The sequence below is a fragment of the Paracoccus tibetensis genome (assembly GCF_900102505.1).
In the GTDB taxonomy this organism is placed as follows: domain Bacteria; phylum Pseudomonadota; class Alphaproteobacteria; order Rhodobacterales; family Rhodobacteraceae; genus Paracoccus; species Paracoccus tibetensis.
The window spans coordinates 1-54,572 of record NZ_FMVT01000008.1; the positions used below are offsets into that span (position 1 = coordinate 1).

General features: G+C 69.6%; 53 protein-coding genes and 1 pseudogene. 25 read left to right on the forward strand and 29 right to left on the reverse strand.

Features of this window, described 5'->3' with window-relative positions; translation table 11 throughout:
- The 5 genes and pseudogenes from BLP73_RS11930 to BLP73_RS11950 all read right to left on the reverse strand — a co-directional run.
- Positions 1–1,504 (reverse strand): annotated as a pseudogene (locus BLP73_RS11930) (TIM barrel protein); the annotation flags it as partial.
- A 97-nt stretch (positions 1,505–1,601) separates the two neighbouring features.
- Positions 1,602–2,246, reverse strand: coding sequence for a transporter substrate-binding domain-containing protein (locus tag BLP73_RS11935; RefSeq protein WP_175453344.1), 645 nt, complete (start codon positions 2,244–2,246; stop codon positions 1,602–1,604).
- Positions 2,243–3,004 (reverse strand): HpcH/HpaI aldolase family protein, encoded by a 762-nt coding sequence (locus BLP73_RS11940; RefSeq protein ID WP_090744664.1) that lies wholly within the window; start codon positions 3,002–3,004, stop codon positions 2,243–2,245. The genes BLP73_RS11935 and BLP73_RS11940 overlap by 4 nt, the downstream gene beginning before the upstream one ends.
- A gap of 35 nt (positions 3,005–3,039) precedes the next feature.
- Positions 3,040–3,822 carry a fumarylacetoacetate hydrolase family protein gene (locus BLP73_RS11945; protein WP_090744667.1) on the reverse strand — a complete coding sequence of 261 codons (783 nt, stop codon included), beginning with the start codon at positions 3,820–3,822 and terminating at the stop codon, positions 3,040–3,042.
- A gap of 7 nt (positions 3,823–3,829) precedes the next feature.
- Positions 3,830–4,138 carry a dioxygenase family protein gene (locus BLP73_RS11950; protein ID WP_090744670.1) on the reverse strand — a complete coding sequence of 103 codons (309 nt, stop codon included), beginning with the start codon at positions 4,136–4,138 and terminating at the stop codon, positions 3,830–3,832.
- Positions 4,139–4,152: 14 nt separating this feature from the next.
- Here BLP73_RS11950 and BLP73_RS11955 point away from each other — a divergent pair, with 14 nt between their 5' ends.
- The 6 genes from BLP73_RS11955 to BLP73_RS11980 all read left to right on the forward strand — a co-directional run bounded on the left by BLP73_RS11955 (position 4,153) and on the right by BLP73_RS11980 (position 9,441).
- Positions 4,153–4,662, forward strand: a complete 510-nt coding sequence (locus BLP73_RS11955; RefSeq protein ID WP_090744675.1) for a TRAP transporter small permease — start codon at positions 4,153–4,155, stop codon at positions 4,660–4,662.
- Positions 4,659–5,954: a TRAP transporter large permease gene (locus BLP73_RS11960; RefSeq protein ID WP_090744679.1), complete on the forward strand. Its 1,296-nt coding sequence runs from the start codon at positions 4,659–4,661 to the stop codon at positions 5,952–5,954. Before BLP73_RS11955 ends, BLP73_RS11960 begins: the two co-directional genes overlap by 4 nt.
- 22 nt (positions 5,955–5,976) lie before the next feature.
- A complete protein-coding gene (locus BLP73_RS11965) occupies positions 5,977–6,807 on the forward strand; it encodes a shikimate dehydrogenase family protein (RefSeq protein WP_090744681.1) in 831 nt (276 codons plus the stop codon).
- Between the two features lie 315 nt (positions 6,808–7,122).
- Complete coding sequence (locus tag BLP73_RS19970) at positions 7,123–7,476, forward strand: glutaminase (protein ID WP_090744684.1); 354 nt, start codon at positions 7,123–7,125, stop codon at positions 7,474–7,476.
- A gap of 80 nt (positions 7,477–7,556) precedes the next feature.
- A complete protein-coding gene (locus BLP73_RS11975) occupies positions 7,557–8,780 on the forward strand; it encodes a GAF domain-containing sensor histidine kinase (RefSeq protein ID WP_090744689.1) in 1,224 nt (407 codons plus the stop codon).
- Between the two features lie 124 nt (positions 8,781–8,904).
- A complete protein-coding gene (locus BLP73_RS11980; protein WP_090744692.1) occupies positions 8,905–9,441 on the forward strand; it encodes a response regulator in 537 nt (178 codons plus the stop codon).
- A 55-nt stretch (positions 9,442–9,496) separates the two neighbouring features.
- Here the strand turns inward: BLP73_RS11980 and BLP73_RS19610 are convergent, their stop codons facing one another.
- A complete protein-coding gene (locus tag BLP73_RS19610; protein WP_217630681.1) occupies positions 9,497–9,718 on the reverse strand; it encodes a hypothetical protein in 222 nt (73 codons plus the stop codon).
- A gap of 203 nt (positions 9,719–9,921) precedes the next feature.
- Here BLP73_RS19610 and BLP73_RS11990 point away from each other — a divergent pair, with 203 nt between their 5' ends.
- A complete protein-coding gene (locus BLP73_RS11990; protein WP_090744698.1) occupies positions 9,922–10,149 on the forward strand; it encodes a hypothetical protein in 228 nt (75 codons plus the stop codon).
- Between the two features lie 317 nt (positions 10,150–10,466).
- On the opposite strand, the gene BLP73_RS11995 is transcribed toward BLP73_RS11990, so the two are convergent.
- The 4 genes from BLP73_RS11995 to BLP73_RS12010 are packed head-to-tail and all read right to left on the reverse strand — an operon-like array spanning position 10,467 to position 13,827.
- The gene (locus BLP73_RS11995; protein WP_090744701.1) at positions 10,467–11,615 is read right to left on the reverse strand and encodes an MBL fold metallo-hydrolase; all 1,149 of its coding nucleotides are present in this window, start codon (positions 11,613–11,615) and stop codon (positions 10,467–10,469) included.
- A 22-nt stretch (positions 11,616–11,637) separates the two neighbouring features.
- Positions 11,638–11,826, reverse strand: a complete 189-nt coding sequence (locus BLP73_RS12000; RefSeq protein ID WP_090744704.1) for a hypothetical protein — start codon at positions 11,824–11,826, stop codon at positions 11,638–11,640.
- A 50-nt stretch (positions 11,827–11,876) separates the two neighbouring features.
- Entirely contained in the window at positions 11,877–13,301 is a 1,425-nt protein-coding gene (locus BLP73_RS12005) for an NAD(P)/FAD-dependent oxidoreductase (RefSeq protein WP_090744706.1), read from the reverse strand.
- A gap of 10 nt (positions 13,302–13,311) precedes the next feature.
- A complete protein-coding gene (locus BLP73_RS12010; RefSeq protein WP_245686651.1) occupies positions 13,312–13,827 on the reverse strand; it encodes a ferritin-like domain-containing protein in 516 nt (171 codons plus the stop codon).
- Between the two features lie 351 nt (positions 13,828–14,178).
- Here BLP73_RS12010 and BLP73_RS12015 point away from each other — a divergent pair, with 351 nt between their 5' ends.
- Both BLP73_RS12015 and BLP73_RS12020 read left to right on the forward strand, forming a co-directional pair.
- Entirely contained in the window at positions 14,179–14,457 is a 279-nt protein-coding gene (locus BLP73_RS12015) for an SH3 domain-containing protein (protein ID WP_090744709.1), read from the forward strand.
- 239 nt (positions 14,458–14,696) lie between these two features.
- Complete coding sequence (locus BLP73_RS12020) at positions 14,697–16,133, forward strand: alkaline phosphatase D family protein (protein WP_090745244.1); 1,437 nt, start codon at positions 14,697–14,699, stop codon at positions 16,131–16,133.
- A 151-nt stretch (positions 16,134–16,284) separates the two neighbouring features.
- On the opposite strand, the gene BLP73_RS12025 is transcribed toward BLP73_RS12020, so the two are convergent.
- A complete protein-coding gene (locus BLP73_RS12025) occupies positions 16,285–17,178 on the reverse strand; it encodes an NAD-dependent epimerase/dehydratase family protein (protein WP_090744712.1) in 894 nt (297 codons plus the stop codon).
- A 125-nt stretch (positions 17,179–17,303) separates the two neighbouring features.
- On the opposite strand from BLP73_RS12025, the gene BLP73_RS12030 reads away from it, so the two are divergent.
- Positions 17,304–18,272, forward strand: a complete 969-nt coding sequence (locus BLP73_RS12030) for an NAD(P)-binding domain-containing protein (RefSeq protein ID WP_139165954.1) — start codon at positions 17,304–17,306, stop codon at positions 18,270–18,272.
- 110 nt (positions 18,273–18,382) lie between these two features.
- Here BLP73_RS12030 and BLP73_RS12035 read toward each other — a convergent pair whose 3' ends face one another.
- Positions 18,383–19,465, reverse strand: coding sequence for a DUF2332 domain-containing protein (locus BLP73_RS12035; protein WP_090744718.1), 1,083 nt, complete (start codon positions 19,463–19,465; stop codon positions 18,383–18,385).
- Positions 19,466–19,679: 214 nt separating this feature from the next.
- Between BLP73_RS12035 and BLP73_RS12040 the strand changes: the two genes are divergently transcribed.
- Positions 19,680–20,582 carry a DMT family transporter gene (locus BLP73_RS12040; protein ID WP_425415690.1) on the forward strand — a complete coding sequence of 301 codons (903 nt, stop codon included), beginning with the start codon at positions 19,680–19,682 and terminating at the stop codon, positions 20,580–20,582.
- Between the two features lie 36 nt (positions 20,583–20,618).
- Here BLP73_RS12040 and BLP73_RS12045 read toward each other — a convergent pair whose 3' ends face one another.
- Complete coding sequence (locus BLP73_RS12045) at positions 20,619–21,506, reverse strand: LysR family transcriptional regulator (protein WP_090744721.1); 888 nt, start codon at positions 21,504–21,506, stop codon at positions 20,619–20,621.
- A 100-nt stretch (positions 21,507–21,606) separates the two neighbouring features.
- Between BLP73_RS12045 and BLP73_RS12050 the strand changes: the two genes are divergently transcribed.
- Positions 21,607–22,716 carry an aldo/keto reductase gene (locus tag BLP73_RS12050; protein WP_090744724.1) on the forward strand — a complete coding sequence of 370 codons (1,110 nt, stop codon included), beginning with the start codon at positions 21,607–21,609 and terminating at the stop codon, positions 22,714–22,716.
- Positions 22,717–22,871: 155 nt separating this feature from the next.
- Here BLP73_RS12050 and BLP73_RS12055 read toward each other — a convergent pair whose 3' ends face one another.
- The 3 genes from BLP73_RS12055 to BLP73_RS12065 are packed head-to-tail and all read right to left on the reverse strand — an operon-like array spanning position 22,872 to position 26,930.
- On the reverse strand, positions 22,872–23,906 hold the full coding sequence (locus tag BLP73_RS12055; protein ID WP_090744728.1) for a lipocalin-like domain-containing protein: 1,035 nt from the start codon (positions 23,904–23,906) through the stop codon (positions 22,872–22,874).
- Positions 23,896–26,283 carry an ABC transporter permease gene (locus BLP73_RS12060; protein WP_090744732.1) on the reverse strand — a complete coding sequence of 796 codons (2,388 nt, stop codon included), beginning with the start codon at positions 26,281–26,283 and terminating at the stop codon, positions 23,896–23,898. The genes BLP73_RS12055 and BLP73_RS12060 overlap by 11 nt, the downstream gene beginning before the upstream one ends.
- On the reverse strand, positions 26,280–26,930 hold the full coding sequence (locus BLP73_RS12065; protein WP_175453345.1) for an ABC transporter ATP-binding protein: 651 nt from the start codon (positions 26,928–26,930) through the stop codon (positions 26,280–26,282). The genes BLP73_RS12060 and BLP73_RS12065 overlap by 4 nt, the downstream gene beginning before the upstream one ends.
- A 269-nt stretch (positions 26,931–27,199) precedes the next feature.
- Between BLP73_RS12065 and BLP73_RS12070 the strand changes: the two genes are divergently transcribed.
- Complete coding sequence (locus tag BLP73_RS12070; RefSeq protein WP_090744736.1) at positions 27,200–28,039, forward strand: DUF6544 family protein; 840 nt, start codon at positions 27,200–27,202, stop codon at positions 28,037–28,039.
- Positions 28,036–29,013, forward strand: a complete 978-nt coding sequence (locus tag BLP73_RS12075) for a peptidoglycan DD-metalloendopeptidase family protein (protein WP_090744739.1) — start codon at positions 28,036–28,038, stop codon at positions 29,011–29,013. Before BLP73_RS12070 ends, BLP73_RS12075 begins: the two co-directional genes overlap by 4 nt.
- 27 nt (positions 29,014–29,040) lie before the next feature.
- Here the strand turns inward: BLP73_RS12075 and arsJ are convergent, their stop codons facing one another.
- Genes arsJ through BLP73_RS12105 form a run of 6 tightly spaced genes read right to left on the reverse strand, consistent with a single transcriptional unit; the run spans position 29,041 to position 34,299 of the window.
- On the reverse strand, positions 29,041–30,291 hold the full coding sequence (gene arsJ / locus BLP73_RS12080; protein ID WP_090744742.1) for an organoarsenical effux MFS transporter ArsJ: 1,251 nt from the start codon (positions 30,289–30,291) through the stop codon (positions 29,041–29,043).
- A complete protein-coding gene (locus tag BLP73_RS12085) occupies positions 30,288–31,292 on the reverse strand; it encodes an ArsJ-associated glyceraldehyde-3-phosphate dehydrogenase (protein ID WP_090744745.1) in 1,005 nt (334 codons plus the stop codon). The genes arsJ and BLP73_RS12085 overlap by 4 nt, the downstream gene beginning before the upstream one ends.
- Before the next feature lie 3 nt (positions 31,293–31,295).
- Entirely contained in the window at positions 31,296–32,117 is an 822-nt protein-coding gene (locus tag BLP73_RS12090; protein ID WP_090744749.1) for an arsenate reductase/protein-tyrosine-phosphatase family protein, read from the reverse strand.
- A gap of 52 nt (positions 32,118–32,169) precedes the next feature.
- Complete coding sequence (arsH, locus tag BLP73_RS12095; protein WP_090744753.1) at positions 32,170–32,883, reverse strand: arsenical resistance protein ArsH; 714 nt, start codon at positions 32,881–32,883, stop codon at positions 32,170–32,172.
- Positions 32,880–33,935: an ACR3 family arsenite efflux transporter gene (arsB, locus tag BLP73_RS12100; RefSeq protein WP_090744756.1), complete on the reverse strand. Its 1,056-nt coding sequence runs from the start codon at positions 33,933–33,935 to the stop codon at positions 32,880–32,882. The genes arsH and arsB overlap by 4 nt, the downstream gene beginning before the upstream one ends.
- Before the next feature lie 31 nt (positions 33,936–33,966).
- Positions 33,967–34,299, reverse strand: a complete 333-nt coding sequence (locus tag BLP73_RS12105) for an ArsR/SmtB family transcription factor (RefSeq protein ID WP_090744760.1) — start codon at positions 34,297–34,299, stop codon at positions 33,967–33,969.
- A gap of 158 nt (positions 34,300–34,457) precedes the next feature.
- On the opposite strand from BLP73_RS12105, the gene BLP73_RS12110 reads away from it, so the two are divergent.
- The 5 genes from BLP73_RS12110 to BLP73_RS12130 all read left to right on the forward strand — a co-directional run bounded on the left by BLP73_RS12110 (position 34,458) and on the right by BLP73_RS12130 (position 39,887).
- Positions 34,458–35,075, forward strand: coding sequence for an SOS response-associated peptidase (locus BLP73_RS12110; RefSeq protein WP_090744763.1), 618 nt, complete (start codon positions 34,458–34,460; stop codon positions 35,073–35,075).
- 138 nt (positions 35,076–35,213) lie between these two features.
- Positions 35,214–36,674 (forward strand): ABC transporter substrate-binding protein, encoded by a 1,461-nt coding sequence (locus BLP73_RS12115; protein ID WP_245686654.1) that lies wholly within the window; start codon positions 35,214–35,216, stop codon positions 36,672–36,674.
- A complete protein-coding gene (locus BLP73_RS12120; protein WP_245686655.1) occupies positions 36,674–37,633 on the forward strand; it encodes an ABC transporter permease in 960 nt (319 codons plus the stop codon). Before BLP73_RS12115 ends, BLP73_RS12120 begins: the two co-directional genes overlap by 1 nt.
- Entirely contained in the window at positions 37,630–38,454 is an 825-nt protein-coding gene (locus tag BLP73_RS12125) for an ABC transporter permease (protein ID WP_090744770.1), read from the forward strand. Before BLP73_RS12120 ends, BLP73_RS12125 begins: the two co-directional genes overlap by 4 nt.
- Positions 38,451–39,887, forward strand: coding sequence for an ABC transporter ATP-binding protein (locus BLP73_RS12130; protein WP_090744772.1), 1,437 nt, complete (start codon positions 38,451–38,453; stop codon positions 39,885–39,887). Before BLP73_RS12125 ends, BLP73_RS12130 begins: the two co-directional genes overlap by 4 nt.
- Before the next feature lie 30 nt (positions 39,888–39,917).
- On the opposite strand, the gene BLP73_RS12135 is transcribed toward BLP73_RS12130, so the two are convergent.
- From BLP73_RS12135 to BLP73_RS12145, 3 genes are all read right to left on the reverse strand, one after another.
- On the reverse strand, positions 39,918–41,234 hold the full coding sequence (locus tag BLP73_RS12135) for an HlyD family type I secretion periplasmic adaptor subunit (protein WP_090744775.1): 1,317 nt from the start codon (positions 41,232–41,234) through the stop codon (positions 39,918–39,920).
- The gene (locus BLP73_RS12140; protein ID WP_090744778.1) at positions 41,231–42,982 is read right to left on the reverse strand and encodes a type I secretion system permease/ATPase; all 1,752 of its coding nucleotides are present in this window, start codon (positions 42,980–42,982) and stop codon (positions 41,231–41,233) included. The genes BLP73_RS12135 and BLP73_RS12140 overlap by 4 nt, the downstream gene beginning before the upstream one ends.
- 93 nt (positions 42,983–43,075) lie before the next feature.
- The gene (locus BLP73_RS12145; protein ID WP_090744781.1) at positions 43,076–45,595 is read right to left on the reverse strand and encodes a family 16 glycosylhydrolase; all 2,520 of its coding nucleotides are present in this window, start codon (positions 45,593–45,595) and stop codon (positions 43,076–43,078) included.
- Between the two features lie 283 nt (positions 45,596–45,878).
- Here BLP73_RS12145 and BLP73_RS12150 point away from each other — a divergent pair, with 283 nt between their 5' ends.
- The 6 genes from BLP73_RS12150 to BLP73_RS12175 are packed head-to-tail and all read left to right on the forward strand — an operon-like array spanning position 45,879 to position 51,305.
- Positions 45,879–46,517, forward strand: coding sequence for an ABC transporter permease (locus tag BLP73_RS12150; protein ID WP_245686665.1), 639 nt, complete (start codon positions 45,879–45,881; stop codon positions 46,515–46,517).
- On the forward strand, positions 46,514–47,245 hold the full coding sequence (locus BLP73_RS12155) for an energy-coupling factor ABC transporter ATP-binding protein (RefSeq protein WP_090745254.1): 732 nt from the start codon (positions 46,514–46,516) through the stop codon (positions 47,243–47,245). The genes BLP73_RS12150 and BLP73_RS12155 overlap by 4 nt, the downstream gene beginning before the upstream one ends.
- Positions 47,246–47,260: 15 nt before the next feature.
- A complete protein-coding gene (locus tag BLP73_RS12160; RefSeq protein ID WP_090744786.1) occupies positions 47,261–48,073 on the forward strand; it encodes an ABC transporter substrate-binding protein in 813 nt (270 codons plus the stop codon).
- A gap of 43 nt (positions 48,074–48,116) precedes the next feature.
- Positions 48,117–49,115 carry a MoeA family protein gene (locus BLP73_RS12165; protein ID WP_090744789.1) on the forward strand — a complete coding sequence of 333 codons (999 nt, stop codon included), beginning with the start codon at positions 48,117–48,119 and terminating at the stop codon, positions 49,113–49,115.
- Entirely contained in the window at positions 49,112–51,034 is a 1,923-nt protein-coding gene (locus tag BLP73_RS12170) for a molybdopterin biosynthesis protein (RefSeq protein ID WP_090744792.1), read from the forward strand. The genes BLP73_RS12165 and BLP73_RS12170 overlap by 4 nt, the downstream gene beginning before the upstream one ends.
- Positions 51,035–51,074: 40 nt before the next feature.
- Positions 51,075–51,305 carry a sulfurtransferase TusA family protein gene (locus BLP73_RS12175; protein ID WP_090744794.1) on the forward strand — a complete coding sequence of 77 codons (231 nt, stop codon included), beginning with the start codon at positions 51,075–51,077 and terminating at the stop codon, positions 51,303–51,305.
- On the opposite strand, the gene BLP73_RS12180 is transcribed toward BLP73_RS12175, so the two are convergent.
- The 4 genes from BLP73_RS12180 to BLP73_RS12195 are packed head-to-tail and all read right to left on the reverse strand — an operon-like array spanning position 51,289 to position 54,537.
- Positions 51,289–52,569: a molybdopterin-binding protein gene (locus BLP73_RS12180; RefSeq protein ID WP_090744797.1), complete on the reverse strand. Its 1,281-nt coding sequence runs from the start codon at positions 52,567–52,569 to the stop codon at positions 51,289–51,291. The two genes, BLP73_RS12175 and BLP73_RS12180, sit on opposite strands and share 17 nt — an antisense overlap.
- Positions 52,566–53,060 (reverse strand): molybdopterin-guanine dinucleotide biosynthesis protein B, encoded by a 495-nt coding sequence (gene mobB, locus BLP73_RS12185; protein WP_090744801.1) that lies wholly within the window; start codon positions 53,058–53,060, stop codon positions 52,566–52,568. The genes BLP73_RS12180 and mobB overlap by 4 nt, the downstream gene beginning before the upstream one ends.
- Positions 53,057–53,671, reverse strand: a complete 615-nt coding sequence (gene mobA / locus BLP73_RS12190) for a molybdenum cofactor guanylyltransferase MobA (RefSeq protein ID WP_090744804.1) — start codon at positions 53,669–53,671, stop codon at positions 53,057–53,059. The genes mobB and mobA overlap by 4 nt, the downstream gene beginning before the upstream one ends.
- The gene (locus BLP73_RS12195) at positions 53,668–54,537 is read right to left on the reverse strand and encodes a formate dehydrogenase accessory sulfurtransferase FdhD (RefSeq protein ID WP_090744807.1); all 870 of its coding nucleotides are present in this window, start codon (positions 54,535–54,537) and stop codon (positions 53,668–53,670) included. The genes mobA and BLP73_RS12195 overlap by 4 nt, the downstream gene beginning before the upstream one ends.
- Between the last annotated feature and the right edge of the window lie 35 nt (positions 54,538–54,572).

A 54,572-nucleotide genomic window follows, 5' to 3' on the forward strand; every position in this document is an offset into this window, starting at 1 on the left:
TCGATGAAGCGGCCGGCGAGGGTGTGGCGCGCCTCGGCGCCGTTCAGCGTGACCCGCAGGCCACCCGCGCGGATCGCCTGGCTGCGCACCAGCCCGTCGGGATCGGCCACGTCCACCATCGGCGCCTTTCGGGCGTCGAAGATCGCCGTGTAGAAGAGCGACCAGCTGAGCATTTCGTCATAGGCCATGGTCTGGCCGATATGGTCGATGCCGGTGATCCCGGCGCCAAGCTCCGCGGGGGAGGCGGCGAAGTCCACCTGCCAGATGCCGGCAAGGTCCGCGCCCTCGTCCAGAAGCCGCAGCACGCTGCCGCCGACGCCGCGGATCGCCGGGATCCGCAGCTCGCCCGCGGCCGGCTCCTCGCCATGGGGCTGGGCCAGAAGGCCCGTGGCGCGGGCGAAGGCCGCCTGAGCATCCGGCACCATCAGCGCGATCTCAGAGACCGTGGTGCCGTGGGTCAGGTAGGTGCTGTGGGTGAAGCCCGCCTCGCCGGTGTTCACCAGCACGTTCGCGCGGCCCTGCCGCCAGAGCGTCACGGGCTTGGACACATGCGCCCCCGCCCGCGCAAAGCCGGCGGTCGCAAGCAGCGCCTCCAGCGCGGGGGCCTCGGCCGGGGTGGTGGCGAATTCGATGAACTCGACGCGGCCGACCGGAACGGGGGGCGGCAGGGCGGCGGGCGCAAGGGCAGGCTCGGCCCGGCGCACCGCGTCCATCAGCGCGATCAGGCTGCGATGCCCGTCCTGCGCGACCATGCGCGGCAGGCCGGCGCGGAACTGGTCGTTGAAGATCTCGAGGCTGAGTGGTCCGTCATAGCCCGTCGCCGCCACCGCGCGCATGAAGCCGGTGACGTCCAGATCGCCCTCGCCGGGCATGTTGCGGAAATGGCGCGACCAGTAGAGGAGGTCCATCGGGATCGCGGGCGCGTCGGCCAGCTGGACGAAGAAGATCCGGTCTCCCGGAATGGCGCGGATCGTGTCGAGGTCGATCCGGCGGGCCAGCGTGTGGAAGCTGTCGAGGATCAGCCCGACCTGGGGGTGGTCGGCGCGGCGCACCACCTCCCACGCGTCGCGGTGGTCGAAGACGTGCCGGCCCAGCACAGCGCCTCGAAGCCCACGCGGACGCCATGCTCCCCGGCCAGATCGCCCAGGTCGCGGAAATCCTGCGCCATGCGGTCGATGCCCCCCATCGCGGCGGGATGGACGGTCGAGCAGACCAGCATCAGGTCGGTGCCCAGCTGGTTCATCAGCTCGAACTTGCGCTCGGCCCGGGCGAAGGCGCGGGCGCGGTGCGGCTCGGGCAGGGCCTCGAAGTCGCGGAAGGGCTGGAAGAGCGTGATCTCGAGCCCGTGGTCGCGCACCATGCGCCCGACCTCGGCCGGCGTGAAGTCCGAGGCGAGGAAGTCCTGCTCGAAGATCTCTATCCCGTCGAAGCCTGCCGCGGCGATGGCCGCCAGCTTGGTCGGCAGGGTTCCCGACACGGAGACAGTCGCGATCGAGGTCTTCATGCGTCCCGCCCCGCAATCAGGTCGGCGCGCAGCCGCGCCTCGTCCAGCGGCAAAGCGGCCCCGGGCGGTCCGTCCGGATGTGAGCAGACGCAGCGCATCAGGCCATCCTTCTGTTGCACGCATTGAAGTCCTGCATGCATAGCTCGATCTGCCGCATCAGATCTGAAGCGCCGATGGGAACCGCGACGGCTTGTTCAATTCGCGCGAAGACATCGGGGAGAACGCGGTTTGCTTGGCCCGCCTTTCCGAGCGTCTCCCTGATGCCGGCCAAGGCATCGCCATGGCCTTGCCGGAACAGTTCCGCCGCCTCGGCAGGGGACTCCGCGACGATCAGCCGATCGCCTCCGACCTCGACCGCCAAGGGCGAGTGGTAGGCTGCGCCCTTGGCGCTGATGATCCGATCCTCACCGGCCAATACCTCGCTGCAGGATGAGGCCAGCTGGTCGGCGCGGACGAGGAAGGTTGCCTCGACGCGGTGGTAGGGCTTGCTAAAGGCCAGCCGGTCGAGGCGCGACGGGTCGATGGCGAGGAAGGCGATATCCCAGGCCTGAGCTGTGTCCTCGACGATGGCGCGGGCGTTCGAGTAATCCACGAAGCGCAGCTGCCGCCCCGTCGCATCGGCGATGCGGCGGGCGAGGTCTGGTGCGAGGCCGGTGTAGCTGTCTCCCGCTTTGTGCACGAGCGCGGCGTTGTTGAGGTTCAGCGCGGCGCGCAAGACGCCTGACGGCGCCGCGCCCGTCATGCCCATTCCGCCCGGCGCGCAACGGCGGCGCGGCGCAGAAGGCCGCTGTCGACGTCCACGGCGATGAAGAGCGCGCCTGCAGCTTTGGCTTCCTGCAGGAAGGCTTGGTCCAGCGAGAGGATGCCGGACGGTATGCCTTGCGCGGCGAGACGGCGGATCCCGCCGAGGATGGCCTCCTTCACCTCAGGATGCGAGGCCTTGCCGGGATGGCCGAGGCTGGCGGCGAGGTCGGCCGGGCCGAAGAAGATGCCGTCCACGCCCTCCACGGAAGCGATCTCGTCCAGATTGTCCAGCGCTTCGCGCGTCTCGACCTGAAGGAGCAGGCAGATCTCGTCATTGGCGCGTTCGGCGTAGTCCGCAACGGTGCCATAGCGCGTGGCGCGGGTGATTCCGGCGACGCCGCGGATGCCCTTGGGCGGATAGGTCACGGTCGAAACGGCGGCGCGGGCCTCTTCGGTGTTCTGGATATAGGGGATCAGCAGCGTCTGCGCGCCGGCATCCAGCAACTTCTTGATCTCGACCGGGTTGTTCCAGCCGGGCCGCACCACCGCTGTGACCGGGTAGGGCGCAACGGCGCGCAGAAGCCCGATCACCTCGGGCGCGCCGAAGGGCGAATGCTCGGTGTCGAACATCATCCAGTCATAGCCGCAACCGGCCAGCAGTTCGGCGACCTGGGGATCGGCGAAGGAGCTCCAGATCCCGATCTGGACGCGGCCCTCGCGCAGGGCGGCCTTGAGGGCGTTTTTCGGCAGGTCCATCGGGGATGCTCCGGTTCGGGGTTGCGAAAGACGTATCAGTCGAAGGCGACGCCGATGGCGCCGAGCGGCCCGAAATCGGCGAAGATCACGTCGCCCGAGGCGATATCGACCGGCCGCGTGAAGGAGCCTCCCAGCACGATGTCGCCCTTTTTCAAGCCGCCGCCCAAGGGGGCCAGCTTGTCCACCAGCCAAGCAAGGCCCGCCGCCGGGTGGCCCATCACGGCGGCCGAAACGCCGCTTTCCTCGATGACGCCGTTCTGGGCCAGCGTCGCGCCGACCCACCGCAGATTGACGTCGAAGGGCCGCACCGTCCGCCCGCCCAGCACGATGGCGCCGAAGGCGGCGTTGTCGGCGATGGTGTCCACGATCTGGCGCGGCAGCTCGGTGCGGTAGTCGATGATCTCCAGCGCCGGCTGGACGAACTCGGTCGCGCGCAGGACGTCATGGACCTGGCAGCCGGTCCCCGACAGGTCCTCGCCCATGATGAAGGCCAGCTCGACCTCGAGCCGGGGCTTGATGAAGGTGCCGGCCTTGATCCGCGCGCCGTCGTAGAAGAGCGCGTCGTCGAGGATCACGCCGTAATCGGGCTCGGTGATCTTCGAGGCCTGCTGCATCGCGCGGCTGGTCAGGCCGATCTTGCGGCCGACGATAATGGCGCCCGCCGCGATGCGGGTGTCGGCCCATCGGCGCTGGACGTCATAGGCGTCCTCCAGCGTCATGGCGGGCCAGGTCTTCGAGGGTTGGGGGCAGACCTGGCGCGTCCGCTCGGCCTGAATGATGGCGTCTGCGGCCGCCTGGCGTTCCGTCTCGCTCAGCATGGGAGTCTCACTTGATGGGAGGGATGGGCAGGCGAGACTCGCCTGGCTCCAGCGTCAGGGTATGCGTCAGGCTGAACCATTCGCCGACTTCGCCATCCGTGGGATGCGGCGCGCTGTGCTTCTCCAGCGTGCCAATCAGCGCTTTGGTCACGCCGAACTGCACGTCCGAGGTCAGGTAGTCCGTCTCGTCGACATAGGTCTGGTTGATCAGCGTCTTGAAGCCCGGCTTGTGGGCCAGGACATGGACATGGGCGGGCCGATAGGGGTGACGGTCCTGGGCCTTCAGCAGCGTGCCCACGGTCGTGTCCGTGGGGATCGGTCGCCGCGCTGATGATGGCGGCGATCTTCTGCACCTTCATCCTGCAGATCTTCATCCGCTATGCGACGGGATCGGGCTGGTTTACGGCGCTCTTCGGCCCGATCAACACCGCGCAGTTCGGCTGGACAGTCGAGTTCATCCTGGTCCTGTGGCTCTGGACGATCTTCTGGGGCAATTCCTTCGTGGTCCGCGACAACGACCACGTGACCTTCGACATCATCTACAACACGGTGGGCCGGCGCGCCCGGACGGTGCTGGCCATCACAGGCGCAGTGATCATCGTTGCGGCGCTCTGGATCTCGATCATGCCGACCTATGACCGGATGCGGCTGCTGCGGATGCGCAGCTCGGCCACCCTGCCAGTCACCATGTTCCCGATCTACTCGATCTACTTCCTCTTCCTCGGCGCCGTGGGCCTGCGCTATCTCTGGCGGGCCTGCGAGGTCCTGCGCCACGGCGCCGACCGCGAAGTCCACGTCCTGCCGCCCGAGCTGGCCAAGGCACCGGAGGACCGGGCATGAGCGTCGAGCTTCTGGTTCTCATCGGCACGCTCTTCTTCATCGCCGGCATCGGCATGCCCATCGCCTATGCGATCATCGTCGCCTCCATTGGCTACATGCTGGCCGTCGGCTCCTCGCCCGGCATCGTCGGCCGGGTGCTGGTGGACGGGATCTACCAGAGCTTCCTGCTGCTGGCGGTGCCGCTGTTCATCGTGGCAGCGAACATCATGAACGCCGGCACGATCTCCGAGCGGCTGCTGGCCTTCTGCGTGGCGACCGTGGGCCGCTTCAAGGGCGGGCTGGGGCATGTGAACGTCATGTCCTCGCTGATCTTCTCGGGCATGTCCGGCTCGGCCGTGGCGGATGCCGCGGGGATCGGGCGCATCATCATCGACATGATGCGCAAGGACGGCCGCTTCCCCGCAGGCTACGCCGCCGCGTTGGCGGCGGCCTCGGCCACCATCGGGCCGATCATCCCGCCCTCGATCCCGATGGTGCTCTACGCGCTCGTCTCGAACGCCTCGATCGGCGCGCTCTTCATGGGGGGCATCCTGCCCGGCCTCTTCATGGGCGTCGTCCTCATGGCGATGAACTGGTGGAGCGCGCATCGCCGCGGCTTTTTCACCGAGCCGCCCGTCGCGATGCGCGACCTGCCGCGCGTCACCGGCCGCGCCTTCCCGGCGCTGCTGATGCCGGCGATCCTGCTCTACGGCATCTACGGGGGCGTCACCACGCCGACCGAGGCCGCCGCGGTCGCCGCCGCCTATGCGCTGCTGCTGTCGGTGTTCTTCTACCGGGCGCTGAAGCTCAGCACCCTCTACTGCATCCTCGTGGACAGCGCGCGATCCTCAGCCGCGGTGGGCATCGTGATCGGCGGCGCGCTGATCCTCAACTACATCGTCGCTTCCGAGAACATCCCCTCGGCGCTGGCCGCCTATCTGGTCGAGGTGAACATCTCGCCGCTGATGTTCCTGCTGGCGGTCAACGTCTTCATCCTTCTGCTGGGCTGCCTTCTGGACGCGACGACGATCATTCTGGTGATCGTCCCGCTCTTCATCCCGACCTGCAACCTCCTCGGGATCGACCTCGTGCATTTCTGCGTGGTGATCGTGGTGAACTGCATGATCGGCCTGATCACGCCGCCCTACGGCATCCTTCTCTTCGTCATCAACGCCGTCGCCGGCATCCCGCTGCGCGACATCATCCTCGAGGTGCTGCCCTTCCTTGCGGTCCTCATCTGCGCGCTTCTGGTGATGATCCTGGTGCCGGACATCGTGCTCTTCCTGCCGCGCCTCTTCGGCTATGCCGGCTGATCACCCAACAAGGACCCTTTCCGTGATTACTGGCAAGACCCGGCTCATCGCACATCTCGGCTTCCCGACCGAATCCTTCCGCGCGCCCATGATCTACAATCCCTATTTTGCCCGCCACGGTATCGACGCTGTCGTCGTGCCGATGGGCTGCAAGGCCGAGGATTACCCCGACTTCCTGCGCCTGGTCTTCCGCCTGTCGAATATTCACGGCGCGCTGGTGACGATGCCGCACAAGGTCACAACAATGGCGCTGCTGGATGAGGCAAGCACCACGGCCCGTGTGGCAGGTTCTTGCAACGCGATCCGGCTGGCGCCAGACGGCCGGCTGATCGGCGACATGTTCGACGGCGAGGGCTTCGTGCGCGGCGCGCTGAGAAAGGGCGTCGTGCTGGACGGCGCGCGGGCGCTGGTCGTCGGCGCCGGCGGCGTCGGCTCGGCAATCGCGGCCTCTCTGGCAGCAGCGGGCCTGCGCGAGTTGGCCGTTCACGACTTCCACGCGCCAACGGCCGAAGCCCTCGCCGCTCGCCTACGCCAGCACTACCCGGCGCTGGCCGTCACCACCGGCTCAAACGATCCGGACGGGTTCGACGTGGTGGTGAATGCGACGCCACTTGGCATGTCCGAGGGCGACCTGCTGCCGATGGATGTAAGCCGCATCGCGGCCTCAACCTTCGTCGGTGAGGTGGTGATGAAGCACGAGATCACCCCCTTCCTTGCCGCCGCCCGCGATCGCGGCTGCCGCTTTCAGGTGGGAACGGACATGCTCTTCGAGCAGATCCCGGCATACTTGGAGTTCTTCGGCTTCCGCAGCGCCACGGCAGAAGAACTGCGGGAGGTTGCGGAGCTCAGCTAATAAGCAGCTTCAGGTCGATCACGGTGGTTGAAATTCGGCCCGCACAGCACGAGCAGCCAACCCCGGCCGGTCGGCCCCTGTCGGGTGCTGCCTTGCAACATCCTAAGACGGGACGTTCGTGCTTGCCGCAGTGCAATGGACCAAGCGGAGTCTGCTCTGCGGGACGGACTTGCCGTTCACTGCAGTTGCAGCTTTGCCACCCCTTCTTGAAACCAATTCGGCCGGCCAGACTCAAGGCGGACGGTCGAGTAGCAAGCGCAGACAGTTTACTCGGGGCCAATCGATCCGTCCTGTTACGTTGGCTTTGTCGCAAACATGTGGTCGGACCATTTTCTGGGGCCGGCTATTTCGGCGATCGTTGACAGATGCCTGGAGGAGACCATTTCTCGATCGGAAACCGAGAACGAACATGCCGTTCAACTTTTTCAGCTGATATGCGTCGTCGCCTTCCGCGTGGGGATCCCCGGCAAGTCCGGCTTCGGCGGCGGGGTGTTGACGGTCGTGCCGGGACAGGCCTCGATCGCCATCTGGACACCGGGCCTGCACAATTGCAGGAACCCCCTCGCTGCCACGCTCATCGCTGAAAAGCTGTCCCGCTTCACCGCTTGGTCGGTCTTCGGTCAGTCGGCAGACCTTAACGCCTCCGGCGCGCCCGTCTCAAGCGTCTGAAGCGTGCGCGGCCTCTATCGCTGTCCCGCCCGCCTCTATAAGGCTGGGCGCCGACACGCGGACCAGTTGGGATAAGGCCGATGGGACAGGATAGGAAAGTCGCAATCCAGGATCACGCTGCCTATCTCGCCGGTGAACACGACTTCCAGGCGGACATCGAGCGCCTAGCCGGCAGCACCCTGGTCGGCACCATTCTGGAGACGGTGATGCTTGCCACGCGGATGCGCTTTGCCGGCGTCGCCCGCGTCACGGCAGACCGCTGGATCGCCTGCCGCACCGTCGACGAGATCGATTTCAACATCCGCGAAGGCGACGAGATCGAGATCGGCTCGACCTTCTGCCAGACCGTCCGTGAGACCTCCGAAATGATCATCTTCGGGGATGTCGGCTCGGACCGGCTTTATCGCAACCATCCGATCGCGACCGCCTTCGGGATCGTCAGCTACACCTCGGTCCCGATCTTCCGCGGCGATGGCAGCTTCTTCGGAACGCTCTGCGCCATCGACCCCGAGGCCAAGGACATCGCGAACCCGCGCACTGTCGCGATGCTGCAGATGTTCGCGGAGCTCATCGGCCGCTCGCTCGAGACTGAAGAGCGGCTGGAGGCGCAGGAGCGGTTGGTCGAGCAGGAGCGCAAGCTGTCCCGGATCCAGGAGGAGTTCACCGCGATCCTCGGCCATGACCTGCGCAACCCCGTGGCCGCGCTCAAGGCGGGAGTCCGGCGGCTGGAGAACGAACCCGTGACCGACCGCGGGCGGCAGCTTCTGAGCCTGATGCGAGCTTCGCTGCAGCGGATGCACGAGTTGGTCGAGAACATGATGCTGCACGCGAAATCACGCCTCGGAGGCGGGATCAGCATCCTCGCCCAGCCAGACGCTCCGCTAGCCGAAGCGATCACCCATGTCGTCGACGAGATCCGCATCTCGGCCCCCGAACACCGGATCAAGCTGGATCTCGACTTTGCGGGACCGACAAATTGCGACGCGGCGCGGCTGGCGCAGGCGGTCTCGAACCTCGTCTCGAACGCGATCACGCATGGCGCGCCGGGCACGCCGGTCACGGTCCGGGGGCGCAGCGGAGACGGCGAGCTGACGCTCGCAGTCGCGAACCAGGGCGAGGCCATTCCCGAGGAGACCCGGCAGGCCATGTTTCAACCGTTCCTGCGCGGCAAAACATCAGATGCTGCCGGCCTCGGCCTAGGCCTCCACATTGCCGCCTCGATTGCGCTGGCTCACGGCGGAATCCTCTCGGTCAACTGCGAGGACGGCACGACAACATTCAGTCTCTCGGTGCCCACCCGGTGAGGGTCTGCATCGACTAGCTCTGTCTGCTTGCCTCGGCGAGAGCACATCGTCACGAAGTTTAGCAGAGCATCAGGAACAATAGACCGATTGAAACCTTCGTCCGTGCCGCCAACGGGATGATTGCATGTTGAACGCCACCGCCCCCTGCGCCCTAGTTGCAGAAGACGACGTGCTGATCAGGCTGGAAGCTTGCGAAATTCTCAAGGAAGCGGGGTTCCGGTGCTATGATGCAGCCACAGCCGAGAAGGCACTGGATGTTCTTCACGAACATGGCGGGGACATCCGCCTGTTGTTCAGCGACGTTCACATGCCGCCGGGCTCGCTGACCGGGTTCGATCTTGCTCGCCAGTGCGCGCGCGACTGGCCTGACATCCGCATCCTCATCGCCTCAGGAGCAGCGACGCCTGCACCTGAGACTATGCCTCCTGGCGCGGAGTTCATCACCAAGCCGTTCACCGCACAGGTCGTTCACGATCACCTGAGGAAAGTGCTGCCCAACGGCGAGCGGCCTGAGCGACTGCAGGACCCGGACCCGGACCCGGACCCGAGTCTCCTGTCGGATGAGAACCTCAACGACAACTGGTCAGCCCGCCCGAGATTTGAGACGTTCGACGGCGGCGCCACCAATGCTCCCATGTCGATCTCGAATGACGGAAGCTAATTCGCCGTCAGCAATCGATCGCTGTTCAACTCCGACAGAGAGTCAGCCCGTATCTTCAAGATGCGCTGATCGGGAAAAGAACCGCCGACTTGGTCTTGATCTCGAAGGTGACCGCGCTGTCGGCCAGCGCCGAGGCGGGGCCCGCTCCGGCATCATTGGCGCGGCCTTCGGCGGATGGCAGGAAGATCGTGACCTCGAACCCGGTTACCGCTCCGACCTCACCAAGGTTGCGCAGCCGAAGAACGCCGCCATGGGCTCGCAGGACGGTGTCGGCCAAAGCAACGCCGATCGCGTCGCTGCCGGGGCCGGAACCCGCGCTGACGCCCCGCATAGTCAAGTGCGACAGCACGGACGGGAGCCCGTTGCGCGTCTTCGAGGCCTACCGGACACCGGAGCGTCAGGCCTACCTTAATACCCAAGGTCGCTCGCGCCGCGGTGCGAAGATCACCAACGCTGACGCTTGGCAGTCTTATCATCAGTATGGGTTGGCTGCCGACTTTGTTGCACTGGAGAACGGCCAGTGGAGCTGGGACGACCGAGGCGCGCGGCGACTGGTGGAAGCAGCTCCACAAGCTGGCTGAGCAGCACGACATGGAGCCTCTGAGCTGGGAGAGGCCGCATATTCAGTTGGAGGGCGTGACTCTGGCCGATATTCGGGCCGGCCGGTTCACCGTCGACGGCGACGACGACTGGTGGGGCGACAGTTGAGACGGCTATGGCCCGCTACTTCGGCGACGCACGGGCGCCGCGCTACGCCAGCCTCCGTCCGGCGCTTTCGGTGTGACCGATGGGCAGCGGCCGCAACTTCTAAGACGTTAAACGATGTCGCGTTCATGGAGATCGTTATGGCCACCGCCACCGTGATTTTCTTCTTGGTCCTCTTAGTGAGGATCGGCGTCTGGGCTCGGAAAACTGGCCCGAAGTGCGGCAGGCGCGGCGGTCGGATGGGCTGAGCGACTGCAGCACACTCGCGCCAGCGGTCATAGGTCGGCTCCGTCACGCCCATCTGCCGCACCGCGTCAGAGTCAATCGAGGTAACGGCTTTCAACAGGCAGGCCGCGTTGCAAGAACTGGTGCGACAGCATTGTCAGCCCGTTCTGGACCTCGGGCCCGTGCACCGCGGGACCGTGTCCCGTCAGGACCAGGTGCGGCCGAAGCTCCGCAAGACGGCGGACCGAGTCGCTGGCGGCCTGCCAGTCCGGCGTGAAGTAGGCTGGCGGGCCCTGCAGCCGACCCTTCGGGAAAACCGAGCCGAGCAGCGACTCCTGCTGCGTCGTCACCACGGCATCGCCGGCGACGAGTGTCCTGCGGCCCTCGTTCCAGAACGAGACGTGGCCGGGGCTATGTCCGGGCGTTGCCAGCCAGCGCCAGTCGGGCAGGCCGGGGATGCTGCCGTCCTGCGGCAGGCGCCGCAGCCGGTCCGAGACGTCCAGCGGCTTGCGCGGGAAGAGCCAGGACAGCTCGGACATGGCGCCGCCGCCGACCTCGGGCGCAGCGGGGGGATAGGCGCGCTGGCCGGTCAGGAAGGGGTGCTCGTCCGGGTGGGCGTAGATTGGAACGTCCCAATGCCGCGCCAGCTCTGCGAGCGCGCCGACATGGTCGAAATGCCCGTGGGTGAGCAGGATCGCTGCCGGGCGCGCATTGCCGAAGCGCTTGCGGGCGGCCGCGCGGATGGCCGCCGCCGAGCCGGCGATGGCGGCGTCCACGAGGAACCAGCCGCGGTCGCCCGCGCCGACGGGGCCGATGAAGGCGACGTTGACGATGCCGCAGCGGAGATAGGCGAGGTCCGGCCCGAGGTCGCGGGCGGAGGTGACGGCCGCCTCCGGCAGGTCGACCCCGCGTGGCCCCGGCGGCGAGGACAGCACGGCGGCGGCCAGCGAGAAGAGCCCGTAGCCGCGCAGGAACCCTCGGGTGGCTGGCGCATCGGCCCTGCGCGCGAGGGCCAGGCAGGCGGCACCCTGGGCGGCATCCAGCAGGCGGTGGATGTGCATGGGGATGGGGCGGCTGCCGGAGCCGCTGTCGTAGCGTGTCGCCAGCGAGTAGGCAGCGACGGCGAGGCCGATGGCGCCGACCGGGCCTCGGAGGGACGGGCGGAGGGATGTGGATGCCGAGGCGGCGACCAGGGCGGCGGCTGAAACGGCGTCCAGCGTGGCATGCAGTCGGGGAGGGATCATCCTCTTCTCCTTTTCATGTGGTTCATCGCTGCGCAGCGCAGCGGGTGATGGCGCGCGCGATGCCGAGGAGCGCGACCGAGACGAGGATGCAGGCGGCGTTGACCCGCCACCTGCCAAGTCCGCGAGGCGTCTGCGCGATCAGCCGCTTGTCCAAGGCAAAATCGCGCGGTTCGTGCATTGAAGTTGTGCGGTCGGTGTCCATCAGCTCCATCTCGCCGGCGACAGGCAGCGCCTTGGGGGATCAGGATCGCCGCCACGCCCTCAACCCTCTCCAGCCGGTCCAGCGGCTCGGGCCGCTGCTTTCTCCGCATGCTGATCTTCCCCCGTCCTGGCATGCTCCGCCTCCTGTGGCGGGATGGTCTGCGCCTCCGGTCCCGGCGGCTGGCGCAGCCGGTCGAGGGGCAGGGGCGCGGTCTTGGGGTTCTCGGTCTCGATGAAGTCGCCGGCGATCAGGCGGGCGCCGCGCTCGTAGGTCAGGTAGCGCCAGAGCCACTGCATCGAGACGAGGAAGCGGTTCTGGAAGCCGACCAGAAGGTAGACATGGATGATCGCCCAGGACATCCAGGCCAGCCAGCCCTTCACCTTGAAGCGGCCCTGCTCGAAGACGGCGGCGTGCCGGCCGACGATGGCCGTGTTGCCGCGGCTGTGGTAGCGGAAGGCGGGCAGGGGCGTGCCGTTCCCCAGATGGGCGGCGAGCGCCCGGCCCAGATGGATGCCCTGCTGCTTGGCGACCTGCGCGAGGCCGGGCAAGGGGCGCCCGTCTGCGCCGGCGAACAGCGCCACGTCGCCAAGCGCGTAGACCCCTGTCACGCCGGCCACCGCCAGCGTCCCGTCCACTGCGATCCGGCCCGCGCGATCCGTGTCGCCAAGCTGCTTCGCCAGCGGCGAGGCGGCCACGCCCGCCGCCCAGATCACCACGCCGACGGGTTGCTTTCGGCCCGCGATGGTGATGGCGGCGGGGCCGATCTCCTCGACCGCCTCGCCGGTGCGGACGGTGACGCCGAGCCGCTCGAGCCGGGCCTTCGCATAGGCCGACATCTCTTCGGTGAAGCCGGCCAGCAGGCGCGGTCCTGCCTCGACCAGGGTGATGCGGGCATCGCCGGGATTGATGCAGCGGAAGTCGCGCAGCAGGGCGTGGCGGCTCAGCTCGGCGATGGCGCCGGCCATCTCGACCCCGGTGGGCCCGCCGCCGATGATCGCGATCTCCATCAGGCGCCGGCGCTCGGCCGGGTCGGTCGCCCGCTCGGCCCGCTCGAAGGTCAGCAGCAGCTGCGAGCGGATGTGCCGCGCGTCCTCGATGGTCTTCAGGCCCGGCGCCCATTGCGCCCATTCGTCCCGGCCGAAATAGCCGTGGCTCGCGCCGCTGGCGAGCACGAGATGCCGGTAGCCGATGACCTGCCCGCAGCTGAGGCGCACCCGCCGCGCCTCGGTGTCGATCGTCTTGACCTCGCCGAAGATGACCCGCACCGAAGCGTGGCGGCGCAGGATCCTGCGGATCGGCTCGGCCACGTCGGTCGCGGACAGGGCGGCAGTCGCCACCTGGTAGAGCAGCGGCTGGAACAGGTGGTGGTTGCGCCGGTCGATCACCGTGACGCCGATCCCCGCGCGGCCCAGGGCCTTGGCGACCTCCAGCCCGGCGAAGCCGGCGCCGATGATCACCACCTCGCGGAAGTCGACATCGGGCATGGATGCGCGCCTAGATATCGGCCCGCTCGTCCGAGGCGGCCAGCTGCACATAGCGCCGCGTCACCCCGTCCAGCCCCCCGGCGATGGCGGCGGCCATGCGCTTCTCCTCCTCGAGGCTCTGCTGCAGCGCCGGGATCGTCGTGCTGGCGCCGCTCAACTCGGCCATGGTGATGAGGGACGTGTAGGCCGCGATCTCGAAATTCTCGAAGGCGTGGTTGGCAAAGCTGTTCTTCAGGATCTCGTCGCCGGCCAGCGTATGGCTCATCGCCGCCATGCTGCCGCTGAGCGAGAGCCCGGCATCCTTCAATCCCGAGGCCGAGGCATCCATGCCGGCCAGGATCTCATCGAGCCGCTCGATCTGACCCTCGGTCTCGTGGATGTGCTTGTCCAGCAGCGCGGAGACCTCGGGATAATGCTCCAGCCGTTTCAGCTGCGGCCGCATGATGGACAGCGCCTGCTTCTCCATCGCATGCGCGTTGCGCAGCCCGTCTAGGAAGACATCCTGCGCGCTCATCGTCCGGGCCATCGGGCTCTCCATGGTTGTTCGGGGTGGTGAACCGGCGGGGGAGGGCTTTGTTCCTGAAGCCAGGTAGAGGCAATGGCGCCCTTAAGGCGGCAAGGCCGGAGACGGCCGGACGATACCAAGCAACGCTTTGGGTTCTTCGGTGACGCGGAAGGCCGCCGCGCATGGAACGCTAGGTGCCGCCTTCGCTAAGGACGTAAGCCAGGACGAGCCGGACAGGGTTACGGATGATGATGAGGCAGAACTTCTCGCGGCGTAAGCAAGCGGCACCTCCTTCGCGAGGCGATCGTTGCAAGCGGCTGTCATCCTGTCGGATCATGTCGTAGAAGCGTGGAAAACGATGAAGGTTCAATCATGCGACGCCCTTTTGCCGCACTTCTCGCTCTCACTTTCGCCGCCGGATGCGCGGTTGGTTCGGGTGCTGTCGTCCAAGGCGCGGGGCCTGACGACCTGCTGAAGCTTCGAAAAGGTCCGGGACTCGAACATGCCGTCATCATCGGCCTGCCCGACGGGACGCGCCTCACCCGTCAGAACTGCGTCCCGAGGAACGGCAGGGTCTGGTGCCGTGTCTTCCTGACAGACAGGCCCAGTGTGTCGGGCTTTGTGTCAGCGGAGTATCTGGCGCATCGCTGATAGCTGCATGTTTGCAAGGCGGCACACGTTCGATGGCTGTCGGTCGTCATCTGCTTGATGCTCAAGCGCAACTCGCTTCGACCTGAGACCCCACTTTCCTCCGGGCGGGCGGAGAGTCCCGCAGGTTGATCTCTGGGCCTGCGCGGCGATGCCGGGCGCGTGCCTTAGCGCATGCGTGATCTCACCGCCATGCCGCGATCCTGATTGCGTTGCGGCAGGTGGCGCAATAGCTCATGGGGATGCGCTTCCACGTGACGTCCACCATCGGCCCGGTCCTCTTCCTCGACGATCTCGACGCGGGTCGGATGCGGTTGTCCGCGCTGTTCATCACGCCTGTGGGCGAGGCGCCCCCGCCGGCTCTCGTGCTGGAGGGGGATGAGGTCACGCCCATCTGCCTGGCCCGCTTCGACCGCGCCGTTGTCTGGCGCGCGCGGTTCAGCCTGCCATCGGATCGATCGTCCTCGTATGCGTGGGATGGGACCACCTATGACATCGCCGGCGACATGACGGGCGCCCTGCGCCTCGCTTATGTCTCCTGCAACGGCGAGGAAGTGGGCGACATGGCCCGCGAAGGGTCAGAGCGCAACGCCATGTGGGCACGCCTGCGCGACGAGCATCGACGCCGCCCCTTCGCCCTGATGCTGCATGGCGGCGACCAGATCTATGCCGACGAGATCACGCAGGGCCATGATCTCAGCGCGGACTGGCCCGACAGGCTGCCGCCCGAGCCATCGCAAGCCGCACTGGCCGATCTGCGCCACCATCTGCGCGAAGGCTTCTTCGACCGATACGCCGCGATCTATGCCGCGCCGGAGATGGCGTGGCTGGCCGCCCGCGTGCCGTCGCTGATGCAGTGGGACGATCACGACATCTGCGACGGATGGGGGTCATTGCGCCGGTCGCGGACCCACTCGGCAGTGGGTCAGACCCTCTTCGCGGCGGCGCGGGAAAGCTGTCTGCTCTTCCAGCACGCCTCCACCGACGGCGACCTGCCGGCCCGTTTCGCCGACCCTGACGCGCGGCAACTTGGCTGGGGCATCCATGCACCGGGCTTGCGCATCTTGGCGCCGGATTTGCGGTCGGAACGGACGCGGCGGGCGATCATGGGGCTGGGAGGCTGGGCGATGATGGAGGCCGAGGCCGCGCGCCGCACCCCGGGCCACACGCTGCTGATGTCCAGCGTCCCCCTGCTGGGGCCGCGGCTGTCGGTGCTGGAGACGCTGATGATCGCCGTTCCGCGCATGCAGAAATACGAGGACGACCTGCGCGACCAGTGGCAGAGCCGGGCGCATCGCGACGAGTGGCGGCGTATGCTGGCCTTGGTCCGCGACATGGTCGAACATGACAGGCACGACCTGACCTCACTCTCGGGCGAGATCCACCTTGCGACCCGCGCGGTGATGGACCTGGGCGAGGGCCGCCACCTGAACCAGCTGGTGGCCTCGGGCATCGCCCATCGCGCGCCGCCGAAGGGCTGGGCCCGGTTCCTCGGCGCGCTGGCCAGTCTGGGAGAGGACCCGCTGCGCGGCCATCCCATCCGGACGAGGCCGCTGCCCGGGCAGTCCGCCCGCTATGTCGCCGAGCGGAACTATCTCGTGCTGGAACGTGGCGCGGGAGGATGGTCGGCACGATGGGACCTGGAGGCCAGCGGCATGACGGGTCCGCTGCCTCTGTGACAGGCTGAAAGCCCCGTGCGGTGCGGCTTTCAAGGTGGGCTGTCTCGTCAGGTCACCACGAGACAGGTCGGGCATCTGAAGAGGCCGCGTGCGCGGGATGTTGCCTCGTCGCTCAACCGGAGCATCTCCCGCGTCGCCCTGACCAGTCGGATCAGACGTTCACGTAGTTCCGCCATGGATGCGCTTCTTGAAATCCCAGCACCTCGCGGATCTTGCGGTTGGAAAGCGGCGCCTCATGCGCGCTCATCGGCCGGGTGACCGGCGTGTTCGGTGCATACTTCGCCAGAAACTCGGCCGTCGGCAGCGTCGCGGTGATGGTGTCGTTCACCGCGTTGAAGACCTGGTAGCCGAGCCCGTCCTTCTGCAGGCATAGATGTACGATCTCGCCCAGATCGCGCGCGTCGATATAGCTCCAGGCGTTGCGCTTGCGGCTCATCGGGTCGGCCAGGTAGCCGGGGAAGTTGGCGTATTCATGCGGCTCGATCACGTTGCCGATCCGCAGGGCGTAGACATCGGCCCCGTAGCGCATCGCGAAGGCGCGGCCGGTATTCTCGTTGACGACCTTGGACAGGCCGTAGCTGTCCATCGGGTCGCTGTCGTAATCCTCCTCCAGCGGGAAGGCGTGGTAGTCCTTGTCGCCCTCGGCAAAGCAGACGCCGTAGGTGGTCTCGGAACTGGCGATGATCACCTTGCGCACGCCCAGCTTCATCGCCGCCTCCACCACGTTGTAGGTGCCGACGGTGTTCTGCGCGAAGGTGGTGTTGTCGGGGTGGATCATCACCCGCGGCACGGCGGCGAAATGCACGATGGCATCGGGGGCCTGGGGCGGGACGCCGTCCTCGTAGCCGTCAAACCCGAAATGCGTGGTGAAGGCGTTGAAGACCTGGCCGCTGTCGGTGATGTCCGTGATCAGCGTGTTCACCCCCGCAAGCTCGAGGGGCTTCAGATCGACGTTCAGGACCTTGTAGCCCTTCGTCAGCAGATGGGCCACGGCATGGCGGCCGGCCTTGCCGGTGCCGCCCGTGAAGATGATGCGTCTGGTCATGGTGCTTCTCCTGCCTTCAGATCGTCCGGCGGCCGTTGATAGCCCGGCGGGACCAGCCCTACCGCCTTTTGCAGGCCTCCGCGCCCGAAATCGCCGTGTCTGTTCGATGCGCCATCGGGACCTGGATGGATCGACATGACCTTGCCGATGCGGCAGTCTCGCCTGGGCGCGGCCATTGCGCCCCATCCAGACGCATCCGGAGAATGACCATGACGCAAGAGAAGGTTGGCTTTGTGGGACTGGGCCTGATGGGTCATGGCATGGCGAAGAACATCGTCGAGAAGGGCCACCCGCTGACCGTGGTCGCGCATCGGCGCCGCGAAGCGGTCGAGGATCTGGTCGCGCGCGGCGCCGTCGAGGCCGCATCGCTCGAGGACCTTGCGCGCAATTCGACCGTCATCCTCATGTGCCTGACCGGATCGCCCGAGGTGGCGGAGGCGGTCGCCGCCATGAAGCCGGGCCTCGCGAAGGGCGCGGTGGTGGTCGACTGCTCGACCTCGGATCCGACCGTCACGCTGCGCCTTGCGGCCGAACTGGCCGAGATCGGCGTCGATCTGATCGACGCGCCCCTGTCGCGCACTCCGAAGGAGGCCTGGGCCGGCACGCTGGACTGCATGGTCGGCGCCAGCGCGGCTGGCTTTGCGCAGGTCCAGCCGATCATCGCCACCTGGGCCGCCAAGATCGTGCATATCGGCGGGGTCGGCGATGGCCACAAGATGAAGCTGCTGAACAACTTCCTGTCGCTCGGCTATGCCGCGCTCTATTCCGAGGCGCTGGCCCTGTCGCGCAAGGTCGGCATACCGGTTGCCGATTTCGACCAGGTCATTCGCGGCGGCCGGATGGATTGCGGCTTCTACCAGACCTTCATGGACTACGCGCTGACCGGCAACCGCGACGCGCACAAGTTCACGCTGGGGAACGCCTACAAGGACATGCGCTATGTCGAGTCCATGGCGAACGGCTCTGCCGTCGCGACCCCTATGGCCAGCGCCGTGAAAAACGCCTTCGCGCTGGCGATGGCAACGGGAGGGGATGGCCCGGAAGACTTCGTGCCGCATCTGCCGGACTACATCGCCAAAGCCAACGGGCTCTGATCGCGCGCCATCGCAACCCTTGGGGAACACTGCCACGCCGCATGTCGCGCAGGAAACCGTCGCCATGGGCACAGCCTTGCGGCTTCTGATCGGCGCCGGTCATTGTTCCGTCACGCAGTAGTTGCAGACTGAACAGGGCTGCCCGCGGCCTGCGGCGACCAAGAGATCCAGGCGCCGTGGAAGTCCGCCCGACCAAGCCGCGACTGCTTCGGCTCGCCGCCGCTCCAGAGCGTGGCGCTCAGGCCTGCGCCGGGCGTCTCCCCGTCAGCTTCCAGGGCCAGGTGCAGGAGCGGCGCGTCAGCCGTGGCAGAGGCACCCGCCCTCGCAAGGCTATGGGCGATGGCAGCTTGCGTGGCTTCAGGAAAATACTGCGCCGCGATGGTCGTGTAGACCACGTGCAGCATCCCGGGTGTCGCCTCGGCGAGGCGTCGTTCAAGCCAGGGTGCTGCGTCCCCGGCATCCGGAGGCGCGGACACAAGTGTCATCGCGGCGCGTGTCCGCGCCAGGCGTTCCGGCTGGTCAGGCCAGATGTAAGCCTGAAGCCGCAGCGCGTCCGCCGGGTCCGACGCGTCGAGAGGGGACAGATCAACGCCGCGGCGATCCGCGACTTTGATGGGACAGGGTTCGGGACGACCAGGCCCCCGCCACTCGGGCCGCAGGTCGACGATGCTGCCCGCCGGGCCATGCGTCGCGCCGTCCACCATCACGGAGAAGCGATCCAGTTGCAGGTTCAGTCCCGCGCTCGCCCCCAGTTCGGACAGCACGACCGGACGTTGCCCCACTTGCCCAAGGGCCCACCAGATGCCTGCGATGACCGCTGCTGCTCGCCTCACCTCGTTGGTCTGCGGTGGGCGCTCAAGCCATGCCAGGATGCGCTCCTGGTGAAGGTGGAGAGCGCGCTCCACCTCCGCCCAGAGCGCATCATCGCTCGCCACTGTCGGCGGATAGGCGGACGCGAGCGAAGGGGCAGTGCCGTCGAGAACCAGTCCGTGCAGCGCTCCGCCAAGACGAAGCGGCACCGAATCCCCGGAAGGTCCGGGCTCGCCACTCCATGACAGGCAGCGCGCGCCGACCAGAGAGTCGGCGGACAAGCGCTGCCCGATGAGCGGCATGAGGCGCGCCATGAAGGGCGAGCCGAGCCGTGCGCAGGCTCGGCCCTGTTCGTTGAAGGCAGCGCGGACCTCTTGGCTCATCGGAGGCAGTCCTTTAAGCACCGTTTGCCTGATCCTGATGCGCATCCTGCGCAAGGGCAACCGTGCAGCTCTCCAACGTCGCCCAAGCTGCCTGCTTGCGCCGCGCTCGGCACCTTGCAGCGCGCGCATCCGGCCGGCTCAGGCGGTGCTCGTAGAGGTTTGCGCATGCCGGCAGGTTGGCATATGCGCGGGCTCTGCAGCGACGATGGGGAAGATGGCCATGACAACAGACCCCGCTCATCGCCGCAACATCGTCGGTGCCGCCTGGATGATCGCGGCGATGGCGGCCTTCGCGGTCGAGGACGCGCTGGTGAAGGCCGTCTCGGATCTTCTTCCCGTCGGGCAGATCCTGACCCTCTTCGGCCTGGGCGGCGCGGCCATCTTCGCAGGCATCGCGCTGCGGCAGGGAGACGCGCTCGTTGCGCCCGACGTGTTCGCGCCCGCCATGCGCATCCGCGTGCTGTTCGAGATCACGGGGCGGCTGTTCTACGTGCTGGCGCTGGCGCTGATCCCGCTGTCCACCGCGACGGTCATCCTGCAGGCAACGCCCTTGGTCGTGGTGGCCTCGGCCGCGCTGATCTTCGGCGAGCGCGTGGGCTGGAGGCGGTGGACGGCCATCGGCCTCGGCCTTTTCGGCGTCATGATCATCCTGCGGCCGGGGACCGAGGGCTTCTCGGCGCTGTCGCTTCTGGCGCTGGTGGGCATGCTGGGTTTTGCGGGGCGCGATCTTGCCAGCCGCGCCGCGCCCCGCAGCCTGAGCACCGCCATCCTCGGCCTCTACGGCTTCCTTGCGCTGGCGGTCGCGGGGCTGCTGTTCTCCGTCTGGCAGGGCGCGGCGTTCCGGTGGCCGGATGCGCGTGCAGCCGTGCTTCTGGTCGGGATCGTCCTGATCGGCATCGGCGCCTATTCCTGCCTGATGAAGGCGATGCGGACAGGCGATGTGTCGGCCGTCACGCCGTTCCGCTACACCCGGCTGCTGTTCGGGACGGCCTTGGGGATCGCAGTCTTCGGCGAGACGCTGACGCTCGGGATGCTGGTGGGGTCGGGGCTGATCGTGCTGTCGGGCCTCTTCATCCTGTGGCGCGGGCAGAAGGCGAGCCTCCGGCCGGGCACCTAGACCCGGCTTCGGAGCAAAGACCGCCCGGCCAGCCTTCTACTGCCTGAGATACGCGATCAACGCCCGCAAGGGCGGCGGGACCTGCCTGCGGCTCGGGTGGTAGAGGAAGGCGCCAGGATAGGGCTGGGACCACTCGTCCAGCACCTGCTCCAGCCGACCGGAGGCGAGATCGTCCGCGACATCCTCTGCCATCGTCCAGCCGACGCCGCAGCCCGCCCGCACCGCGGCCAGCGCCAGGTCGGAGGAGTTGCACACCAGCGGCCCCCGCACCTGAAGACGCAGCTCCCGGCCGTCCTTCTCGAACTCCCACGGCATCATTGTCCCGCTGCCGAGGTTGCGGTAGGTGATGCAGGGATGGGCCAGCAGATCGCGCGGATGCGACGGCCGTCCGTGGGCGTCCCAATGGCCGGGCGTCGCCACGACGAGGGTGCGCAGGGGCGGGCCGATGCGCACGGCGATCATGTCGCGCTCGACGCTCTCGCCCAGCCTGATGCCGGCGTCGAAGCCCAAGGCGACGATGTCGCGCAGGCCGTCATCCACGTTCACCTCGACGGTGATGCCGGGATGACGGCCCAGAAACCCCGGCAGCTTGCGCGCCAGCACCGTCGAAGCGATCCAGTGGAAGGTTGTCACGCGCACCGTGCCTGCAGGCGCGTCGCGCCAGTCCGCCAGCGCCTCCAGCCCCGCATCGATCTGCGCGAGCGCCGGGGCCAGGCGGCTCAGCAGCGCCAGCCCCGCCTCGGTCGGCGCGACCGAGCGGGTGGTCCGCGCCAGTAGTCGCAGGTCCAGCCGCGCCTCCAGCCCCCGCATCGCATGGCTGAGGGCCGAGGGGGACACGCCCAGTTCCGCCGCCGCCGCCGTGAAGCTGCGCGTGCGCGCGATGACCGCGAAGGCTGCCAGATCGTTGAGGTTCTGCCGGATCATTCGTGAAGCATACTCACAGGCTCATGCAGCCGGAAGCGGCTAATGCGGCGGGCCGCGCGGCCTTAGGTTCGTCCTATCACCGCACCCAGGAGCATCATCCATGCAGATGACCGACTACCGCAGCTTCGGCCAATCAGGGCTGATCGTCAGCCCGTTGACGCTTGGCACCATGACCTTCGGCGCCGGCCGTTGGGGCAGCGATCTTGCCGAGGCGCGCGGCATCTTCGACGCCTATGTGACGGCCGGCGGCAACGTCATCGACACGGCCGACGTCTACAGCGGCGGCGAGAGCGAGCGGATGCTGGGCCAGTTCGTGAAGGACAGCGGGCTGCGCGACCGGCTGGTGCTGTCCTCCAAGTCCGGCTTTGCCCGCTCGAACCATCCGCTGCATGGCGGGAACGGCGCGATCAACATCCGCCTCGGCATCGAGGGCTCGCTGCGGCGCCTCGGGACGGATCGGATCGACCTCTACTGGGTGCATGTCTGGGACCGCACGACCCCGCCCGAGGAGGTGCTGCGGACGCTGGCCGCGGCAGTCGCGCGCGGCGAGATTCTTTACTACGGCTTTTCCAACACGCCGGCCTGGTATGTCGCCAAGATCGCCACGCTGGCCGCGGCGCAGGGTCTGCCGGGGCCGATCGGGCTGCAGAACGCCTGGTCGCTGATCGAACGCGGGGTCGAGCTGGACCTCGCGCCGATGGCCGCGCATTTCGGCCTTGGGATCATGCCATGGAGCCCGCTGGCCGGCGGCCTGCTGACCGGCAAGTACGGCCGCGAGATGCTGGCCGAAGCGGGCCGCGCCTCGGCCGTGCCCGACCGCGCGATGGATGCGGACACGGGCAAGAGCGACCGGCTGAGCGGCGACAACCCCTATGGCGGCATGCTCTTCACTGAGCGGAACTTCGGGGTCGTGGACGTCCTGCGCCAGGTGGCGGTCGAGCTGGACGTGCCCTTGGCGCAGGCGGCGCTGGCCTGGGTCCTGTCGCGGCCGGGGGTCAGTACGCTGCTGATGGGCGCCAGCCGGGCGGAACAGGTGACGGCCAACATCGCCGCGCTTCAGGTCACGTTGTCTCCGGAGCAGCAGGCCCGGCTGGACGAGGCCAGCGCGCTGCCGTCGCTGAACCCCTACTTCATCTTCCAGCTGCCGCGCCAGGTGATCTTCGGCGGGCAGTCGGTCAGGCCTTGGGGAGAAGAGGTGGGTCGAGAATGACAGAGTCTCTGGTCTTCGACTTTCGCCAAGCAGCCTGTGACACGGTCTGGCCTGTGCGGCGACGTGCCGCTTTGCGCGGCTCCGCATGCGAAGCAGACTGTCACCTCGCCGGAGAACCGACCGCGGTTCTCGGTGACCCGGCGCAAAGATTGCGCTCAATCGTAGCCGGTCATCTCTAGGTATCCGACGCCGTTGTGGCTGCCGGTGACGGTGACCGGCCCCTCCCAGTAGGGCACCGAGGTCTGCATCCAGGCATCGGGATTGAGCGCCGTCACTGTCACGTCGACACCCTCTGCCGGCAGGCTGACCTGCCACGTCGTCGGCACCTGCCGCTCCGCCACGTTGTGCCATTCCAGAGGGTTTGCGGCGAATTCACCATCTGCCAGGGCGGTGGCCTGCCCATCGGCGGCGATCAAGGTGGCGGAGGTGTAATCCGTGCTGCCGCGCAGAACGAAGCCCATCAGCTTGTCGCCGCTGTCGAAGGAGAGGGAGAACCAGTCCCAGCCCTGCTGATCCTCGGCCAAAGGCTGCGACGACCATTCCCGGTCGAGCCATGCGGCGCCGGTGACAGGCACATCCCCTGCCGGTAGCGTCAGCGTCCCCGACAGCTCGAAGAAGGGTTGCGAGTAGTAGTAGCTGGCCTGCCCGGCGGCGGATTTGACCGAGTAGCCGTCCTGCCCGTGCCGGACCAGCGGCCCGGCCGCGCGCAGCTCGACGTCGTAGGCGAAGTCGCTTCCGGAGGCGGTCAGGCGGAGATTGTCGAAGTCCGGGCCTTCCATGGCCCAATTGTCGATCCAGGCGAGGAACGGGTCGGCCTGCACCCCCGCCTGTCCGACGCCGCCCCGCGCCAGGCGCTCGGCCACGTGATGCGCCTCGGGCGTTGTGACGGCCGCGTGTCCCATCCAAAGCTGCGGCGTCTCCCATCCTTCACCGTCGCGCGGCGCCAAGGCCGAGCGGAACAGCGTCCATTGCAGGCCGTAGGAGGTGCCGTCCGGGCCGGTCATGTTGGCGGTCAGGTACCACCACTCAATCCGGTAATCCGGATGGGGTCCGTGGTCGGCCGGAAATTCCAGCGCTCGCTCCGGGACCGGCCGCGCGAAGTCCTGCGCCTCTGTACCCAGACCGGCGAAGCCCTGGCTCTGCGCGGCCATGGGAAGAAGCAGAAGAGCGGCCACGATCCTAGCGTTCATTGCGGAAAACCCCCAGCAGCTGCGCTGGCGGCGTGCGCGACAGCCGCCAGGCGGGCCACAGCGCCGCCACCGCCGCCGCCAGCAGGGCCAGCAGTCCCAGCCTCAGGTAGTCGAGCGGAAAGAGATACATCGGAAGCCGCCAGCCAAAGGCCTCGACATTGACGACCGCCAGCAGCGCCCAAGCGAGGGCCAACCCGAGCAGCAGGGCCACCGCGCCAGTCAGCGCGGCGAGCAGCAGGGTGCGCAGCAGGTCCAGCGCGGCCAGCCTGCGCCGGGTCAGCCCCAGTGCCCAGACCGGCGCCAGTTGCGGCAACCGCATGCCGGCGAGCGTCAGCAGGCTCATCAGGATGGCGAAGCCCGCGATGGCCAGTGTCAGCACGTTCAGCGCCGTCGTGACGGTGAAGGTGCGCTCGAAGATGGCCAGAGAGGCGGCCTTGACCGCGGCCTGGTCGATCATCGCGCTTACCGGAACGCCCGCCTCGTCGCGGAGGCGGTCTCGGAGGGTCGTGACTTGATCCGGGTCGACGCGAAGCCCGAACTGTTGGGGAATCACGTCGGGGAAGAGACTGCGGAACAGGTCCTCGGTCACGATCACCTGCCCGGCGGGGTTGCCGTAGTCGCCATAGATGCCCAGCACAGGAAGGCTGACACCTTGGCCGAGCGCCACGTCCGCACCCAGATCCAGACCGGCCCGTCGGTACATCTGTTCGTTGACCAGCACCCCGTCACCCTCCGCCAGCCGGTCCCAGACATCCGGCGATGCGCGCAGGAACTGCCAGTTGTCGCGATAGGTGGCATGGTCGCGCACGCCGAGGATCTCCGCCTGCCTGCCGGCAATCTCGAGATCCGCGCTCAGCAGCGGCAGTACCGCATCGGCATGATCGGCTGCGGCCGCGATGATGGCGGCGGCCTGGGCGGGATCCTCGACCCTGACATAAAGCTCCGACGCGAGCCGCTGATCCAGAAAGCCCACGAAGGTCAGCCGGAACGACGACACCATCGTGGAGACGCCGACATTCGCCGCCATGGCCAGCATCAGCGCCATCAGCGCCAGCGACAGGCCCGGCACCTGCTGGCGGGTGTCGGCCCAGAACCACTGCGTCACCGGCGCCTTCGCGCGCTTCTCGGCCGAGGCAAGCAGCAGGGTCAGCAATGGCGGCAGGGTCAGGGCGCCCCCAATCAGCAGGGCGCCCAACATGACGAAGCCGGCCATGAGCCCTTTCCCCCAGACCGCCATAGCAGCGGCCGCGAGAAGCAGGGCCAACGCCAGCAGCGACTTTCCCCGGTGGCGGTGCGACATGCTGAAGGCGCGCGGATGCGCCCCGCCCAGCAGCGGCATCCGGGCCAGCGACCACAGCGCGCCACTGGCGGCGACGGCCGTTCCGACCAGCGCGATGGCCAGCCCCGAGAGCCACCAGGTCGGGCGCAGCGTCATCTGCCCGGACACCTCGGCGCCGTAGAGCCCGCGCAGGGTCGCTGCCACATCGGGCAGAAGCGCGGCCGCGATGACATAGCCCAACGCGACGCCGATCGTGCCCGCAACCAGGGCCAGAACCGCCAGTTCCACCGCCATGACCAGGATCAGCCGCTGCAGCGGTGCGCCCAGCGCCCGCAGCGTCCGCACCATGGCCCGGCGCTGCTCGAAGGCCAATCCGATGGCCCCATGCACGATGAAGAGCCCCACGGCGAAGGACAGAAGGCCGAAGGCGGTCAGGTTCAGGTGGAAGCTGTCCGTCAGCTGCGCGACGTCCCCTCCATCCTGCGGCGCGGCCAGCCGCAGACCGGGGGCAACCTCCGCCAGCGGGCGCCGGGTCACCGGCTGATCCGGAAGCACGACCATGCGGTCGATCTGACCCGGGCGGTCGAGCAGGCGCTGCGCCAGCCCGATATCCGTAATTGCCGTATCGGGTGCCACATCCGGCGCGACGACCCCCGGCACGCCCGTGTCAGGCAACCGCGCAAGCGTGTCTGCCCTGGCGAAGATCTGTCCCGATCCCGAGAGGAAGGCAGCGAGGTCCCCGCCGCCGTCGACGCTGACCGGTCCGAGCCCGCCCGGTGCCGTCAGAGGCTCCAGCCCGACGATCTGCACCGGCCCGAAGCGCCCCTCGATCACCGGCGAGACCAGCCAGCCAGCCCTCCGCAGGGCGGTATAGGTCTGCTGGGGGAGGGGGCTGCCGTCACTGGCCATGATCTGCGCGAACTGACCCTCGCCCAGGGTCCCGGCCGCGCTGGCATAGCTGGCCCGGGCCTCGGCATTGATCGCCTGCACGCCGGACCACAGCGCCGTTGCCAAGGCCAGCCCGAGCAGAAGCGTCAGCAGTTGCAGCGGACTCCGCCGCCAGTGCGAGGCCAGCGCGGACAGGATCACGCCGGTCACGCCAGGCGCCCTCCCTGCAGGTGCAACCGGCGCGGCAGGCGCGCGGCCAGCCGCTGGGAATGGGTCACCAGGATGAGGCCGGCACCGGTCTGCGCGACCAGGTCCTGCAGAACGGTCAGAACGGTGTCTGCCGTCGCTTCGTCCAGGTTGCCGGTCGGCTCGTCGGCCAGCACGAGGTCCGGCTGCGGTGCAAGCGTGCGAGCGATGGCAACCCGCTGCTGCTGACCGCCGGAGAGCTGCTCGGGGTACTTGTGCAGATGCTCGCGCAGCCCCAGGCGGTCGATCAGCCCCTCGTCGCGCTCCTTGTCGTGGCGACTGGCCAGCCGCGCCTGGAACGCGATGTTCGCCGCCACTGTCAGCGAAGGGATCAGGTTGAACTGCTGAAAGATCACGCCGACCTTGCCGCGGCGGATGGCCGCGCGCCCTGCATCGTCCAACGGCGTCAGATCAATGCCGTCGACCGCGACCACGCCTTCATCGGCCGTGTCCAGCCCGCCGATCAGATGCAGCAGCGTGCTCTTGCCCGAGCCTGACTCGCCCGTCAGGGCGAGCATCTCGCCGCGTCCGAGATCAAGGGAGACACCACGCAGCACGGCTGCCGAACTGGCCGGATACGTCTTGATGACATCGCGCAGGCTCAGCAGCATCAGGTGTCCTTCGTCAGGCGCATATGTGGCTGGCGCGCGCAACAGTAAGGTCGCAGCCCTTTGGCAGTTCCCGGAGATGACGCCGATGCGTCAAACTGCTTCAGGCAAGGCAGGCAGGGATGCTGCCCGGCAGCGCAGCGAGAAACAAGCTGGCTGCGAACAGGCAGCATGATCCAGGCAGCGCCTGCACGCGTGTTTGATGCAGGTCATCGCATGCCGCTTCACTACGGGCTAGAGCGAGCTTCATCCTGTGGGGAGAATGCGCCGTCATGAAGATTGCTGCCGCCATTCTGATCGTTCTTCTTGTTGGCGTCGTTGTGCTCGCGGTCCTCTCAGGTCTGGACCGGCGGGCGGACCGCGCTGAGTGGCGGAGGCTCGCGGCACTTCAGCCCGCTGAGCCAAGGGTCTTCGATCCTAAGATGATCGCCGCTTTGCCCGAACCTGCGCAGCGCTATTTCAACTACATGATCCAGCCCGGAACGCCGCTTTGGCCTGTGGCAGAGATCGACATGGTAGGCCGGTTCGGCTTGGGAACGAAAGACGCCCCAAGTTATCAGCCGATGGAGGCGCGCCAGATCCTGGCGGCACCTGACGGCTTCGTCTGGATCATGCGGACGCGCGGCGGCATGCCGATGTGGGGCTCGGACTCGGGGACCTGGACGCGGTTCCGCATCTTCGGTTTGATCCCGGTGGCCCGTTTCGGCGGAGATCCCGACCACACCCGCTCGGCCTTCGGACGCTATGCTGCCGAGGCCACGATCTGGGCGCCGGCGGCCCTTCTGCCCGGACCGGGCGTCATGTGGTCGAGTGTGGATCAGGACACCGCCCGCGTCACCGTGACCCAAGGCGATCTGGTGCAGGCCGTCGACGTCACCGTGGATCGGGACGGACGTCCGGTCAAAGCTTCCTTCCAGCGTTGGAGCAATGCCAATCCCGAGAAGATCCACAGATTGCAGCCGTTCGGCGCCCTCATGTCGGATTTCCGCGAGGTGGGTGGGTATCGCCTGCCGTATCGTGTCGAGGCCGGCAACATGTTCGGGACCCAGGATTATTTCCCCTTCTTCCTCGCTGACGTCACCGCCATCAGGTTTCCGGGGGCGGCGCCGTGACAGCGCTGATCCTTGCCGTTCAGGTTGCCGTGCCGATGGCCCTGATCGCATGGCTCGCCTTCGCGCCGGCGGGCAGCCTTGCCGGTCTCATCCTGCAGGCGTCGGGAACGGGCGCGATCCTCTTCGCGCTGGCGCGGATCGCGCAATGGGGGGTTCCGGTATGGTGGCTGCCGTGGGTCTATGGCGGGCTATGGCTGGTCGCCGTGCTGGCCTCGCTACTGCGCAAGCGGCTCGGATCGGCGCCGCTGCTTCCTGAAAGGTCCAGGGACTGGGCGGGGCTTGCGCTGTCGATCGTCCTGCTCGGCCTTGGCGGGTGGTACGGCGCACGGGCACTCGCCGGACAGCGCATGCCGCCGGCCGGGTACGTTGACATCGGCAACCCTTTCGGTCCAGGACGGTATCTTGTGGGGCACGGCGGCTCGAACACGCTGGTCAACGGGCACATGCGCACGCTCGATCGATCGGTCGAGCGGTACCTGCCGTGGCGCGGGCAGTCCTACGGGGTGGATTTCGCCGGGCTGGGGCGATGGGGACTTCGCGCCAGCGGCTGGCGCCCCGCCGACCCGGCGGCCTACGCGATCTTCGGCGCGAGGCTTCAGGCGCCCTGTGCCGGTACGGTCGTCGCAGCCGAAGGAAACATGCCGGATCTTAGGGTGCCGAACGAGGATCCGGTCAACCGGCTCGGCAATCACGTGATCCTGCGCTGTGGAGACGCCGAGATCGTCCTGGCCCACATGCGCCAAGGCAGCGTCGCAGTCGCGCCGGGTGACCGCGTGGCCTTGGGCGACGAACTTGGCGAGGTTGGCAATTCCGGTGCCTCGACCGAGCCGCACCTGCACATCCATGCGCAACGCCCGGCGCCAGTGGGTGCGCCGCCGATCGCAGGCGAGCCGCTGGCACTTCGCATCGACGGCCGCTTCCTCGTGAGGGGCGACCACTTGCACGCATCGAGCGCCTCACCCGCGGCCTTCTAGGGCACCGGAAGCTTCCCGAGGCCCGGCCTAGTCCAGAACATCCGCGACCGCCACACGCCGCACGGCCCACCAGCTTGCCGCTGCCATCGCGCCGGCGGTGGCGAGGCAAAGGGCGAGGCCGCCGACCTGGTAGCTGAGGCCCGAGAGCAGCGTTCCGATCAGCCGGCCGGCGGCGTTGGCCATATAGTAGAAACCCACGTCCCGCGTGATCCGCTCGGCCTGACCGAAGGCGAGGATCAGGTAGGAATGGACCGAGGAGTTGATCGCGAAGACATAGCCGAACGCCAGCAGCCCGAGGACCAGCAGCGCCGTCAGCCAGGGCGCCGGATCGCCCGCCACCAGCACCGCCAGCGCCAAGGCGAAGGGGATCGGGACCAGCAGGCCGGCCCATCGGATCGCGTCGCGCGTGACATCGGCCTCGAGGCGGTGGGCGCCGCCCAGCAGGCGCGGGGCGGCGGCCTGCACGGCGCCGTAGAGGATGATCCACGCCGCCATGAACCCGCCGACGAGGAAGAAGGCCTCGCGCCGGCCCTCGGCGGTGCCGTCCGACAGGACCGCCTGGAAGTAGATCGGGATGCCGACGACGAACCACACGTCGCGCGCGCCGAAAAGGAACATCCGCGCCAGCGACAGCCGGTTCACCCGCGGATCGCTCGAGCGCCAGCCCGACCAGCGGTCCGCGCCCTTCATCCGCCCCGGCAGGCCCGGCGGCAGGAACAGCGCCACCGCCAGCAGGATCGCCGCCAGCACCGCCGCCATGCCCCAGACCGCCGCCTGGAAGCCGGCGACGGCCAGCAGCGCCGCGCCGAGGAAGAAGCCGAGGCCCTTCACCGCGTTCTTCGAGCCGGTCAGCGCCGCCACCCACCGGAAGAGCCCGCCGCCCTCGGCCGGGGCCAGCACCTTGACCGCCGATTTCGAGGACATCTTGGCAAGGTCCTTGGCCACGCCCGAGGCGCCCTGCACCGCCATCACGAAGACCACCGACGCCCCGACGCTCCAGCCCGGGTCCAGCTGCGCCAGCACGACCAGCGCCGCGATCTGGATGCCGAGCCCGGCATAGAGCGTCGCGGCCAGCCCGAAGCGCGCGGCCAGCCAGCCCGCGGCGAGGTTCGTCACGATCCCCGCGATCTCGTAGAGCAGGAACAGATAGGCCAGCTGCACCGGCGAGAAGCCAAGGCCGTTGAAATGCAGCAGCACCAGCATCCGCAGCGCGCCGTCCGACAGCATGAAGGCCCAGTAGGCCGCCGTCACGGCCGCATAGGCGCGCAGGCCGCTCATGCCATGCGCCCTGCCACCATCCGGGCGATGTCCACCAGCCGGCAGGCATAGCCCCATTCGTTGTCATACCAGGCGTAGATCTTCACCTGCGTGCCGTTCACCACCATGGTCGATCCTGCATCCACGATCCCGCTGCGCGGATCGCCCCGGTAATCGGTCGAGACCAGCGGCCGCTCCTCGTAGCCGAGGATGCCGGCCAGCGGCCCCTCGGCGGCGGCCTTCAGAAGGGCGTTCACCTCGTCCACGGTGGTCGGACGTTCCACCTCGAAGACACAATCTGTCAGCGAGGCGTTCAGCAGCGGCACGCGCACGGCATGGCCGTTCAGCCGGCCCTTCAGCTCGGGATAGATCAGCGTGATCGCCGTGGCGCTGCCCGTGGTCGTCGGGATCAGATTCGCCAGCGCAGAGCGCGCCCGGCGCATGTCCTTGGCCGGCCGGTCCACGATGGTCTGCGTGTTGGTCACGTCGTGGATCGTGGTGATCGAGCCGTGGCGGATGCCGAGGCCCTCGTGGATGACCTTGACCACCGGGGCGAGGCAGTTCGTCGTGCAGGAGGCCGCCGTGACGATCCGCTGGCTGCCGTCGTAGAGCGCGTGGTTGATCCCGTAGACGAGGTTCAGCGCGCCCTCGTCCTTGACCGGGGCGCTGACCACGACCTTCTGCACGCCGGCCTCGAAATAAGGCACCAGCGCGCCTGACGTCTTGAAGACCCCCGTCGCGTCGATGACCAGATCGACGTCCTCCAGCGGCAGGGCATCGATGGTCCTCTCATGCGTCAGCGGGATGCGGTGCCCGTCCAGCATCAGCGCGTCGCCATCCGCCGCGACCGGCACGGGCCAGCGGCCGTGGACGCTATCGAATTCCATCAGCAGCGCGTGCTGCTCGGCGTCGCCCGCCGCGTCGTTCAAGAGCACGATCTGCGGACCCAGCCCCTCGTCGATCATGCGCCGCAGCGCCAGCTTGCCGATCCGGCCGAGGCCGTTCATCGCGATCCGGGTCATGTTTCAGTCCTTCGCCTCGGTGTCGATGGCATCGACGCGGCTTTGCAGCGCGATGCGGTCGAGGCTTGCCACGGGCAGCGCCACGAAGGCCTCGATCCGCCGGCGCAACGCGCCATAGGTCTGGGCGAAGACCAGCGCCTTCTCGGCGTCCGACCCCTGCGCCTTGACCGGATCGGGCAGGCCCCAATGGCCGGTGATCGGCTGGCCCGGCCAGGGCGGGCATTCCTCGGCCGCGGCCGTGTCGCAGACGGTGAAGACGAAATCCATCCGCGGCGCGCCTTCGGCCTGGAACTCGGCGATGTGCTTCGAGCGCAGAGTCGCGGTGTCATGGCCGTTCCGCGCCAGCACCTCGAGCGCGAAGGGGTTCAGCCGCGTGCCGGGGCGGGTGCCGGCGGAATGGGCGTTGAAGCGCGCGCCGCCCAGATCGCGCAGCGCGGCCTCGGCGAAGATCGAGCGGGCGGAGTTGCCCGAGCAGATGAAGAGGACGTTGAAACGTTCGGACATGGGTCTCTCCCCGGTGAGCGGCGCGAGCAGGTCGGGCCGCGCCCGTCCCAGATCCAGCGCCAGATAGGTGATGAGCGCCTCGGTCCGGTCCAGATCGACCGAGTAGAGGAGCGAGCGTCCCTCGCGCACGACCCGCGCCAGCCCGCAGCCGGTCAGGTCCGACAGGTGATGCGACAGCGTGTTCGGCTTCAGCGCCAGCGCCTCGGCGATCTCGGTCGGGCGGACCCCGCGCGGGGCGAAGCGCATCAGCAGCCGGAAGACGGCGAGCCGGCCGGGATGACCGAGGCAGGTGAAGGCTTGAGCGGCAGCTTGCGTTTCCATAATTCCCGAATATAGGAACCAATGGCCAAGTCCAGTGAAGCTTTGATGACGGTCAGGTGGCGCGCGTCAGGTTCACCCGCGTCATCAGCTCGGCCGTGCTTTCCTTGCGCTCTGAATAGCGGTCAGAGAGCCAGGCAGACTGGCCGCGCGTCAGCAGGGTGAAGCGGACCAGCTCCTCCATGACATCGACGATCCGGTCGTAGAGGGGCGAGGGCCGCATCCGCCCGGCCTCGTCGAACTCCTGGAAGGCCTTGGGGACCGAGGACTGGTTCGGGATAGTCAGCATCCGCATCCAGCGGCCAAGGACGCGCATCTGGTTCACGGCGTTGAAGCTCTGCGAGCCGCCCGAGACCTGCATCACCGCCAGCGTCTTGCCCTGCGTCGGCCGCACCGCCCCGTCCGACAGCGGGATCCAGTCGATCTGGGTCTTCATCAGGCCGGTCATCGCGCCGTGCCGCTCGGGGCTGGACCAGACCATGCCCTCGGACCAGGCGACCAGATCGCGCAGCTCGCGCACCTTGGGATGGCCCGCATCCGCATTGTCATCAACCAGCGGCAGGCCGGACGGATGGAAGAACCGGACCTCGGCCCCCAGATGGCGCAGGATGCGCGCGGCCTCCTCGGCCGACAGGCGCGAGAAGCTGCGCGCCCGCAGCGAGCCGTAGAGGATCAGGATGCGCGGCGGATGGCCGGGATCGGTCGCCGCCGGCAGGATTACGGGGCCGGGCAGCAGGCTCAAGTCCAGCGCGGGCAGCTCGTCGGTCATCGGGTCGTCTCCACGGGAAAGCGGGCGCGGGTGCGGTTGGCGAAGGCGACGAGCGACAGCATCACCGGCACCTCGACCAGCACGCCGACGACCGTCGCCAGCGCCGCGCCCGAGTTGAGGCCGAAGAGGCTGATCGCGACCGCCACCGCCAGCTCGAAGAAGTTCGAGGTGCCGATCATCGCGCAGGGCGCCGCGATCCGGTGCGGCACGCGCATCAGCCAGGCCGCGCCGTAGCCGAGCGCGAAGATCAGGTAGCTCTGGATCAGGATCGGCACCGCGATCAGGGCGATGATCGCCGGCCGCGCGAGGATCGTCTGCCCCTGCAGGCCGAAGAGGATCGCCACGGTCGCCACCAGCCCGATCATCGACCACGGCTTGACCCGCGTCGAGAAGGCGCCGATGCGCGCGGCGCCGCCAAGCGCGCGGCGCGTCAGCAGCCCCGCCGCCAGCGGCAGGACGACATAGAGCACCGTCGCCAGAACCAGCGTCTGCCACGGCACCGCGATCTCGGTCACGCCCAGAAGCAGCGCGACGATGGGGGCGAAGGCGATCACCATGATGATGTCGTTCACCGAGACCTGCACCAGCGTGTAGGTCGCATCCCCGCGCGTCAGCTGCGACCAGACGAAGACCATCGCCGTGCAGGGCGCCGCGCCCAGCAGGATCAGGCCGGCGATGTATTGCTGCGCGTCCTCGGGCCCGATCCAGGGCGCGAAGAGGTGGTCGAAGAACAGGACGGCAAGCAGCGCCATGGTGAAGGGCTTGACGAGCCAGTTCACGGCAAGGGTGATCAGCAGGCCCTTCGGCTGGCGCAGCGCGCCGCTCACGGCGGCGAAGTCGACATTGACCATCATCGGGTAGACCATCGCCCAGATCAGCACCGCGACGACGAGGTTGATCGAGGCGATCTCGGCCGCCGCCACCGCCGCGACTAGGCCCGGCGCCAGCACCCCGAGCGTGAGGCCCCCCACCATCGCCAGCCCGACCCAGAGCGTCAGCCAACGCTCGAACGGCCCCAAGGGATTGGCCTGCGGCTCGGCGATGTCGGTCATCTGCGGGTGGCCTTTTCTTGAGGACGGGTGATCAACAATCGCCGGCGATCCGGTCGAGGACCGGCTGGCACAGCTCGGGCCGGCCGCCGCAGCAATCCTCCATGAGGAAGGACAGGAGCCCGCGCATCGTCTCCATCCGGGCGAAGTAGCGGATCGAGCGGCCCTCGCGCACCGACCGCACCAACGCGGCGGCCGTCAGGATGTTGAGGTTGTTCGACAGGGTGTTCGACCGGACATCGAGCCGCGCCGCGATCTCGCCGGCGGCCAGACCGGCCGGTCCCGCCTGCACGAGCAGCCGGAAGACGTCCAGCCGCATGTCATGGGCGAGTGCCGAGAGAGCATTGAGCGAGGCGGGTCTGTCCATATTTCACGATATATCGAGAGGTAGTGGCGGAAGCAATAGCCGCATGGCTCGGAGCGTCCAGCGACACAGCGCCGGAACGGAGGGGCAGAAGTCTCCTTGACGGCGTCATCCTCTGGGCGGCATCGTCAGCGACGCGCTCGACCGAGCAGGAGCCCGCGATGTGCAATCTCTACAACGTCACCACCAACCAGCAGGCGATCCGCGAGATCTTCGGCGGCCTGCACGACCGCGCAGGCAATCTTGCCGCGGGTCAGGTCTACCCGGACCAGCTTGCCCCCATCGTCCGGCATGGCGCGGACGGGCTGGAGCTGGTGAAGGCGCGGTGGGGCCTGCCGTCGCCGCCATCGGTCCTGAAGACGGCGCGCGATCCGGGCGTCACCAACATCCGCAACCTCGGCTCGCCGCATTGGCGCCGATGGCTAGGGCGGGGCAATCGCTGCCTGGTGCCGCTGACGAGCTTCGCAGAGCCGCGGGGCAGGGGGCAGGGCAACCAGTGGTTCGCCGCCGCGGACGGTCGGATGATGTTCTTTGCCGGGATCGAGCTGCGGGGCTGGCGCTCGGTGCGCAAGGTGAAGGATGGCGAGACGGTGGACGATCTCTTCGCCTTCCTCACCTCGGGGCCGAATGCCGAGGTGGGTGCGGTGCATCCAAAGGCGATGCCGGTCATCCTGACCGAGCCGGACGAGCGCCAGGCCTGGCTGGACGGCATCCCCGCGCACCAGCTGCAACGGCCGCTGCGGGACGGGGCGCTTGTGCTGCTTGACACCCCCATCTGACGCAAGGGTTGGCCCTGCTTCCAATTAGCTGTTGAAGCTGGCCCAGTGTGATGAAATAACATCGCCGTCATCACGACGAGGGGCACGATGTTCAGACTGTTTTCTTCCGCCGCCGGCGGCGCACTGATTCTTGCCGCCATGACCGGGACGGGCCACGCCACCGAGGGCGTGCTGGATGTCGTCGCGCCCTTCGAGATCAAGGGCGCCGATCCCGTGACCTCAGGCAATATCTTCATCAAGATGGATGTCGCCGAGACGCTGGTGAACGCGGATGCCGAGGGGCAGTTGACGCCGGGCCTCGCGCGAGCCTGGACCGTCTCGGAGGACGGGCTCGAATGGCGCTTCCAGCTGCAGCCGGACGTGCTCTTCCACGACGGAACGCCCCTCACCGCCGAGGCCGCGGCGCTGGCGCTGTCGCATGCGCGGGCCAAGCCGGGCCTTCTGGAAACGGCGCCGATCACCGAGATCGCCGACGAGGAGGGCGCGCTGGTCATCCGCCTGTCCAAGCCGTTCGCGCCGCTGCCGGCCTTCCTGTCCGAATACCGCTCGCTCATCTACGCGCCCGCGGCCTATGCCGAGGATGGCAGCGTCCGCGAGGTGATCGCCACCGGCGCCTACCGGGTCACCCGGCTGGACGCACCGCTGCGGCTGGAGGCCGAGGCCTTCGACGGCTACTGGGGCGAGGCTCCGGCGGTAACGCGCGCCACCTACCAGGCCGTCGGGCGCGCCGAGACGCGGGCCCTGCTTGCCGAAAGCGGTGACGCGGATTACGTCTTCAACCTCGACCCGGCCTCGCTCGCGCGGCTGTCGGGCGCCCCGCAGGTCGAGGTCCTGTCGGTCTCGGTGCCGCGCTCGCTGCTGATCAAGGTGAACGGCGCCCATCCCGCGCTGGCGGATGTCCGGGCGCGGCAGGCCCTGTCGCTGGCCATCGACCGCGAGGGGTTGGCGCAGGCCATCCTGCGCTATCCGGCCGGGGCGGACCAGATCCTGCCAAAGAGCGTCTCGGACTGGCACTCCGACAGCGTCGAGCCGCTGGCCTTCGACCCCGAGGCCGCCAAGGCGCTTCTGGCCGAACTTGGCTGGACCGCCGGCCCCGACGGCATCCTGACGCGCGACGGGCAGCGCTTCAGCCTGACGCTGACGACGTATCCCGACCGGCCCGAGCTGCCGCTGTCGGCGGCGGTCCTGCAGCAGATGTTCGCCGAGATCGGCGTGGAGGTGGTGATCGATTCCACCAACTCGTCCGAGGTCGCGGTGCGGCACGGCGACGGCACGCTCGACATCGCGCTCTTCGCACGGAACTTCGCGCTGGTGCCCGATCCGATCGGCACCTTCCTGACGGACTACGCGCCCACCGGGGACTGGGGCGCGATGAACTGGGACAACCCGGAATTCACCGCCCTGATCGAGGACCTCGCCCGCGGCGAGGGCGGGCAGGCCGAGCGCGAGCGCGCCATCGAGATCCTGCAGACCGAGCTGCCGGTCATCCCGGTCGCCTGGTACCAGCAGACCGCCGCGGTCTCGACCGGGGTCGCCGGGGCGGTGCTCGATCCCTACGAGCGCACGATCGGCCTGCGGCAGATGCGGTGGGCTGAGTGATGCGCCCGCTGACGCAGGCGATTCTCTACCGCGCGAGCCAGGCCGTGCTGGTCGCGCTTCTGGTCGGGATGCTGACCTTCCTCATGATGCAGGCGCTTCCCGGCGACATGGCCTTCCGCATCGCCGCCGGTCGCTACGGCTATGACGCCGTCAATGCCGAGGCGGCCGAGGCCGTCCGGCGCGAGCTTGGCCTCGACCGGCCCGCGCTGGCCGCCTTCGGAACCTGGCTCTGGGACCTGATGCGGCTGGATTTCGGCACCTCGGTCATCTCGGGCGCGCCGGTTATGGACGAGATCCGCCACCAGCTGGGCGCCAGCCTGCAACTGGCGGGCGCGGCGCTGGCGCTGTCCTTCCTGATCGGCCCGCCCGTCGGCATCCTTGCGGGGCTGCGCGCCGGCGGCTGGCTGGACCGGACGCTGCTGGTCGTCTCGACGGCCTTGCGCTCGGTGCCGCAGTTCCTGATGGGGCTGATCCTGATTGTCCTCGTCTCGATCCAGCTGGGCTGGCTGCCGGCCGCCGGCTACGGCCGCCCCGTCCACTTCGTCCTCCCGGCGCTGACGCTGGCCCTGGGGCTGGCGGCCGTCTCCGCGCGCGTCGCGCGGGATGCGATGGCGGCCGTCGCGGCCAGCCCCTACTACGCCTTCGGCCGCTGGAAGGGGCTCAGCGAGGGGCAGCTGCTGCGCCGCCACGGGCTGCGCAACATCGGCGTCACGCTGGTCACCTATCTGGGATTGCAATTCGCCATGCTGGTCGAGGGGGTCGTGGTCATCGAGGCCATCTTCAGCTGGCCCGGCATCGGCCATGCGCTGGTCCATGCGATCTTCGGGCGCGACGTGCCGATGGTGCAGGGCACCGTGCTGCTGCTGGGCCTCGGCTTCGTGGCGCTGAACACGGCGGTGGACCTGACCGCGCGCTGGATCGACCCGCGAGGCCGGGGCGCAGGCGAGGCCAGGTCATGAGCATCACGCAAGTCGACATGCCGCTGCCGGCGGCGCGGGTCCGGCCCTGGGCGCGCTGGACCGGGGCCGCGCTGCTGGCGCTGGTCCTGGCCTTCGCGCTGCTGGCGCCGGTGATCTTCCCGGCCGACCCCCTGCGCCAGAGCCTGCGCCACATCCTGGCCGCGCCCGACGCCGCCTCGCCGCTCGGCTACGACCATCTCGGCCGCTCGCTGACGGCGCGGCTGGCATCGGCGTTGCGGCTGTCGCTGATGATCGCGGCGGCGGCGGTAGCAAGCTCGGCCCTGCTGGGCGTGGCGGTCGGCGTCCTCGCCGCCTGGCGCGGTGGCTGGGTGGACCGCGCGGCCTCGCTGGTCGCGGATGCCTTTCTCGCGCTGCCGGGCCTGTTGCTGGTGCTGATCGTCTCGGCGATCGTGCCCGTGACGCCGCTGGCCTTCTGGATCGGCCTGACGCTCGTCCTCTGGATCGAGTATTTCCGCCTGACCCGCGCCACCGTCAGCCGCCTGCTGGCCGCGCCGGGCGTGCAGGCCTCGCGGCTTCTCGGCTTCGGGCCCTTCTACATCTTTCGCCGCCATCTGTGGCCCGAGCTTGCGCCGATGCTGCTGACCCTCGGCGCCTTCGGCGCGGCGACGGCCATCATGATGATCGCGGCGCTCGGCTTCGTCAGCGTGGGCATGCGCCCTCCGACGCCGGAGCTGGGCCTGATGATGGTCGAGCTGCTGCCCTACTACCGCGAGGCGCCGATGGCCCTGGTGATCCCGGTCGCCGCGACCTTCGTGACCCTTCTGGGCCTCAACCTCGTCGCCAAGGGAGGCCGCGCATGAGCGAGCTGCTGAAAGCCACCGACGTCTCGGTTCATGCCGGCGCCGAGATGCTGGTCGAGCCGGTCTCGCTGGCGCTGACGGCCGGCCGCCCCTTCACCCTTCTGGGCGAGACGGGCTCGGGCAAGAGCCTCCTCGCCCAGGCCATCATCGGGACGCTGCCCGCCGGCCTTGCTGCCGCGGGGCAGGTCACGCTCGCGGGGCGCGCGCTCGATCTTGCGCGCCGAGACGGGCACCGCGCCCTCTGGGGCCGCCTGATCGGCGTTCTGCCGCAGGAGCCGTGGCTGTCGCTCGACCCGCTGATGCCGGCCCGCGCGCAGATCGCCGAGGGTCATGCCTTCGTGCGCGGCCTCAGCTGGGCCGAGGCGAATGCTGCGGCGGATCGCGACCTTGCCGGGCTGGGCCTTCAGGAGGCCGCCGACCGCCGGCCCGACCAGCTCTCGGGCGGGATGGCGCAGCGCGTCGCCTTCGCCGCGGCCCGCGCGGGCGGCGCCCGCATCGTGGTGGCGGACGAGCCGACCAAGGGTCTCGACATCGGCCGCCGGGACGAGGTGACGCGCCTCCTGCTGGACGAGGTCGCGGCGGGCGGCGCGCTGCTGACCATCACGCACGATCTGGGCGTCGCCCGGCGCTTGGGCGGCGAGCTGGCGGTCATGCTGAAGGGCCGGGTGGTCGAGCGCGGCCCCGCCGCCGAGGTCCTGGCGCATCCGCGCCACGACTACACCCGCCGCCTGATCGCCGCCGATCCGGCCAGCTGGCCGCAGGTGCCGCCGCGCCCTGGCACGGGCGCGCCGGTGCTGCGTGCCGAGGGCCTTTCCGTCAGCCGCGGCGGCCGGCGGCTCTTCGACGGTCTCGGCCTCGATCTCCAACCCGGCGAGATCGTCGGCATCTGGGGGCCGAGCGGCTGCGGCAAGTCCACGCTTGGCGACGTGCTGCTGGGCCTCGCGCGGCCCGACCAGGGCCGCGTCACGCGCGGCGCGGGCCTTGCGCCGCAGCGGTTCCAGAAGCTCTACCAGGACCCGCCGAGCGCCTTCCCGCGCTGCCTCGCCCTCGGGCGCGCGCTGGACGACCTGGTCCGGCTGCACCGCCTCGACGGGGCGCGCATCCCGCAGCTGATGTCGCGGCTGCGGCTGAGCCCGGCGCTGCTGGCCCGACGTCCGGCCGAGGTCTCGGGCGGCGAGTTGCAGCGGCTCGCGCTGCTGCGCCTGCTGCTGCTGGACCCGGTGTTCCTGTTCGCGGACGAGCCGACCTCGCGGCTGGATCTCATCACGCAGGCCGAGGTCACCGGCCTTCTGACCGAGGTCGCGCGCGAGACCGGCATGGCGCTGCTGATCGTCAGCCACGACCCCGAGCTGCTGTCGCGCAGCGCCGACCGCGTGATCTCACTGGCCTCGCCCGAGACGGCAGGACCGCGGCTGCGGCACCAGGCTGCGTGAGGCCGGCGCGGCCCGGCCGTCCCCGCGCGCCTACCCCTCGCGGAAGGCGCGTCGGAAGTAGGCGCTGAGCGGCTGGATAAGGTAGGACATCGGGCTGCGCTCGCCGGTGCGGATATGCACCTCGGCCGGCATGCCGGGCAGCAGGACCTGCGTGCCAAGGCCCGCCAGCTGTTGCGGCGAAATGGTCACCGTGACCCGGTAGTATGGCGTCCGGGTCGCCTCGTCCAGCAGCGCGTCGGCCGAGATCTGGTCGAGCCGGCCAAGGATCTCGGGCGTGTCAGCGCGGGGCAGGGCGGCAAAATGCAGCGCGACGGTCTGGCCCGGATGGATGTCGGCGATGTCATGGGTCGGGATCTTGGCGGCGACGACCAGGGGCCGGTCCTGCGGGATCACGTAAAGCAGCGGCTCGGCCGGCCGTACGACCGCGCGCGGCGTCGTCACCTGAAGGGCGTGGACCAGGCCCGAGACAGGCGCGCGCAGGTCGAGCCGGTCGATCTGCTCGCGCAGCCCGCGGCGCCGCTCGGCCAGTTCCACCTCGCGATAGCCCAGATCGCGCAGCTCGGTCTCGGCCTGCTCGCGCCGCTCGGCCTGCAGGCGCAGGCGCTGGATCTCCAGCTCGGTCTGGCGGATCTGGCCGGCGGCGCGCCGCGCCTGTAGCTCGGCCAGCTGGCCCTGCGTCGCCGCGGCCTCCCGCTCCAGCCCGAGAACGCGCGAGGCCTGGGCCAGGCCGCGCGCCAGAAGGCTCTGCTGGCTCACCAGCTCCCGCGCGATCAGGTCGCGCTGCAGGGCGAGGGCGGCCGCCTGCGCAGCAATGCCCTCCATCTCCGAGCCGATCTGCTGGGACTGCCGGGCCAGCTGCTCCAGCGACTGGTGCAGCGTGTCCCGGCGCGCGAGGAACAGGCTGGACTGCCCTTCCATCACCGCGGCCAGCTTCGGTGCGTCCGTGGCCATCAGCAGCAACTCGTCCGCGAAGACCACCGAAGCCGCGTCGGTCCGTTCCGCCTCGAGCCGGCCGCGGCGGGCCAGGGTCTCGAAGTACTGCCCCTCGACGATGGCATGTTCCGTGCGAAGCTGGCTGCCGTCGAGCGACAGCAGCAGCTCGCCCGCCTTGACGAACCGGCCTTCGGACACGGCGATGTCCTGCACCACGCCGCCATCGGGATGCTGAACGACCTGGCGGTGCTGCTCGACCTCGACCTGCCCGGTCGCCACGACCGCGGCCGAGATCCGGCTTGCCGTCGCCCAGACCGCGCCGCCGCCCATGAGGACGGTCACGGCCAGAAGGCCCGTGAGGACCGTCCCGGCCACCGGCCACCGCTCGCGCCGTTCGCCCGGACGCGGGCTCATGACGCGCCCGCCCTTTCGGGGGCGTTCTGCATCCGCAGGATCTGGGCCGAGTTCTGCACCATCTGCTCCAGCACCTGGCTGCTGGGTCCGAAGGCCCGGCGCATGCCGCCCTCCAGCACCAGCAGGGTTTCGCATTCGCTGATCGCCGCGGGGCGATGCGCCATGATCACGACGGCCCCGCCCTGCGCCTTGACCTGGCGGATCGCCAGGTTGACCGCCTCGGAGCCCTGGCTGTCGAGGTGGGCGTTCGGCTCGTCCAGCACCAGCAGCACCGGATCGCCGTAGAGCGCGCGGGCAAGGCCGATGCGCTGGAGCTGGCCCCCCGAGAGGCGGCCGGCGGCGGCGCCGATGCGCGTGTCATAGCCCTGCGGCAGATCGAGGATCATCTGATGCGCCGCCGCCATCCGCGCCGCCGTGACGACGCGCGCCGCATCGGGGTTCTTCGCCATCCGGGCGATGTTCTCGGCGATGGTGCCCTCGAACAGCGTGACCTGCTGCGGCAGATAGCCGATCAGTTGGCCGAGGCTGTCCGCGCCGTACTGGTCCAGCGTGGCGCCGCCGAGGCGGATGCTGCCGGTGCCGGGCAGCCAGGCGCCGATCAGCGCGCGCGCCAGGGTCGACTTGCCCGCGCCGGAGGGACCGATCACCCCGAGCGCGCTGCCGGGGGCGATCGAGAAGCTGACGCCGCGCAGCGTCGGCTGCGCGGCCGCGGGCGGCGCGACCGACAGATCGCGCACCTCGAGCCGGGCCTCGGGGCGCGGCAGGACCGTGCGTTCCGGCTCGGCCGGCTGACGGGTCAGGAGGGCGGCGAGGCGGCTCCAGCCGTCCTGCGCGGCCTGGACCATGGGCCAGCCGCCGACGAGCTGCTCGACGGGCGCGAGCGCCCGGCCCATCATGATGGAGCTGGCGATCATCGCGCCGGCGCTCAGCTCGTGCCGCAGTACCAGGAGGGCGCCGGCGGCCAGCATCGCGCTTTGCAGGAACAGCCGGAAGCTGCGCGAGAAGACGCTGAACCCGGCCGAGAGATCGCCCGCACGCATGGCGGCCTGCTGCATGTCCATCCGCGCCGTGCGCCAGCGCAGGAAGATGGCCTCGCGCATGCCCAGGGCCGCGATCGGCTCGCCGTGGCCGCGGTAGAGATCGCCCATCTGCTGCGCCTGCGCGCCGGCCTCGGCCGCGTGCCTCAGGGGCGTGCGGCTGAAGATGCGGTTGAGGATCGTCGCGGCGACCAGCACCGCGCCGCCGGCCGTGGCCACCACGCCCAGAAGCGGGTGGAACAGGAACAGCGCGCCCAGGAAAAGCGGCGACCAGGGCAGATCGAACAGGGCGAGCATGACCGGCGAGCCGAGCAGGCGCTGCACCGCGTCGAGATCCCGCGTGCCGCCGGTCGTTGCGGCGGCCTCGTCCCCCTGCAGGGCGCGGTCGCGGAGGGCGGCGGTGAAGACCCGCTCTTCCATGCGGTCCTGGAAGCGCGCGGCGAGGCGCAGCATCACCCGGCCGCGGATGAGGTCGATGACCCCCATCAGCAGGAAGAGGAAGATCACCAGCAGGAACAGCGCCGCCAGCGTCTCGACGCTGCGCGAGGACAGGACGCGGTCATAGACCTGCAGCATGAAGAGCGGCCCGGTCAGCATCAGCAGGTTCACCACCGCCGAGAAGACCCCGACCGCCAGGAACAGCGGCCAACCGGCGCCGCGCGCCGCGCGCAGCTCGAGAAGCCCGCTCTGGGGCAGGCCCGCCCTGGCCACCGCTGCCGCCCTCACCGGCGCGGGCCGGTGCGCGCGCGGAGTGTCCGCCCACGCCCGCGCCCGGGCCTGCCTCTTGCCGGATGAATGCTCATGTCAGAAGAGGAAGTCGGCATGGGCGAGGGACGAGATGTCCGACACGAGCACCTCGAAGTCCACGACCTTGTCGCCCGTCACGTCGGCCCGCACCAGGATGTCGCTGCCAGACTTCACCGTCCAGACGGAATAGGCCGCCGCGACGCCGCCGGAATAGCCGAAGCCCTGGTTGCCGCCGGCATGGATGTTCGCGTCGATCCCCCTGAGATCGATCCGGTCGGTCCCCGAGACGAAGTCATGGATCACGTCGCGCTGCGCGCCCGGCGCGCTCTCGGAGGTCTGGTTGAAGACGAAGGTGTCGCAGTCCATGTCCCGGCCGCCATGCATCACGTCCCTGCCGGCGCCGCCGATCATGACGTCGCGGCCGGACCCGCCCATCAGCACGTCATTGCCGGCGCGGCCCTCGAGAACGTCGTTGCCGGCCTCGCCCCTCAGGACGTTGGCGCCGCCATTGCCGATGATGTGGTTGTGGCCGGCATTGCCCGTGCCGTTGACGTTCGCGCTGCCCTTCAGGACCAACTGCTCGACATGGTTCGCCAGGGTCAGGGAGATCGTCGAATGGACGCTGTCATAGCCCTCGCCGGCCAGCTCGACCGTCCGGTCGCCGCTGTGGTCGACATGGTAGATGTCGTTGCCCCTGCCGCCATGCATGATGTCGGCGCCGCCCCGGCCGTCCAGCGTGTCGTTCCCGTCCAGCCCCGACAGCGTGTCGTTGCCGCTCGTGCCGGTCAGGGTGTTGCCGGCCGCGTCGCCCGTGATACGCGCGCCGGGCGCCGCGACCAGCGACTTCGGCGCCATTCCGTCGAAGAGGAAGTTCTGCACCGTCAGGCTGGCAAGGGGCACGCCCTGCAGGAAGATGCTGTCGGTCGGCGACAGGACGACCCGCGTGCCGCCCGCCTCGCTGCGCAGCTCGAGATAGGTCTTGTAGCCCCGGATGTCGATCATCTCGCGGGCGCCGGGCGCGAAGTCGGTGATGACGTCCTGCCCGTCGCCCCTGGCGAAGCGGAACGTGTCCCTGCCGCTGCCTCCGGTCAGGCGGTCGTTGCCGGTGCCGCCGACCAGGGTGTCGTTGCCGAGGCCGCCCTCCAGGCGGTCGCTGCCGCCGAGGCCGCGGAGAAGGTTCGCCCCGCCGTTCCCGACGACATGGTTGTCGGCGGCATTGCCCGTGCCGTTGAGGTTCGCACTGCCCAGAAGCACCAGCGCCTCAATGTGGCTGGACAGCGTCCAGCTGATGCTGGAGCGGACCGTGTCGTACCCTTCGCCGGCCCGCTCGATGGTGCGGTCGCCGGCATTGTCGACATGGTAGGTGTCGTTACCCGCCATGCCGTACATGGTGTCGGCGCCGCCCTTGCCGTCGATCACGTCATTGCCGCCAAGGCCGAAGATCGTGTCGTTCCGTGCGCTTCCCGTCAGCGTGTCGTTGCCGGCCTTGCCGATGATGCTGCTTTGGGGCGCAGGGCCGGGCAGGCTCTCGGCCACCGGGGCCGGAGCGGGACTGGGCGCAGGTGCAGGCGCAGGTGCAGGCGCAGGTGCAGGCGCAGGTGCGGGCGCCGGAGCCGGAGCCGGAGCGGGCGCCGGAGCGGGTGCAGGCGCGGGTGCAGGGGCCGGAGCGGGTGCAGGTGCAGGTGCAGGGGCCGGAGCGGGTGCAGGCGCAGGTGCAGGTGCAGGCGCAGGCGGCGTGGCGCCGACGCTGCCGCCCGGTGCAGGGGCGTCGGCATCCGGATCATCGCTGCCGGTATCCGGCATCCCGGTGACCGGCTCGACCGGCGGGACATAGGTGCTGCCATACTGGTTCGGACGGATGTCGACGGCCGAGATGCTGCCGACCAGCGGGCGGCCGGGATCGACCCACCGGCCGGCCCAGCTTTCCTGCCCCGGCGCCACCGACCACAGGTCGACGAAGCTGTTCATCGGGCCGATGTTCCAGACATCGCCCTGCATGTCGGCGGCGGTGAAGCGCGCGACCTGCTTGCCGTCGATGTAGAAGGTAGCGTCCTGCCGGGTCACCGACACCTCGTAGGTGTGATAGCCCTTCGCGGCGTCGAAGCCGAGATCGATGATTCCGCGGCGGGAGGCTTCGGGCTTCAGGATGATGTGGCGCCCCGCCGCGTCCTCCATGTGGACGGCGAGATGCACCTTGGTGGTGTCGGCGCCCACGAATTCGAAGTCGAATTCGACCCAGGGCTGGTTCTTCCAGTCGGCCTTGTAGGTGAAGAGTCCGAAGACGGCGCCCGGCGCCATCTCGGGCGCCTTGGCCGTCCAGCTCCAGGTGCCGGTGGTCGCGACCTCTCTCGACTGGATCTCGCCGCCCTGCCACGGCCGGGTCGAGCCGGCGGGCGCGCGGTTCAGCACCAGCTCGATGCTGCCGTCGGCGGCGACCCTGACGTTTTCGTCCGACCAGCTCATGTTGTTCGTCTGCCCCGCGGCCCAGTCCGAGATGAGCCAGCTGTCGGGGGTATATGTCTGTCCAAGTTGGTACAGATGAACGGCAGGAACGGGTGCGCTCGGGCTTGTCGGCATGACCGGCTTGACCTCCTCTGGGTTCAGTCATCAGGGGCGGAGATGCGCCTCGCGACGCGCAGGATCCTCAGGAACCGCCGCGGCAAGGTCTAGGCTGGATTAACCATCTTCGCAACTTCAGGTTGGGTCGCTATACTTTAGATTGCGGACGCCGCGACGCGACGGAACGATGTTGCACAGCCGCGCAGCTTTCGGCATCCTTCCGGGGCCGTCGCAAGGAACCCCGTTGGAAAGCCCGCTCGTCACTGCTCTCGCCCTGCTTTCCGGGGAAGACCCCGCGCTGATGCAGATCATCGGGCTGTCGCTGCGGGTCACGCTGAGCGCCGTCCTCATCGCCAGCGTGATCGCCCTGCCGCTCGGCGCGGCGCTGGCGCTGGCGCGGTTTCCCGGCCGCAACATCGTCATCGTCTTCTTCAACGCGCTGATGGGACTGCCGCCGGTCGTCGCGGGGCTGCTCGTCTACCTGGCGCTGTCCCGGTCGGGGCCGCTCGGGTCCCTGGCGCTGCTCTTCACGCCGACCGCGATGATCGTCGCGCAGACGGTGCTGATCGTGCCGATCATCCTGTCGCTGACCCGCTCGGTGGTCGAGGATCTCTGGGCCGAATATAGCGAGCAGCTGACCAGCCTCGGCGCCGGGCGCCTGCGGGCGGTGCCGACGCTGCTGTGGGACGGGCGCGTCTCGCTCCTGACAGGCATTCTTGCCGGCTTCGGCCGCGCCAGCGCCGAGGTGGGCGCGGTGCTGATCGTCGGCGGCAACATCGCCGGCCACACCCGCACCATGACCACCGCCATCACGCTCGAGACGAGCCGCGGCAATCTCGGCCTCGCGGTCGCCTTGGGCATCGTCCTTCTGGGCCTGACGCTGATCCTCAACGCCCTCGCCTGGAGCGCCGGGCAATGGGCGCGGGGCCGGCTCGGATGAGGCCAGAGGGTGCGCTTCGAGCCGGCATCCTGCCGCTGCGACTGGACGGGGTCGGCTATGCCGTCGCCGGGCGCGCGCTGCTGTCGGACCTGACGCTGACCCTGCGTCCGGGCCGCAGGCTGGTGATCCTGGGGCCGAACGGAGCGGGCAAGAGCCTGCTGCTGCGGCTCTGCCACGGGCTGATCCAGCCGACCTCGGGCCGCCGGATCTGGGCCGATGGCAGCGCGCGGCCCGCCTCGCAGGCGATGGTGTTCCAGCGGCCGGTCCTGCTGCGCCGCACCGTCGCGGCCAACATCGCCTTTCCCCTGGCGCTGCGCGGCATCGGGCGCGCGGCCCGGCGCGAGCAGGTCGCCCGCACGCTCGAGCGCTTCGGCCTGACGGCGCTGGCGCATCGCCCCGCGCGGCTCCTGTCGGGCGGCGAGCAGCAGCGGCTGGCGATGGCGCGGGCCGGGGCGATGGCGCCAGAGGTGCTGTTTCTGGACGAGCCCTGCGCCTCGCTCGATCCCGCCGCCACGCGCGTCATCGAGGAGATGATCCTGACCCTCTCGGCCGAGGGCACCACGATCGTCGCCAGCACCCACGATCTTGGCCAGGCGCGGCGGCTGGCCGAGGACGTGGCCTTCCTGCATCGCGGCCGCCTGGTCGAGGCAGGCCCCGCCGCCGCGTTCTTCACCGGGTGCCGGTCCCCCGAGGCCCGCGCCTTCCTCAACGGCGATCTTGTCTGGTAGCTTGAAGGAGCCCTGATGCGTGCCATCCGAACTGCAACGCTTCTCGCCCTCGCCGCGGGGCTCGTGCCGCTCGCCGCGCAGCCGGCCGCGGCCGAGTTCATCACCGTCGCCTCGACCACCTCGACCGAGAATTCGGGCCTCTTCGGGCACATCCTGCCCCTCTTCGCGGCCGAGACCGGGATCGAGGTGCGCGTTCTGGCGCAGGGCACCGGGCAGGCGCTGGAGACCGGGCGGAGGGGCGACGCAGATGTCGTCTTCGTCCATGCCCGCGCGCAGGAGGAGGCCTTCGTCGCCGAGGGCTGGGGCGTCGCGCGGCTCGACGTGATGTACAACGATTTCGTTCTGGTCGGCCCGGCGGAGGACCCGGCCGGGATCGCCGCCGCCGAGACCGCCCCCACGGCCATGGCCGCTGTCGCGGCGGCCGAGGCGCCCTTCGCCTCGCGCGGGGACGACAGCGGCACCCATGTCGCCGAGATGGCGCTGTGGAGCGCGGCGGGGATCCAGCCGCAGGGCAGGTGGTACCTCTCGACCGGCTCGGGCATGGGCGCCACGCTGAACGTCGCGGCGCAGGTGCCGGCCTACACGCTGGCCGACCGCGCCACCTGGCTCAGCTTCGCCAATCGCGGCCCGCTCCAGATCCTCTTCGAGGGCGATCCGGTCCTCTTCAACCCCTACGGCGTCATCCTGGTCAACCCCGAGCGGCACCCGCATGTGAAGGCTGCCGAGGGGCAGGTCTTCATCGACTGGCTCGTCTCGGAGGCGGGGCAGCAGGCCATCGCCGGCTTCACGATCGAGGGCGAGCAGCTGTTCTTCCCCGCGGCGCGCTGAACTTGCGCTGGCCTTGCGTGCCGCCGGGCGCTAGCTGTCTCGCATGACGCCGCTTCTGCCCCTCGACGATTGCCTCAAGCGGGTCCTGCCGCACGCGGCGCCGGTTGCGCCGCGCGAGGTGCCGGTGGCCCAGGCCCTTGGCGGCGTGCTCGCGGCGGCGCTGGCGCTTGACCGCGACATGCCCGCCCGCGCGCAGGCCCTGCGCGCCGGGCTGGCCGTCTCGGCCTTCGACACCGTCGGCGCCAGCCCGCAGCTGCCGCAACCCCTGCCGGGGGCGCTGCGCGTTCAGCCGGGCGACGCGCTGCCGGAGGCCGCCGACGCGGTTCTGCCCGAGGAGAGCCTGGCCTGGACCGGAAACCTGCCGCAGGCGCTCCGGGCGATCGGCCCGGGCGAGGGCATCCGCCGCGCGGGTCACGACGGACGGGCAGGGCAAACCCTCGCGCCCGCTGGCGCGCGCCTCGGCCCTTGGACCGCGCTTCTGGCGGCGGAGGCGGGAATCGACACCGCCATGGTCCGGCAGCCGCGGGTTCAGGTGATGCTGGACAGCCCGGCCCATGGCGCCTTCGCCGCGCGGTGGGCGGCGGGCTTCGGCGCGATCCTGTCGGACACGGCGCCGCAGTTGCGGCTGCGCAGCTGCCGCGGTCACGCCCCGCGTCTTGCCCTGACGGGTGCCGAGACCGCCTGGCTCGACTGGCAGGAGGACGTCCTGGTGGTCGAACTGCCGCCGCGCTTCGACGCGATGATCACCGGGCTGCTGGCCCTCGCCCTGCCGGTCCTGCTGTCGCTGACCGGCGCGGCGGCGGCGCCAGCCGCCACGCGGCCGCTCCTGCGCAAGCTCGCCTCGGCGCCCGGCATGTCGGATCTGGTCCTGCTGTCCGTCCGGCCCGAGGGCTGGCTTCCGTCCGCGCCGGGCCTCGTGACCCTTGCCGCGCTGGCTCAGGCGCGGGCCTTCGCCATCCTGCCGCCCGGCAGCGAGGGGCTGCCCGCGGGAAGCGCCCTTGCCGGCCACGCCCTTGCCCCCGAACCTTGCGAGGTCCCATGACCCCTGCCGCCCCCCAGCAGACGCAGTTCCTGCGTGTCCTGTCGCGCGACGAGGCCGAGGCGGCCTTCCACGCCGCCCTGCGCCCGCAGCCGCTCGGGGCCGAGGATGTCCCGCTCGACGCCCTCGCCGGCCGCGTGATCGCGCGAGACGTCGAGGCGCCGGTTGATGCGCCGCCCTTCGACCGCTCGCTGGTCGACGGCTTCGCGGTGCGCGCCGCCGACCTCATCCACGCCTCGGGCGCCGAGCCCTGCCGCCTTGCCCTGAACCCCGAGACCATCGCCTGCGGCACGCCCCCGGCGCTGACGGTGGCGCCGGGCACGGCCACGCCCATCGCCACGGGCGGGCCGATGCCGCGCGGCGCCGACGCGGTGGTGATGATCGAGCATACCGACCCCGAGGGCGCGGGGATCTCGGTGTCGCGGGCGGTGGTGCCGGGCGCGCATGTGGGTTTTGCCGGCTCGGACATCGCGCGGGGGCAGGTGGTGCTGCGCCAGGGCGCGCTGGTCGGCGCGCGCGAGGTTGCGATGCTGGCTGCGGTCGGCCTCGACCGCGCGCCGGTCTGGCGCCGGCCGCGCGTGGCGGTGCTGTCGACGGGGGACGAGCTGGCCGCCCCCGGCCAGCCGCTGCCGCCTGCCGCGGTCTACGATTCGAACGGCCCGGTGATCGTGGCGGCGCTGCGCGAGAACGGTTGCGCGGCGGCGCATCTGGGCATCGTCCCCGACGACCGGTCCGCGCTGGAGGCCGCGCTGCGCGGGGCCTTCGACACCCATGACGCGGTGATCCTGTCGGGCGGCACCTCCAAGGGCGCGGGCGATCTGACGACCGAGGCGATCGGCGGGCTGGGCCTGCCGGGCATTGTCGCGCATGGGGTGGCGCTGAAGCCGGGCAAGCCGCTCTGCCTTGCGGTCTGCGACGGCAAGCCGGTGGTGGTGCTGCCGGGATTTCCGACCTCGGCCATGTTCACCTTCCATGAGCTGGTGGCGCCGGCGCTGCGGATCATGGCCGGCCTGCCGCCCCGCAGCGAGGCACGCGTGACGGCCGAGCTGAGCTTGCCGCTGCCCTCGGAGATGGGCCGCACCGAATTCGCGATGGTCGCGCTGACCGAAGGCACGCAGGGCCTGGTGGCCCATCCCGTCGGCAAGGGCTCGGGCGCCGTCACCGCCTTCGCGCAGGCCGATGGCTTCGTGACCGTGCCGGCCCTGACGGACAGCCTTGCCCCCGGCACCCGCACCGAGGTGACGCTGTTCGGCACCGGGATCGCCCCGCCGCCGCTGGCGATCATCGGCAGCCACTGCATCGGCCTCGATGCCGTGCTGGGGCGGATGGCCGGGCAGGGGGCGCTGCCGCGTGTGCTGGCCAGCGGCTCGCAGGGAGGGCTGGCGGCGCTGGCGCGGGGCGAGTGCGACATCGCCCCGATCCACCTGCTGGATCCAGCGACCGGCACCTACAACGCGCCCTTCCTGGCCCAGGGGATGCGCCTCATTCCGGGGTGGCGGCGGATGCAGGGCATCGTCTTCCGGCCCGGCGATCCGCGGGCCGACGACCGGCGCAGCGCGGCCGAGGCGCTGGCGGCGCTGCTGGCCGACCCCGAGGCGCTGATGGTCAGCCGCAACCCCGGCTCGGGCACGCGGGCGCTTCTGGACCAGATGCTGGGCGGCGCGCGCCCGCCCGGCTACTGGAGCCAGCCCGCCTCGCACAATGCGGTGGCGGCGGCGGTGGCGCAGGGCCGGGCCGATTGGGGCATGGCCATTCGCCCCGTGGCCGAGGCTATGGGCCTTGGCTTCCTGCCGGTCGCGGACGAACATTACGACTTCGCCGTCTGGCAGGAGCCGCGCGATCCGGCCGCCATCACGGCGTTCGAGGCGGCGCTTGCCGGATCGGGCGACCGGCTGAGGAAGATGGGCTTCGCGCCGGTTTGAGCCGTGGACAGGCCGCCGCGATCTGCGCTAAAGGCAGGCGATGACCGATGACGCGACGCTGGACACATCCGGGCTGCTCTGCCCGCTGCCGGTGCTGAAGGCCCGCAAGCGGCTGAAGGCGATGACGCCGGGCGCGGTGCTGCGCCTAATCGCCACCGATCCGGCCGCCGTGATCGACATCCCGCATTTCTGCGCCGAGAGCGGCCACGAGCTGCTGTCGATGCAAGAGGGGCAGGACGGCGCGACCGTCTACCTCATCCGCCGAAGCTGACCCCGAAGGCGCCATAGGGCAGGAAGCGGACCGGATCGCCCGGCGCCACGTCGCAGGCCTCGTCCGGCAGCTCGACAAATCCCGTCGCCCAGCTGAGGCCCGAGATGCGGCCCGAGCCTTCCGAGGCGAAGACCTCGGCGGCACCATTCGCGTTCAGGCGCGCGCGCAGAAATTCGCGCCGTCCGGCCTTCTTGCGCTTGGCGAAGGCGGCCGGGACGGCGAAGCCCTGCGACCGCCGCCAGCCCGCCCCCGAGAGCTGCAGCAAGGCCGGGCGGGCGAAGATCAGCGCGCAGGTGAAGGCCGCGACCGGGTTGCCGGGAAGCCCGAAGACCGGCACGCCCTGCCACATCGCCAGCGCCAGCGGGCGGCCCGGCTTGATCGCGATGCGCCAGCTGGTCAGCGTGCCGCTTTCCCCCAGAAGGCGCGAGACGTGATCCTCGTCCCCCGCCGAGGCGCCGCCCGAGGTGAGGATCGCATCCGCCTCGCGCGCGCCCGCGTCCAGCCGCCGCGCGATCTCGGCCGGATCGTCGGGCGCGTGGCCCAGATCGACCGGCACGAAGCCCCAGCCCGCCAGCAGCGCCAGAAGCATGGGCCGGTTCGCGTCGTAGATCTGGTGCGGCGCGGCGGGCGCGGCCGGATCGGCGATCAGCTCGGTTCCGGTCGACAGGACCGCCACGCGCAGGGGACGGTGGACGCTGACCTCGCCCACGCCGAGCGCCGTCAGCAGCGCCAGGTCCGCCGCCGAGAGCATGCGTCCCGCGGCCAGCGCCTCGGACCCCGCGGCCACGTCCTCGCCCGCCTTGCGCGTGTTGGCGCCGCGCTTGATCGGCCCGTCGAAAGAAATGGTGCGGCCATCGGTGGCGCAGTCTTCCTCCAGCACGACGGTGTCGACACCCTCGGGCAGGATCGCGCCGGTCAGGATCCTGAGCGCCATCCCCTCGGGCAGGGCGCCGTCGAAGGGCTGGCCCGCGGCCGAGCGTCCCTCGGCCAGCGGCAGGCGCTGGACCCCGGCGCCGGTGGCGGCATGGGCGAAGCCGTAGCCGTCAACGGCCGAGTTCGGCTGCGGCGGGTTCGAGCGGCGGGCGACGGCAGGGGCGGCCAGCACCCGACCCAAGGCCTGCGCCACCGGCAGCGTCTCGGTCCCCGTCACCGGGCGCAGCGCCGCGCGCAGCAGCTCCAGCGCCTCGTCCACGGGCACCCATTCGACGCCCTGCGGCATGGCGAAGGTGTCGTTGCGCAGGCGGGGCGGGACAAGCGTGCTCATATCCGGGTCTCGTGCAGGATGAAGGTGGCGATGGCGGCGATGTCGTCCAGGTCGAACTGCGGCAGCGGGTGGTCCAGCGGCACGTCACGCGCGATGGCGCGGATCGAGGGGTTCGCGGCGGCCAGAAGATCGCGCCCGATTGCGGCGCGGTAGGTCTCGATCTTGGGATGGGCGGCGGACTTGTAGCCCTCGACCAGCACCAGATCGCAGGGGTCGAGCCGTGCCAGCAGCGCCTCCAGCGGCGGCTCGGGCGCGTCCGGGGCCAGCTCGGTCATCAGCGCCCATCGCCGGGGCGAGGCGAGGATCACCTGCCCGGCACCCGCCATGCGGTGGCGGTGGCTGTCGCGGCCCGGCTGGTCGATCTGGGCGTCGTGATGGGCGTGCTTGACGGTCGAGACGCGCAGCCCGCGCCCCACCATCTCGGCGACCAGCCGCTCGGTCAGGGTGGTCTTGCCGGTGTTCTTCCAGCCGGTGATGCCGAAGACCTTCATGCGCGGCCCGCCAGCAGCCGCTCGGCCTTTGCCATGTCGGCGGGCGTGTTGACGTTGAAGAAGGGGTCATGCGGCAGGCTGTCGAAGGGGGCGACGCCGGCGCCATGCCGGTCGGTCCAGAGCACGACCTTGCGCAGCCCTTCCACCAGCGCCGCGCGCAGGTCGTCGCGCAGCGCGACGGGCCAAAGGCCGAAGGTCGGGTGGCGCTGCATCCGTCCGGTCTCGTCGGGGCTTGCCGCGAGGCAGAGGCCCGACGCGCCGGCATGGGCCTGCAGCCGCAGGGCGAGGTCCGGCGGGAAGAACGGCGTGTCCGCCGCGGCGGTCACGATGGCCTCGGCGCCCTCGGCGGCGGCCCAGTCCAGCCCGGCCAGCACGCCGGCCAGCGGGCCGGGCTGGTCCGGCAGGCTGTCGGGCAGCACCGGCAGCCCGAGGAAGTTCCACCGCTCGGGTGCGCCGTTGGCGTTGATGGCGAGCCGGGCGCACTGCGGCGCGAGGCGGTCGATCACGTGGCCGATCAGCGGGCGGCCCCCCAGGTCGCGCAGGCCCTTGTCGCCGCCGCCCATGCGCGTGGCGCGCCCGCCGGCCAGGATCACGCCCAGGGGGGCCGTCATTCCTCGGCCCCCTTGCGGCGGTGGCGGCGGTCCTCGTCGCCCACGGCGGCAAGGTCGGCGTCGCGGATCAGCCGCTCCTCGCCCGCCAGGCAGACGAAGCGCTGCCCGCGCATCCGCCCGATCAGCGTCAGCCCCAGCTGGCGCGCGATCTCGACCCCCCAGGCCGTGAAGCCCGAGCGCGAGGCGAGGACCGGGATGCCCATCATCGCCGTCTTGATCACCATCTCCGAGGTCAGGCGCCCGGTCGTGTAGAGGATTTTGTCCCCTGCCGGAACCCGGTGGCGCAGCATGTAGCCTGCGATCTTGTCCACCGCGTTGTGGCGGCCGACATCCTCCATGTAGACCAGCACCCGCTCGCGCTGGCACAGCACCGTGCCGTGGATCGCCCCCGCCGCGAGGTAAAGCGAGGGCAGCGTGTTGATCTGCCGTGCCAGGGCGTAGAGCCACGAGGTCCGCAACTCGGCCGCGGGCAGGGTGACGCCCTCCAGCCCCTCCATCATGTCGCCGAAGACCGTGCCGACCGCGCAGCCGCTGGTCCGCGTCTTCTTGCGCAGCTTCTCCTCGTAGCTCGTCTGCCGGGCGGTGCGGACCACCACGGTCTCGAGCTCGTCGTCGTGGTCGATGCCGGTCACCACGTCGTCCTCGCGCAGCATCCCCTGGTTCCGCAGGAAGCCGAGCGCGAGGTAATCGGGATAGTCCCCGATGGTCATCGCGGTGACGATCTCCTGGCTGTTGAGGAAGATCGTCAGCGGCCGCTCCTCGACGACGTCGATCTCGATCTCGGCGCCGGTCTGGTCGTGGCCGCGCAGGGCGCGCGTCAGGCCGGGCAGATGCGGATCGGGCAGAAGCGGAAGGTCGGGGGTCATGGGCGGTCCTGAAGCTGTCGGCTGCACTCTGGCCC

What these genes read in the sequence shown, in the direction of transcription:
- BLP73_RS12040 (WP_425415690.1), top strand. Translation starts at nt 19,680, where the DNA reads ATGGCCATGACAACAGACCCCGCTCATCGCCGCAACATCGTCGGTGCC.
- BLP73_RS12035 (WP_090744718.1), bottom strand. Translation starts at nt 19,465, where the DNA reads ATGAGCCAAGAGGTCCGCGCTGCCTTCAACGAACAGGGCCGAGCCTGC.
- BLP73_RS12010 (WP_245686651.1), bottom strand. Translation starts at nt 13,827, where the DNA reads ATGGCCCGGACGATGAGCGCGCAGGATGTCTTCCTAGACGGGCTGCGC.
- BLP73_RS12055 (WP_090744728.1), bottom strand. Translation starts at nt 23,906, where the DNA reads ATGAACGCTAGGATCGTGGCCGCTCTTCTGCTTCTTCCCATGGCCGCG.
- BLP73_RS11945 (WP_090744667.1), bottom strand. Translation starts at nt 3,822, where the DNA reads ATGCTGAGCGAGACGGAACGCCAGGCGGCCGCAGACGCCATCATTCAG.
- BLP73_RS11975 (WP_090744689.1), top strand. Translation starts at nt 7,557, where the DNA reads ATGGGACAGGATAGGAAAGTCGCAATCCAGGATCACGCTGCCTATCTC.
- BLP73_RS12155 (WP_090745254.1), top strand. Translation starts at nt 46,514, where the DNA reads ATGAGGCCAGAGGGTGCGCTTCGAGCCGGCATCCTGCCGCTGCGACTG.
- arsB (WP_090744756.1), bottom strand. Translation starts at nt 33,935, where the DNA reads ATGACCGACATCGCCGAGCCGCAGGCCAATCCCTTGGGGCCGTTCGAG.
- BLP73_RS12020 (WP_090745244.1), top strand. Translation starts at nt 14,697, where the DNA reads ATGCGCTTCCACGTGACGTCCACCATCGGCCCGGTCCTCTTCCTCGAC.
- BLP73_RS12015 (WP_090744709.1), top strand. Translation starts at nt 14,179, where the DNA reads ATGCGACGCCCTTTTGCCGCACTTCTCGCTCTCACTTTCGCCGCCGGA.
- BLP73_RS12135 (WP_090744775.1), bottom strand. Translation starts at nt 41,234, where the DNA reads ATGAGCCCGCGTCCGGGCGAACGGCGCGAGCGGTGGCCGGTGGCCGGG.
- BLP73_RS12110 (WP_090744763.1), top strand. Translation starts at nt 34,458, where the DNA reads ATGTGCAATCTCTACAACGTCACCACCAACCAGCAGGCGATCCGCGAG.
- BLP73_RS12165 (WP_090744789.1), top strand. Translation starts at nt 48,117, where the DNA reads ATGACGCCGCTTCTGCCCCTCGACGATTGCCTCAAGCGGGTCCTGCCG.
- BLP73_RS11980 (WP_090744692.1), top strand. Translation starts at nt 8,905, where the DNA reads ATGTTGAACGCCACCGCCCCCTGCGCCCTAGTTGCAGAAGACGACGTG.
- BLP73_RS12195 (WP_090744807.1), bottom strand. Translation starts at nt 54,537, where the DNA reads ATGACCCCCGACCTTCCGCTTCTGCCCGATCCGCATCTGCCCGGCCTG.
- BLP73_RS12120 (WP_245686655.1), top strand. Translation starts at nt 36,674, where the DNA reads ATGCGCCCGCTGACGCAGGCGATTCTCTACCGCGCGAGCCAGGCCGTG.
- arsH (WP_090744753.1), bottom strand. Translation starts at nt 32,883, where the DNA reads ATGACCGACGAGCTGCCCGCGCTGGACTTGAGCCTGCTGCCCGGCCCC.
- BLP73_RS12025 (WP_090744712.1), bottom strand. Translation starts at nt 17,178, where the DNA reads ATGACCAGACGCATCATCTTCACGGGCGGCACCGGCAAGGCCGGCCGC.
- BLP73_RS12150 (WP_245686665.1), top strand. Translation starts at nt 45,879, where the DNA reads ATGCAGATCATCGGGCTGTCGCTGCGGGTCACGCTGAGCGCCGTCCTC.
- BLP73_RS12090 (WP_090744749.1), bottom strand. Translation starts at nt 32,117, where the DNA reads ATGGAAACGCAAGCTGCCGCTCAAGCCTTCACCTGCCTCGGTCATCCC.
- BLP73_RS12145 (WP_090744781.1), bottom strand. Translation starts at nt 45,595, where the DNA reads ATGCCGACAAGCCCGAGCGCACCCGTTCCTGCCGTTCATCTGTACCAA.
- BLP73_RS12045 (WP_090744721.1), bottom strand. Translation starts at nt 21,506, where the DNA reads ATGATCCGGCAGAACCTCAACGATCTGGCAGCCTTCGCGGTCATCGCG.
- BLP73_RS12115 (WP_245686654.1), top strand. Translation starts at nt 35,214, where the DNA reads ATGACCGGGACGGGCCACGCCACCGAGGGCGTGCTGGATGTCGTCGCG.
- BLP73_RS12070 (WP_090744736.1), top strand. Translation starts at nt 27,200, where the DNA reads ATGAAGATTGCTGCCGCCATTCTGATCGTTCTTCTTGTTGGCGTCGTT.
- BLP73_RS12170 (WP_090744792.1), top strand. Translation starts at nt 49,112, where the DNA reads ATGACCCCTGCCGCCCCCCAGCAGACGCAGTTCCTGCGTGTCCTGTCG.
- BLP73_RS11960 (WP_090744679.1), top strand. Translation starts at nt 4,659, where the DNA reads ATGAGCGTCGAGCTTCTGGTTCTCATCGGCACGCTCTTCTTCATCGCC.
- BLP73_RS12050 (WP_090744724.1), top strand. Translation starts at nt 21,607, where the DNA reads ATGCAGATGACCGACTACCGCAGCTTCGGCCAATCAGGGCTGATCGTC.
- BLP73_RS12125 (WP_090744770.1), top strand. Translation starts at nt 37,630, where the DNA reads ATGAGCATCACGCAAGTCGACATGCCGCTGCCGGCGGCGCGGGTCCGG.
- BLP73_RS12175 (WP_090744794.1), top strand. Translation starts at nt 51,075, where the DNA reads ATGACCGATGACGCGACGCTGGACACATCCGGGCTGCTCTGCCCGCTG.
- BLP73_RS12180 (WP_090744797.1), bottom strand. Translation starts at nt 52,569, where the DNA reads ATGAGCACGCTTGTCCCGCCCCGCCTGCGCAACGACACCTTCGCCATG.
- mobB (WP_090744801.1), bottom strand. Translation starts at nt 53,060, where the DNA reads ATGAAGGTCTTCGGCATCACCGGCTGGAAGAACACCGGCAAGACCACC.
- BLP73_RS12105 (WP_090744760.1), bottom strand. Translation starts at nt 34,299, where the DNA reads ATGGACAGACCCGCCTCGCTCAATGCTCTCTCGGCACTCGCCCATGAC.
- mobA (WP_090744804.1), bottom strand. Translation starts at nt 53,671, where the DNA reads ATGACGGCCCCCCTGGGCGTGATCCTGGCCGGCGGGCGCGCCACGCGC.
- BLP73_RS12085 (WP_090744745.1), bottom strand. Translation starts at nt 31,292, where the DNA reads ATGACCCGGATCGCGATGAACGGCCTCGGCCGGATCGGCAAGCTGGCG.
- BLP73_RS11935 (WP_175453344.1), bottom strand. Translation starts at nt 2,246, where the DNA reads ATGACGGGCGCGGCGCCGTCAGGCGTCTTGCGCGCCGCGCTGAACCTC.
- BLP73_RS11955 (WP_090744675.1), top strand. Translation starts at nt 4,153, where the DNA reads ATGATGGCGGCGATCTTCTGCACCTTCATCCTGCAGATCTTCATCCGC.
- BLP73_RS19970 (WP_090744684.1), top strand. Translation starts at nt 7,123, where the DNA reads ATGTGGTCGGACCATTTTCTGGGGCCGGCTATTTCGGCGATCGTTGAC.
- arsJ (WP_090744742.1), bottom strand. Translation starts at nt 30,291, where the DNA reads ATGAGCGGCCTGCGCGCCTATGCGGCCGTGACGGCGGCCTACTGGGCC.
- BLP73_RS12030 (WP_139165954.1), top strand. Translation starts at nt 17,304, where the DNA reads ATGGATCGACATGACCTTGCCGATGCGGCAGTCTCGCCTGGGCGCGGC.
- BLP73_RS11990 (WP_090744698.1), top strand. Translation starts at nt 9,922, where the DNA reads ATGGGTTGGCTGCCGACTTTGTTGCACTGGAGAACGGCCAGTGGAGCT.
- BLP73_RS12065 (WP_175453345.1), bottom strand. Translation starts at nt 26,930, where the DNA reads ATGCTGCTGAGCCTGCGCGATGTCATCAAGACGTATCCGGCCAGTTCG.
- BLP73_RS12005 (WP_090744706.1), bottom strand. Translation starts at nt 13,301, where the DNA reads ATGCCCGATGTCGACTTCCGCGAGGTGGTGATCATCGGCGCCGGCTTC.
- BLP73_RS12160 (WP_090744786.1), top strand. Translation starts at nt 47,261, where the DNA reads ATGCGTGCCATCCGAACTGCAACGCTTCTCGCCCTCGCCGCGGGGCTC.
- BLP73_RS12130 (WP_090744772.1), top strand. Translation starts at nt 38,451, where the DNA reads ATGAGCGAGCTGCTGAAAGCCACCGACGTCTCGGTTCATGCCGGCGCC.
- BLP73_RS11940 (WP_090744664.1), bottom strand. Translation starts at nt 3,004, where the DNA reads ATGGACCTGCCGAAAAACGCCCTCAAGGCCGCCCTGCGCGAGGGCCGC.
- BLP73_RS12000 (WP_090744704.1), bottom strand. Translation starts at nt 11,826, where the DNA reads ATGGAGCTGATGGACACCGACCGCACAACTTCAATGCACGAACCGCGC.
- BLP73_RS11995 (WP_090744701.1), bottom strand. Translation starts at nt 11,615, where the DNA reads ATGATCCCTCCCCGACTGCATGCCACGCTGGACGCCGTTTCAGCCGCC.